A 57,671-nucleotide genomic window follows, 5' to 3' on the forward strand; every position below is an offset into this window, starting at 1 on the left:
GCTCCGTCTGGACATCCATTCGGGCTATCGAGGGTCAATTTGTCAGAGACTTGATGTAGCGTTTGATTGCTCGGTTGCCTTAAGCTTGCTGCTGCGCTCGACGGGTCGGGTGGGTTGGGAGGTTATTATGCTCCGCTTCGCCGCAATCGCGTTTCTGACGTTCGGCCTCGCCTTGCCGGGGTGTACGTCGCAGCGGAGCCGGGATCTCGAAGTGGGCTGGGAGCTGATGCAGGCCCAGAACTACCTGGCAGCGCGCGACAAGTACATCGAGATCCTTGCGGAGTATCCCAACGAGCCTTTCGCTCTTCTGAACCTGGGTGTCGCCTATCATAACCTCGGCGAGTATGACCTCGCGCGGCAGAACTACGAGGCGGCGATCGTGCATGGCAAGAATGCCGAGGTCACACGTGTCGTCGAGCAAGGCAGTGTGACGACGACGGTTACCACCGTCGCTGACAAGAGCCGGGAGAACCTGGCACTCCTCCCCAAGCCTTGATCAGCGCATTGTTCCGCGTCAGCGCCCGAGCGAACGGGTATGGCCGTCATCACAGGGATGGCGCCGTGGTCGGATATCCATTGCCCAAGGGCCGGGAGGGGCGCTCCACGGTGGCGTTCCGCAATATCGACCGCGCTTCGGCAACCGTTGCGACACATGGAGGGACGCAAGAAGCGCGGGCTTTTTCGCGTCGCTGAGGCCAAATCGCCGCAGATTGTCCCGCAATGACACAAAAAGTGTTGGGATTTTGCATTTCGGGGATGCTCGCACGCCTCTCGATGTGTCAAAAAATGTTCTGGGTGAGATGTAGGGGTGTGAAGGGAGACCATGCGGCGCAAGTTTGTATTGGTCGTGGCGTTCTGTTCCGGTTTCCTCGGAACTGCCGAGGATGCTGCGAGCCTGAGCTTTGAGGAGTTCGACGGCCTTCCGAATTGGCAGCGGGAGAACTTCATCTCGACTGTCTTGCATTATTATTACTACAACTACCTGGAAGATCCGGCCATGGCGCCGACGGCGGACTGCATGACCGATCTTGATCGGGAAACCGCGGCAGACGGCGACCCATATCTGCTTTCCGTCATCCTGCGGGATCTCGGCAGTTCCGCGTTCGATGGCTCCGCGGACAATTCGGTCGAAGGCGTCATCAAGGACATCATCGATCGTGAGTGCGAGTCGCGCTAGGCGCGCCTCCCGAAACCACGCCCGGGCACTGACGGTCGGCGATGCGCTCGCGCCCGCCTGTGCCGAGGGGTGCGCCCTGCGGGCGCTACGAACTGGAATAGGGTCGAATGATCTCGATCGTGAGATGGCCGAGCTTCGGGCCGGCCCACTGTCGTGACTTCCAGATGAAGCCCGTTCCCGCGACCATCCAGTAGGTGTTCGTGACCTCGCGGCGCACGTTCCTGCACGTTTCCACCACACGAACGAGTTGGTAGGTGACCTCGACGATCTCGATCGTCTCGAATCCCTGGGGCTGCATCACGCATTTGAGCACGATCGAGTAGGGCCCCAGGTCGCGCTGCGAGAACTGATACTCCCGCCAGACCTCCGTGGGCCACAAAGCGAGAGGGGTCGCGTGAGCGATCGGGTCGCGCTCGTCGTGGCGAACTCCCTCGAGGTCAAAACCGACCGCCTGGAAGCCGGCGAGCGCACCACCGAACATCCTCACCGAGTTGCCCGCCTGGTCTCGATAGTCGAGATATCCGCCGTTGTCGGCGAGCGGAACGAGATAGGCGGGCGCGGTAGCGTCGGTCGCCACGGAAATCGTCGCGTACGGAATCTCGTTGAGCCGGGCCCGAGTGACCGTTGGCGCCGGGGCATCGGGGTCGGCGGTGGCCAATGTCGCCACGAGCGACTCCCCGATGCGTGTGAATGTCCCTGCGCCGCCGTTTGAACAGCCCGCCAGCGCGGCCAGAACCAGTGCCATCGGTGCCTGGCGAAGGGAGCGTCGAAGAGCGTGGAGCCACCCATTCATTTCCAGAACCCTTGCCAGCCGTCGCGCAGCTCCGCGCGCCCCATATCCTGCACGATCGGGTAGAGGCGGTTCGAGACGATCAGGCGCTGTCCGCCATCGCGGGTCACCGGGCGCACGATCGTTGAGATGGTCGACCGCGTCTCGAAGGGCAGCGTCCAGTTGAGCGGGATGGTGAGAATGAGCCCCTTGTCGAAGCTGCCTTCGCCGAACTCGGAGAAGGGGACATCGGTGAACGTCGCGAAGGCGCCAAGTTCCCATCCGTTGGGGAAGCGCCTCTTCACCGTCAGTGTGCCGCCCCAGTCCCCGGCCAGGTACCGTCCGACGTCGACTTGCGTGCTCACCCCGTACCATCCGGTGTCCCAGTAAAGGCTGGCGTGACCGGTGAACACGTCGTAATCGCGAAAGCCGAAGAGCTGGTTGAAATCCCGCTGCTTGACCCAGTTCATTTCGAGGCCGAGCCCCCAGCTCTGCTCGACCGGCTGCCAAAGCACTTCGCCGCTCACCCCGCCGAACATGCCCTCGAGCAGGCCGACGGACAGGCGCCCGTAAATGTCGTCGTCGAGCTTTCTCAGGTAGTCGCCGGTGAATCTCTGGATCCCCGGATCTCCTTCGCGCAGGTAAAGAGCATTGTCCGAGCGGACGCGGGGCAGGACCGAGTCGCTCACGAGTTCGATCTGGTCGAGGTTCCCGACGATCCGTTTGGCCACACTCCCATTGACGCTGAGCCCGGGGAGGAACTCGATACCGCCGCTCACGACACCGTCGAGGTCCGCACGCACCGGCGAGTCCGGATCGAAGTAGTTGACCCGCACGGCGGGCTCGAGTGACCAGTAGGGGCGCGGGAACAGGTCCATGGTTCGCCCAACATCGCGCCAGTGCCTCGGCTCGGCGTCCTGGACGCTGGCCGACAGCCAGACGGAGCGCGCCGCATCGGGGCGTCCGACATAGTCCTCCAGCGACGAGCGTTTGATCATCACGCTGACGACGGGCAGGCTGTTCTCGACCGGGATGATTTCGAACAACTCGACCGACGGTGGCATGACGGCTGCAAGTGCGCGAGCGGTGCGACCGACGGCGCGTGGCGTGGCGCGGAACTTCTGGTTCTCGATGTAGACCGAGACCTCGCGCGCCTTGAGATCGATGCCGAAGAGGCCGATCTGGTCGGCGTCCAGCGCGACCACAAGCTGCTCGACAATCTCTTGCCGGCCAGCCTCGTCGTCGTACCAGTCGGTCGGGTAATCCGCCCCTTTCCGTACCTCAGCACGCACCGCTTCCTGCCCCGCCTGGCGCAGCGCGACGGTGCAGATCGGTGTGCCGTCGGCGTGGCGAAACGTGACGGCATCGATGAGGCCATATTCGGCGTCTATCGCCTTCGCGGCCTGGTCCGGACAAACGTAATCCGCAGCACTGGGAAGTGTCGCTGTCGCCCAGCGCAGCCCGTTGGGCCCGGTATCGACTTCGACGCTCTCGATCCCGCTGTCCTCGTAGCGCACCATTGCCGGGGAGCCCGTCATGACATTGCGCAGGTCGCCAAGCTGAGGTGCCGCCACGGCCGGGTCCGGGGCTGGGCGCGGCTGGATCGGTCTTCCCGCCGGCTCGTCGTCGAAGTCCAGAAGCGGCTCGAACGGGTTCACGCTGATGGTTACGCGCACGCCGAACTCCGAGCCGTACATGTAGTATGCGCCGACGCCGATGTTTTCCAGAGGTCGGTATTCGGCCCCGAAGTTCAGAGGAATGTTGGGCTCGAACCCCGCCGGGCCGCCTTCGCGGGTGTACTCATCGTCGCTGTACTCGGCCTTGAGCACCAGCCCATCGATCGGCGTTCGCCAGGAGAGGCCGCCGAAGAACCCCATGTCTTTGCCCGAGAAGAAATCGCCGAAGTTGACGGTGCCACCAGTGTCGGCCGGCCCGGCGCGGGTGCAGAACGTGTTGTCGTTGAAGCAGAGCGGGTTTCCGACGGAATTGGTGCCCGCGAAGCGTCCCCAGCCGATGCCACCGGTGATCGCCAGGTCGCCATCAAAAAAGTGTTTCGTTCCCGCGAAGTATTCGCCCGAGTAGATGCCTGTGCCGAGGAAGTCCTGGAACCCGAGGACCACCGAGGGCCATTCCGGGCCCTCTCTGATGAACCGGAACTTCACGTCGAAGCTGCGATCGTAGAGCGTTTCGCCCGGTCCAAAGAAATCGTTGAGGATCGAGTAGCGAAAGGCGGCCTCCACGCCGGGGAAGATCTGCGCAGAGAGCGTGTTGCGCAGAAAGCCTCCGAAATATCCCGATGTGAACGACAGTTGGGCATCGGGCTGCATGTCGGCACTCGGCAGGTCGATGAGGCCTGTCATGCCGTTGATGTTGTGCGTCGGGCGCGGTGGCGGCTCGGGTTCCTCGCCGCGTGCCTCTCGGTCAGCAAACATCACGAGAGCGAGAACCGTGGCGAGGCACGTCACCGACGCGCTATGGAACGCTCCGAGCGGATGCAGACGACCCCTGCCCAAGGGCTCCCTCCCCAACACGTGGCAACACTACATTTTGTGATGTGGGCCAGCAAGCGCCTGAGCCATAGTCGAGCGGACGGCGGATCGGCGTTGTGCCAGAATGGCACAGGGCGAGCCTTGGTGCCCTGGCGGTTCCGCCGCTCCGCCGAAGGAGCACCGCGCTCAAGGAGCCCCATGCCTTGCGTGGCCACCCCATGGACCCGGCGCGGATGTGACAGAATGACGGCAGGGCCCCGTCGAGTCTGGTGGCCGAGGAAGTCTCGCTTAACCGCAACCCCATGGGATGGTATGAAAACCCTTGGTGACCAAGGTCGGTTGATGGGGGGCTTCTCATGCCGCTGCGGGCGGGACTTCTCTGCGCACTGGTATTTGGCCTGACGGGCTGTGGCGTGATCTACACGGTTCCGGCGGTCAGCGAGGGGAAGAACGCTCCATTCTACAAGACTGACCTCGATGTGCAGGTCGTGCCGCTCAACTACGAAACGGCGGCTGCCGCAAACCTCGAGCCGTATATCCCGCCGCGCCTGCCGGTAGCCTTCCAGCCGAATGCCGCGGAGACGGTCCGTCTGGCGTCCTACGGAACTGCCCGCCCGTTGCCGGCGCCGACCGCGCGCAGGGCGACCCGTCCCGCTCCCGTCGTTGACCGGATCCCGCCGGCGGTCGACCCGGGCCCCTACCGGATTGGCTTGGGGGACGTGCTCTTGCTGAGCGTGAGTTCGGAGGGCACGACCATTGCCGGCCTGCCGGCGCTGATCGCCTCGCAATCCAAGCGTGAAGGCTACACGGTCCAGGACGACGGCGCGATCGCCGTGCCCGATGTCGGGCGCATTCGCGTCGACGGCATGACGCTGAAAGATGCCGAAGAGGCGATCTTCAAGGCGCTCGTCGCAGCCGGTGTTCGGCCCGCCTTCACTCTCGAGGTCGCCGAGTTCAACTCGCGCCGCGTCTCGATCGGCGGCATGGTGGGCTCGCCGTCCCTCGTTCCGATCACCTTGCAGCCGCTCAGCCTCGAGGTGGCTTTGAACGTTGCTGGCGGTATCGCTGCGCAGGATCCCGAAATCACGAAGATCCAGATCTTCCGAGGCGGCGAGATCTACCAGATCGGTCTTCAGACCTATCTCAGCAACCCCGGCCTCGGTAAGTTGGTCCTGCTGGACGGCGACAGCATCTATGTCGGCTTCCCGCCTGATCTCGCGGGCGAGGCAGAGCGCTATTTTCAGGAGCAGCTGCTTCTGCGCGGTCAGGAACTGGCGGAGATCGACCGTCGTAAGGCGGTCGAGGACGAGATCGAGGCGAAGCTCGAGCGCGATCGTTCCCTCTTCAAGGAGCGCCTCGAGCTTGGGGCAGTGCAGCGCCCCTACGCCTTCATAGCTGGTGAGGTAGGTAACTCGCAGGTCGAGCTGCCCTTCGAGGGATACATGAGCCTATCCAACGTCCTTCTGGGCGAGGGAGGGCGTATGAACCTCGCGACGGCCGATTACGCCGAGATCTACGTGTTGCGCCGGTCCTCCGATCCCGAGCGTGTTGGCGGGGTGACGGCCTATCATCTCGATGCGGAGAACGCGGCCAACTTGACGGTCGCGGCCGATTTCCGAATGCGTCCGAACGATCTCGTCTTTGTTTCGTCCCAGCTTGTGACCGACTGGAACCGGGCCCTGAGCCAGCTCACCCCGTCGTTCTTCCTGCAGTTCCCGAGCCAGGTGGCGGCCTTCTAGCACCCGTCCGCGCCGCGTGAGCGCCGTTTTCTGGCATGGCTCTGCACAGTCCGAATTCGGCGCAATCGGAGATGCTGCTGGAAAACGATGCGCCGTGACGATACCTTAGGCTGCTGAAAGGCGCGTAGCCATAGGAGCCGGAATGCCTTCTGAGCGTCCGAGCTGTGTAAAACCAAATACCGCATGCGGCAGGTCTCCTGCTCGGCGCGCCTGCGTTTTCCCCACTTGCTCGCGACGCCGCTCTCGAGCCGCAGTCGGTGCCGTTACCGCGGTCTCGCTTGTCCTGTCGGCGCTGGCGCCGGCCACCGCATTGGCGCAAGAAACGCTTGCTGCCGTGACCCCGGGTGATCAGCTCACGCCGGGCCCTCAGGCCGGTGCAGGTGAAGCCGAGCGCTGCAAGTATGTCCGCGCCGTCAAGGGGGACACGCCTTTCCTCCTCGAGGAGGATGAGTACCAGTCCTCGGACGTCGACCCCTTTTATCTGACCCGCAACGACACGCACTTGCCCGCGGAGTTCCAGGCCCCGCCCAACAGGCGCGCGCGCTGCCTGTCCGGATTTGGCGTCTTGATCGATCCTGGCAGCGCCGCCTCTGCCGCGAGTGGCGCGGCGGGCGGGGCTGCGGCGGGTTCCGGTTTCGCGGCAGCCGGAGCGATCGGGGCGATTTCCCTGCCGGTCGTCGCGGCCGCGGTCATCATTCCGGCCGCCGTGGTCGGCGCTATCGTGGCGACATCCGGCAACGGCTCTTCCGCCACACAGACAACGGGTAATCCTCCCAACCAGTGACCGGGACGCTGGTGTGGTGTTCTCCACCTGGCGTGCCCATGATTTGCGAGCACATCTAACGCGAGAGCTCACCTGGAGGACGGCTTATTGGTGCTGCGGAGCAGGAAGATCAGGTCGACGCAGGACGCCGAGCAGAAACCGCGCGACGCCCGATGGCACAGATTCCTCAGCTATCACCTCGGCGTCATCCTCATAAGCCTTGTCGCCATCGCGTGCCTGATCACCCTTCGGGTGCTGGATCCCTTCGTTCTGCGAGAAGCCCGGCAGACGGCTTTCGATCTTCTGCAGCGGGCCGAACCGCGCACCTACATCGACGCACCGATCAAGATCGTCGATATCGACGAGCGATCGCTCGAAAAGCTCGGTCAGTGGCCCTGGCCGCGTGACCAGTTGGCGGAACTGGTCGACCGCCTGCACGCCGCGGGTGCGGCCGCTGTCGCTTTCGACTTCCTGTTCGTCGAGCAGGACCGCATGACGTCCAGCGACTTGCGTCCGGAGGTGCCGGCGCCGGTGCCCCGCGCAACCGAAGGTGGCCTTGTCACCATCAGCAAGATCAGCAACGACGAGATTTTCGCGGATGCCTTGCGGCGCGGGAATGTGGTCCTGGGGTTCGGCTCGTCCTCCCAGGTCTCCGAGTTGCCGCCAGTGAAGGCCGGCTTCGCATTCACGGGCGACGATCCCGCACCCTATATCACGAAACTGCCTGGCGGCGCGCGACTGTTGCCGGTTCTGGCGGACGCCGCGGCCGGGGTGGGGTCCGTCAATCTTAGGGCGGACAACTCCGCAAGAGCTGTCCGGGTCGTCCAGCTTCTCTGGTCCGACGGCGAAGATCTCTATCCCAGTCTGATCACTGAATCCCTGCGGATCGCGCAGGGCGCCCAGACCTATGTCGTCCACGCCGATGAAGGGGCCGGGCGGGTGCAGTCACTGAGGCTCGGCGGGTTTGATGTCCCGACCGGTCCGCGCGGAGAGTTGTTTCTTTACTACACCAAGTACCTGCCCGAGAGGTATGTGAGCGCCGCGGACATCTTCGACAACGAACGCCTGACCGCGCTGGTACCCGATCTGACGGGCAAGATCATCCTTATCGGCACCTCGGCGACAGGGCTGTTCGATCTTCACCGGACTGCCCTTGGACAAACCGTGCCCGGCGTAGAGATGCACGCCCAGGCGATGGAACAGATCATCCACCAGCAGTTCCTCGTCAGGAAGGACTGGACGCGCACCGCCGAGGTCCTCGCGATGATCATCGCCTGCCTTTCGGTGAGTCTTGTGACGATCTTCGGCACGGCGCAGACCGCACTTCTCGTCGGCGCGGCGATTTCGGCCGTCATCTCCTTGGGGGTGTGGTACAGCTTTCGCGATCTTGGCGTGCTGGTGGATTTCAGTTTCCCGCTCGGGAGCGGTCTCGCGGTCTGGTTCGTCGTGACGATCTTCCGCTATGTCGTGACCGATCGGGAGAAACGCGGAATTCGCACGGCGTTCAGCCGCTATGTTCATCCCGAGGTCCTCAAGGATATCGAACGAAATTACAGTCACGTGCAGCTCGGGGGTGAAAACTGCGATCTGACCGTGATGTTTACGGACGTGCGGAACTTCACGCCGTTGAGCGAGCGTCTTGCGCCTGAAGAGGTCGTGAGCTTTCTGAACCGCCTGCTTGGCAGGCTCGGAAGCGAGATCACTCAAGAGGCCGGCGTGATCGACAAGTTCATCGGCGACTCGGTCATGGCGTTCTGGAATGCGCCGCTGCGCCAGCCAGATCATTGCAGGCGCGCATGCGCCGCAGCGTTGAAGATGCGCGCGGCCGTTGAAGAGATGAATGCCGAACAGTCCTTCGGGTTGCCGGAGCACGTGGCCCGGGACGGGCCGATCGAAATCGGCGTCGGCATCAATACCGGCCCAGCTTGCGTCGGCAACGTCGGCTCGGCCGAGCGCTTCAACTATTCGGCCATCGGTGACGCCGTCAATGTCGCGGCGCGGGCCGAATCGGCATGCAAGGAGGTCGGATATGACCTCGTTGTCTGCCGCTCGACCGCCGAACAGGTGCCCGACTTCGCTTTCCTCGATGCCGGAGGCGTTGCGCTGAAGGGGAAGACCAGCCGCGTCAGCCTGATGGTGCTGGTCGGCGACGAGACGGTCAGCGGCTCGCCGGACTTCGCGGCGTTGCGGGAGAAGCATGCACGCCTGCTCGAGGCCCTCGGTCGAAGAGATCCGTCCTCGATCGAGGAGGCTCTCGAGGCCTGCCGGCCTCTCGCGCGACGTTTTGGCCCCAAGCTTGTCGAGTTCATCAACAAGATGCCGACGCGGCTGGAGGATTTTGCGGCACCCGAGACCGTCGAACTGGAACTCATACCAGCCAGTTGATCCACGGCAGATATCGCTGAGGGAGATGGCAGGTCGGGCGGGCTCCGGCGCTTCCAGCGCGCGGATGCGGCAAAGCAACCCTCACGTGCATCGGGGTGTCATCGTTCTAGAATGGCGCGACGGCTGGTGGTATAAGGGCATTAATGAGTTTGACAGAAATGAGGCGCCCCGGCGCGCATGGGCCTTGATATCCTCCACGCGCGAGAATTGCAGAAGGCCACGCCTCAAGTAGCAAATGAGTGAGAGTTTTTGAGTATGAAGCGCATCCTCACAATCTTCCTCGCTGCCTTGGTCACCGTGACCGGGGTCGAGGTTGCTGACGCCGAGCGCATCGGCGAGGCGGTGGCTGTCGTGGATAACGCCACCACCGAGGGCACTGTGGGCCAGCAGCCGCTCAAGACGGGCATGCAAGTCTCTCTTGGCGACCGCGTGACGACCGACGGGAACGGCGAGGTCGCGTTCCGGTTTAACGACGGAACGAGGATGGTGGTGGGACCCAATTCCAGCCTGGTACTGGACTCGTTCGTCTTCCGGGGCAGGGCTGCCGACAACCAGTTCGTCGTTCGGGCTTTCAGTGGCGCCTTCCGCTTCATCACCGGCGGCGGCCAGAAGGACGCCTACCTGATCCAGACGCCCGCCGCGACGATCGGCGTCCGCGGCACCATCTTTGATTTCTCCGTGACGCCGGGCGAGACCAACCTGCTCTTGCTCGAGGGCGGTGCGAGCGTGTGTGGCGTCAACGGGCGCTGCACACTGGCTGACGCTCAATAGACATATCCGAAGCTTGGCCCATGGCTGCAAGAACCTGCATGAGCGCGGTCGGGCGTAGCTGGGCGCACCGCGGAACTTGGCGACATCGAGGGCGGAACGCTGTTTCGGACGTCTGGCGACGTGGTCGCGATCGCCGCAATGGTTGCGGCTTGATCAGGCGCATACTGCATCGCGCCCTGGACGAAACGGCTGGCCGAAGACACACCGGAGATTTCCGGGGTCTGAATTGACGGGGAGTATCCGGGAGATCAGCCTTTGGTCGAGGCGTCTAGGCCGAGAACGCATCTACCATATCGAAGCGGAGCCGCCTGGGCGAAGGTCGACCTCTCGAAAATTTCTGCCGCGGCCCGAGCGGGCATGTCATGGTGGGCCAGAAGGAAGGTGGCATGACAGCTGACGCGGGCCGGGAGAAAGCGCTTGCGAGGACGCCGGACCTGCGGGTTCGTCTGCTTAATTCGCGGTGTCAGCGCCCTGCTTGCGGCGCCGCGCAAGGAGCCGGGGGCGGAGGGGGATGACGCGCGGCAGTGTCGAGGAACCGGACGAGTTGGACCCGCGCTGGTACGTGGTCCGCAGCAAGCCGCATAAGGAGAGCTTTGCTGGGGCGAACCTCGAGAACCAGGGATTCCAGGTCTTTCTGCCGAAGCTACTCAAGACCGTGCGTCACGCGCGCCGAACACGCGAGGTCCGTGCCGCTCTCTTCCCCCGCTACCTGTTCGTGAGGCTGGATCTCGCCAGCGGCCCCTGGCGCGCGGTGATGGGGACCTATGGCGTGTCCCAGCTGGTGACCGATGGCTCGCTCCCGATTGCCGCTCCCCGCGGCCTTGTGGAGAGCCTGATTGCGGCCGCCGATCCGGCGGGCGTCGTTGACCTCACGCGAGAACTCCGACCGGGACAAGCGGTCGAACTCCTGAGTGGCCCTCTGGCGGGACAGGTCGGACGCCTCGTGGCCCTCGACGGCGCGGGTCGAGCACGGGTCCTCCTCGAACTTCTCGGCGCCGAGCGGGAGATTTCTCTGCCGTCCTCCGAGTTGGCGCCAACTGGCGGCAGAGCGTGAGGGGCGCGACCACAGGAGTAGATACGCGGGCCTTGTGCGACAGCTGGTGTTATCGCGCAAGGGTGGTGCGGACAACTGGTAGTTGAGTCGGCAGTGCGAGAGCCGCTCCCATCGATGTCCGCGGAAGAGTTTAACTGGCTTTCCGGATAACGGCAGCGAACAAACCATTGTGCCAAGCGCTTTCCGAAGCCGAGCGATGCGCATGGGTGTTGTCATCCGTCGTCCGGAGCTCGATCGCAAACTCAACCTCAGCGCCAAGTGTGGAAAGAGCCCGCAGCGTGCCAAGCCTGACACTTGCCCAGTTCCAGTCATCCACCAACAGGATGTGGTCACGGCTCAAAGCCGGTTGCGGTAGCACGATCCCATCATAGTGATCAGATTCAGAGTGAGGGCCGTCGAAGAGAAACAGGTCGAACGTGCCGAGGTCCGCAAAGTTGACCTGCCTGAAGTCGCTCTCGATCAGTCGAACGCGACCCGTCAGTTTGAACGCACGCAAGTTCTCCCGAAACTCATTGGCTGAGCCGCCGAACTCGGACCAGTTGTCCACGCAGACAGCTTCGCATTCGTTGTTCGTGAGCGCAGAGATCACGGTACTGCCGTGCCAGGAGCCGATCTCTAGATACCGTGCAACATTTAGTCTGCCAACAAGCGAGTTGAGGAAACTTCGGTAGGCGAGCCCCGACATCCCCTTGATCTGCGCCACACCCTCGGTCAGCTGAGATGGTCGAGCCAGCGAGGCAACGAACGCGGCGTAGAGCCCTCGAGCGGCATCCGATCCTTCGCTATCTCCATGGAGACGAAGCGCAGAGAACGGGTAGCTGGGTTGTAAGATGCGGGAGAGAAGTGCCTTCCTGAGCTTTCGCTCTTTCATGCCAATGCGCGCTTGGGCGGCAGGAACAAGAATTCGCTCGCGACCCGAGCGGACAATCGGAACGAGAAACGGAAGACTGGTCTTTATTGCGTTCCTTAGGTTCTGGCTCAGCATCGCTACCTCTAAGGCAAACAATCAAAGCGGCCACCGCCGAAACAAGTAGAACAGCTTTGCATCTGATAGTTCAAGCATCATAAACCAAGAAAGTTCGATATTGTCGCCCGCTTGAACCGCGCGGCCAGTGTTGACGCCTAGAGCACCTTATTCGGTTGGGTATGGTTTCATTATCTCAATCAGCACATAATGAAGATATGTGCCTGCTTGGTCTTCGTGTGTTCGTATATTAAAGTAAATGGAACAGTAATAGAGTCGGCCCGCTAAGCCCTTAAGCCTGGGTCGGGGTCGCCGAGAGGAGAGCGCCAGCAATCTGTGTCCGCGCATGTGCAAGCCCATTAAATGATCGACTCGTGCTCACGGGCCATTAACGTCAGTACGTCGTAGAGGTGAGACCGTAGCCCGATCCTCAAGTTGTCGGCGCCGCAAGAAATTCAATCTGCTTCAGCCCTGTCTGGCGTCAGGATGTTTGCTACGACAACTCAAGATGCGCGGATGCATTTGCCGCGCGAAGTTGTTCATCGCCGCAACCGCCGTGATACATAATGTGCCGCACCGCGCAGAAAATGCGTCACCTGGATCGGGAAGCGCGGCGCATTGTCAAAGGCGCGATTTAGGTCGACGCTTGCCCTGATCGGGTTTGGCCAGCGCGCGGCGATTTCGTCGGGTAGGCGAAGCGGATTGGAGCGGAAGGTTTGCGACAGCCTAGGGCGTGGCATGCTCGCGGACCACGGCTTTCTGCACTCGGTTTCTGCGGTGTCGATAAACCAGTCTGGGATGACGATGTTACGCAGTGCGTTCGGGACAATATCCCGCAGTTCTGGTGCGACCATCCGTTCTGCCAGCCGCACCGTACAGAGAACCCAGCCGCGAACCAGCGGGTTCTCACCGAGCGCGAGCTCCCAGTCGAGGTCGCCTTCCTTCGCTTTCGCGATCGCGGCCACGTCCTCGAGAGACCGTCGGCGCGCCCCGCCGTCGCCCAGGAAATGCAATGCGCAGATCCGGAGGTGGTGTTCGGGGCACGGGACCAGAATTGCTCTCTTTCCGTCGATCAGAGCCGGTCTCGCTCGCGAGAAGGCCTCATCAATATCCAGTCGAAACTTTCCAAGATCCCTGTGCAGATCGATCACAACCTTGAGATGCCGAGCTCCCGCGGAAATCAACACGATGTTGGTTCGGTCTTCGATCTCCCATCGGGGTGGAGAGGGGCTCCCAGAGAGCTTTTCGAGGGTTGTCAGCGTCGCTTCAAAGAGCCCTGGCTCAGCACAAAGATCGATGTCTCCCATCCCGCGTGCCTCGGGAGAGGAATAGTACTGAGCGACGGCCCAACCTTTCAGTAAGAGCGGTCTTAGGCCCGTCGCCTCCAAATGCTCGCTGATGTAGGATAAGGCGGCCTCGCGCCTTGCGAGTGCGAAGAGATCGCCCTGCCTGTTTTCGGCCGGCTCGACCTGTGATTGTTCGCCGACCCATCGCAAACTAATGCCGGGTCCTAGAAGGGCCACACCGGGCAATCCCCAACCTCGCTCATTGGAAGGCACTGGTAATCCGACCCGCAGTTGCCGGGCTCGGGGCCGAGCCTCGGCTTGCCACATACTAAGCCGGTCGTTCCATTGGGATCGCAAAAGGTCTGAGACTTGCAAATTTGTCCCACTAGCGTCGCCGCCTGAGCCGGCGTTGGCGCGAGGATTGACGTCACGATCGGTATCGATGCCGCCGCGCCGAGGCCCGCGCCGCGCAGAATCTCACGGCGGGAGGGATGAGAACCGCGCGGAGAGCGGAAAGCCGATGCATTCTCTAGCAGGTTCGCACGCGCGAGCCGGTCGAGCGCGAGGCGTGTGACTGTCTCATCTTGCCCCAGCTCCGCTGCAATCGCCGATAAGCTATGAGTGCCGTCGCAGAGGTTGAAAACTGCCGACGCGGCGCCGTTCAAAGAATTTGCGCGATCTGTCGCGATCTCATAGACAACGGTATCGTCCCCTGCTGCGTGGACAATCACGCCTTCGCGCCGAGCTCGCGGGTAGTCAGACTGTGTCATCCAAGCCGCCTCCGAACATATGTCTACGCGACGCAGGCAAGTCGTTCAGTCATCTTGAGTATTCTCTCGGCCACCTCGGAAGCGTCTCCGCGCGCCGATCGTACGATCCGCGCATGCTCCGAGACGGTCGCCAGCGTTCGCAACGATCGGGCAGGTTCCAATCTTACCGCCACAGTGTTCGAAATCAACCCGAGCACGCCTTCGCCGGATGAGAGCGTCCGTGGCCGCCAGTATGCTCCTTGTTTGTAGTTTGCAAGAATTACAAGGCTAATTCGGGTAGCCGCTTCGGCCTGACGGCCGCCAATCTCAGTGACAGGTATATTCGCGATGTCCATCGAGCTCGCCGCCCTCACCGAGAGTGGCTTTGGATAGGGATGCACGCAGCCCTTGTCATCGATGACAGCGAACTCGTCCGAGTAGTATTCGGCGCCCGCCCGAACGAGCTCGCGGACCAGGGTCGTCTTGCCGCTGTGCGAACGTCCGGGAATGACGATTGCCTTGCCGTCCAGTGCAACGACACCGGCATGTACGAAGATCTTATCCGGCGAACATGCGGCCACGGCGATCGGAACCCACGTCTCGAACCCTGAGATCACGTCGGTCTGCTTGCGCGATCTCACGAGTCGCGTGTGGTTCTGGTAGAGCATGTGAAAGGTGCGGACACGAGAATGCTGAATCCGGCCACCCGGGACAGCAGAGAAGATCTGATCCGCAACCTCACCGTGATACGGCTTGGCGGCTTCCGGCACGCGATTGCGCAACTGCTCGAGGAGTTCAAAGTCTTTCGATCGGACAGAAATCCGCGAACCGTAACACTCAAAAGAGAAATGATGCTGCCATTCGAGCTTGTTCAGGTTGTCATAACATGGCGTATGCCATCGCTCTGAGAGCGCTGGCGCCGGCGTGTCGTGCTGAATGTGAATCTTGAGCTGACTAGGCATGTGGCATGTCATAGTCAATCGGCTCTTTCGGGGCGCCTTCCTCTCCCCCCGTTGGACAGAGCCAGTTCTCGTGGCCCGGTGATGCGCTGCCATTCGGCGCGTCATGCCGAATAATACTTCCCCAAGCCGTAACCACGCGTACCGTAACCGTAGTAGCCATAGATATCCATCCGCTTTGGATCGACGCGCGTCAGCGCGAGAACCGAGACATGCACGCTCGCCTGGCTAAGTGAACCAAGTCCAGTTTTCACCATGCGCTTGGACGTCCGGTTCCAGCGGACCGCGTAGACGGTAGCATCTGCATGCTGCGCGAGAACGCGCGCGTCGGGCACAGCGAGAACAGGTGGTGAATCTAACACGACTAGATCATATTGCTCGCGCGCTTCCGAAATCAATCGCTGGAACTGATCCGACTCGAAGAGGTCCACGGGCGTGACCTTACCCCCCTCGGCAAGCACAACGTGCAGACCTGTTCGCTCGTCGATGATGCGAGCGTCCTCGAAACTTGTGGCGCCGCTCAGGATGCTCACGAGCCCATCTTTGCCGGACGAGTCGAAGAATTTGCTCAGAACGCGCCGGCGCAGATCCGCGTCCACGAGCAGAACTCGCTTGCCTGCGAGTGCCGTCGTCTGGGCAAGGGCTGCGGCCAGAACGCTTTTGCCCTCTTCCGGAACTGACGAAGTCACGAGCACCACTTTCGGCGCGACATCGACATTCGAGAGCTGGATTGCCGTGCGTAAACTACGTACTGCTTCGGCAAGCCTCGAGCCTGGTTTCTCCACGACCTCCTCGAGCACTGCCTTCGCATGACGTGTTGGCCCGTTCGGAATGACGCTGATCACCGAATGCCCGCTCGCCGCCTCGAGTTCCTCAGGCGTGCGGATGCTCGTCCGCACGGCGTTGAAGGCGAGAACGACAATAATGGCGAGGCCTATTCCCTTCAGCCCCCCCTTGAGGGAGTCTCGCGTCTTGTTCGTGAAGATTGGCGTCCCCAGTCCGTGCGCCAGCGTTAAAACACTAACGTCCGATCGCTCTGTGCCCTGTCGAACAGACATCTCCTTCAGTCGACTGAGAAACGATTCATAGATCACTCGGGCCGCGTCCGCTTCGCGTTTCAACTGCTGCATGGTGATGAGATCGGAGGACTGCGCGCCGACCTGTGCATCGAGTTCGGAAACCGCGGCGGCGAGGTCGCGCGCACGGCCCTCAGTGCGTTCTGCCTGGGAGCCAAGCGAGACGATCAATTGAACGAAGAGTGCATCGAACTCGTTAAGTGTGCTCTCGTCCGGACCATCGCGGCTTAGGTCCTTTGCCAGACGCTGAAGCTGCGGGTCGGCTGCGATGCGTGCGATACCTTCGAAATCGTCATTTCTCCTGAATTCTTCCAAGCTGGAGATCTGCTGTCGCAAACGCTTGGAGCTCTCTTCGAGCTCCGCCTGCTGGTCGCGCATTGCCTTCAGTTGCAATCTCCCCGCAACGAGAGCTTCCTCCCCGAGGAGTGATGCATCCGCCGCAAAGTCGGCAACCTTCGCTTCCGCAGTTTCCAGTTCAGCTTTCAGTTCGGTGACACGTTCACCAAGCCAGACGATCGATTCTTCGATCTCGTTGAAACTTCTTTCGCGCTGGGAGGCCACATATTCCTGCGCCACGGCGTTAACAATCGCAGGCGCCAGCTCTGGTGAAAGTGTTTGGGCTGAGATGAGGAAGACGTACGAGCCTTCGACATGGCGCGTTGAGACCACATCGCGCAGCGCCCTCACGGCCGCAGACTCCTCTGCTTCTGGTGAGTTGGGAGCTAGGGTGAAGGAGCGGCGCGGAGTCGCATCGCGGAATGGTTCGGTCACCGCAGAAAATAGCTTATCCAGCAACGAGGCCGACGGTGCCTGCGGCGGAGGAGCGATCGAAGGATTGAATTCCCAGTGGTTCTGAAGTTCGAGGGCTCGGACCACGCGTCGCACTAGTTCTTCGGATTGCAGCCTGCGCAATTCGGTGTTGATGCTCGCGGCGCTGGAGATGTAATATCGAGCGCGGTTCGGCATCCCGAGAGGGTCCTGATCGTTACCTACGTTCAGGATGACTTGCGCCGAAGCAGTGTAACGGGGCACCTGCTTTGACGCCTCCCAAGCGGTGAGTGCCATCCAGATCAGCCCGCAAAGCAGGATAAACCACTTATTCATCCAAACGAGATGAAGGATCGCACGAATGTCGAGGCCGTCTGTTTCGCCCTCGAGCGGCGGCCCGGAAGATTGCACTCTGTCACCCGCGCTCCAAGCCGGTGGTGAGCGCTTCGGCTCTCGCCAAGGATCATTGGGCTTGAAGTTCAACGGTACACTGCCTTCTGGACCTTCGCGGCAACTTCCGCCGTTACGCTACGCATGCCAAGTTGTTCCGTCACTCAGATCAGAGACGTTGAACGATCCTTCGAAAACCGCCGAACGTCTTGCGTACACCGGCGTCGCGTCAACCCTAGCGAAGGTGTCACGCCATTTGGGCGCTAATCACGAAGAGTTATCATTCAGTTCTCATCATGCAGTAAATCGGTCGTTTCGACAACTCCCGTTGCCGCGCGAGAGCTGCAGGCGGACGCTCGGGGCATACTGTCAGAGATGCCTTTCGATCTGCCGTGCAGCAGTCCTAAACCCGTTGGGCGTAAACGTCCCGTTCCGTGAAATAGGCTTCCGTAGCGAGCCGCGCGACTTCCGGTCGGGGCAGCCCGTTTGCCTGCTAGCCCAAGCATCCTGGATGAATTCATCCGTGAATCTCTTGCGATCCAGGGCAGACAATCTCTTGCGATCCGGGGCAGACGCAAGCTGAACATCGACTGATGTGATCGATCTTCTGGCGGATCTGTTCATCCTGCGCGGCGTGCCCGGCCTCATTTGTTCAGATAGCGGCCTGAGTTCTTCGCTGAGAGGGGCAGGTCTGGATAACTGCCGTGTGCGCTAAGACCGCCTAAATCGACCCCAGATCACCCCGGGGGAACGAGTGCCGGGAGAGCTTCTATGGGAGGCTCCGCGACGAGTCCCTCAACGCCGAGGTCTTGTACTCGCTGCGAGAAGCACAGATCCTGATCGAGCAGCGGTGCCGCCGATACAACACCGTCCGGTCGCGCAGTGCTCTCGGATAGCGCCCGCCTGCGCCGGAGATGATCACCTCAATGGACCGCACGACCGCCATGCATTAGTAATTATACTCGACCGACTAATCTGGGCCGCTCGGAGATGGTGTAGGGAAGTATGTTTGGCGTGAAGCGGCAGTCACCTCCATCTGATCGCGAGGGCATGAAAATTCTGGACTCGACGGCACAATTGGTCCATGAGGGTTATAATTTATCCCGCGAATTCGGGGGTCAATATGTTAAATGAAATACACACAGCAATATATATAGATTAAATCAAAATGAAGGCCAGCATAATTATCCCAACTATCAATCGTTTTGAGCTTATTATTGAAACTGTTATGTATATATTGGATCAGGACTACGAAGATTTTGAGGTTATTGTCGCTGACCAAAACAAAAATTGGCCCAATGAGTTTGAGTATTTGAGAAAAAAAATCCTGGATGACTCTAGAGTTTTGTGGATTAATATACCCACATTGGGAGTCGTGGGCGCAAGACAGCAAGCCTCTGCCATTTCATCTGGAAAGGTATTAATTTTTATTGACGATGATGTTATAATTAAAGATGATGGGTTTGTTGCAAAACATATGCGCAACTATAAAGATGAAAACATAGCGGCAGTCTGTGGTCGTGAGGTGGTGTCCAGGAGCGCCGATATTCATGCGCTCGCTCAAGGGCCGGAGTATCCAATTGAAGTAGATGGAATACCACCGGCTGTACAGCCGCTTACTTTTCCCCGTAATTCTAAAGTTCGGCAAGAAGTTTGCACGTTTTGCACGTGCAACTCCTCAGTTCGGCGCGAAAACTTTATGGAAATTGGTGGATTTGATGAAAATTTTCAGGGCGCAAGTTACGGAGATGATTATGATTTTGTTATCCGATTGCACGATAGTGGAAAAAAAATTATCTTCGACCCATCACCTGAATTAATTCATCTGCAGGCCAAAGCGGGAGGGCTACGCCTTTCCGTACAAAGCTCAAGGTTTTCAGAGCATGATAAAGCGTTAAGCGGGTGGATCTTTCTTCTGCGGCACGGGCAGCGTGGGTGGCGGCTTTATCTACTCTGGAACTGGGTCTTGCGCCGCACCGTGTTTCTAAAATGGAATCTCGTGCATTTTTGGCGCATACCGATCGCCGTCTTCGGGCTTGGTAAAGCGTATTTCTCCGCGCGGAAAGCTGTGAGAGCCGGACCGCGTTCACGCTTCTCGGGTCGCCGGTAGGGTCTGCAGTTGCGGCGCCCTCCCGCTTCACTTGAGTTTAAGTGAACCACGGAGTTGAGACGCGGGCAGATCAGATTGATGGGAGCCGGGAAACCCTGACCACTCGAAATCTTTCCCTTTTTGTTACTTGTTCGCGGTCTCGCGCGCCGCTAGCGTTCAAATATGAACGCTCCTGCGAGCGTACTGTTGCGAAAACTGCCGAGGGGCGCCGAGTCACCCAGCGTGCGGTAGCTTTGTCTCCGCACTATGGCGTCGCTCGCTCACCCATTGCCCAACAATCACGACGACATCAGATTCCGGATCTTGCGCCTGATCGAGCAGAATCCGGAGATCTCGCAGCGACAGCTCTCAAGAGAAGTGGGGGTCAGTCTGGGCAAGCTCAACTATTGCATCCAGGCGCTCGTCGAGAAGGGCGAGGTCAAGATCAAGAACTTCAGGGTGTCGCCAAACAAGCTTCAGTATGCCTACCTCCTCACGCCCGCCGGATTAGCCGCAAAAGCCAGCCTCACGGCGGGGTTTCTGCGCCGAAAACAAGCCGAATATGATGAACTGAAAGCGGAGATCGAAGAGCTGTCGAAGGAACTCGATCCACACAAGCGCTCGAATGGCTGAAAAGCCATCTGTCTCGGTGCGGCTGGTGACGCAGCTCTCCGCGACCAGCATTGCGGGCTCTCACGAGGGCTCACAACCTGAGCCTTTGAATTCAGAGAGCTGCCCTAGGCCTTGAAGGAGAAGACCCTGATTCTCGAACCAGGCCGCGCCGACAAGGAGTACTGGCGTGACCTCTGGCGCTATCGAGAGCTGTTCTTCGTCCTCGCCTGGCGGGACATCTCGGCGCGTTACAAACAGACCGTGGTCGGCGTCCTCTGGGCGGTCCTGCAACCCGTCCTCACTATGATCGTTATGACGCTTGTGTTCAGCAAGCTGGCAGGGCTCCCGTCAGAGGGAGCCGCACCCTATGCGATAATGGTTTATGCGGCGATGTTGCCGTGGCAGTTCTTCGCCAATTCGCTCTCGGCGTCAGGGAACTCACTCGTCGGCAACGCACGTCTAATTTCAAAGATCTACTTCCCACGCCTCGTGATTCCGACGGCATCGGTAATCACGGCTTTCATCGACTTTTTGATCGCTTTCGTAATCCTTTTAGCACTTATGGGAATCTACAATTTCTGGCCGAGCTGGCGCCTGCTGACGCTGCCTGTATTTACGTGCATCGCCTTCCTCGCGGCGATAGGACCAGGTCTTCTGCTCGCATCCCTCAACGTCAAATATCGCGATTTCCGCTACGTAATCCCGTTCATCGTTCAGTTCGGGCTCTACATATCCCCTGTCGGATTCTCAACGTCGATCGTGCGCGAGAAGCTCGGCGAAGCGCTCTTTATGATCTACGCACTCAACCCCATGGTCGGCGTGATCGACGGCTTCCGCTGGGCAATCCTCGGAGCCGAAGCCACTGTCTACTGGCCTGGGCTGGCGATTTCGCTGGCCGCGATCAGTCTCTTCCTCTGGCTCGGCATCACCAGATTCCGACGCACAGAAAAGACGTTCGCGGACGTAATCTGATGAGCGACACAATCATTCGCGCCGAAGGGCTCGGCAAGGCCTATAGGATTAGCCACGAAGTCGCGCCAAGCCACGACAGATTCAGTGAGATGATCACGGACCGAGCCCGTCGTCTCTTCGGTGCAAGCAAGAACACCGATCCGACGGTCGAAAAATTTTGGGCACTTCGCGGTGTCTCCTTCGACATCCGCGAGGGAGAGGTCGTCGGCATCATCGGGCGCAACGGTGCGGGGAAGTCGACACTTTTAAAGATCCTCTCCCGCATAACCGAGCCCACGGAGGGGCGAGCCGAGATCCGCGGTCGCGTGGCCTCGCTTCTGGAGGTCGGCACCGGGTTTCATCCGGAACTCACCGGCCGCGAGAACATCTTCCTAAACGGAGCGATTCTCGGAATGTCGCGGACAGAAATTCGACGTAAGTTCGATGACATTGTTTCTTTTGCTGACGTAGAAAAATTCCTCGATACGCCAGTAAAGCGTTATTCGAGTGGCATGCACGCGAGGCTCGCTTTTGCAGTCGCTTCTTTTGTCGAGCCAGAAATACTAATTGTAGATGAAGTACTTGCAGTCGGCGATGCGGAATTTCAAAAGAGATGCCTTGGACGAATGAGCGATATCGCCGATTCTGGGCGCACAGTAATTTTCGTGAGTCACAACCTAAACACTGTGTCGCAGCTTTGTACAAACGGAATTTTAATTCAAAATGGACAGATCGTTGCGAAAGATAACATCAACAACTGCATAAAGGCTTATATTTCGAGTGGCGAGCGTCCAGGAGGCGGAGATGTGTATGAACCCCATGCCGTTCATCTCCAAACTAAATCCAGAATAGTATTCGCCGAGGTTTCGTCGAAAGAAGAGCTGAGCAGAAATCACTTTCCAATCGGCGCATCGATAACCTTCAAGATAAAGGTTCGCGTTGGTAGAGGTGAGGGAAGTTTGAGACTCGGAATTGCGATAACGAGCAGAGACGGACTCCGTATAACGACACTCTTCTCGAATAACGATGAAAATACGCTTGGCTATTTTGCTCAAGGAGATGAATTGGCATTTACATGTGGAATTGGAGGCGCCTCACTCGCTGCCGGACAATATTATATAAAACTGTCACTGGATGAAGTGACGCAAAAGATGCCGATCGATGTAATTGAAAATGCGCTAAGTTTTTCTGTATCAACGCCTTCAATAGAGCCGTTTCCAAAAATACAAGGAGCAGGACTATTGCATTTTCAGCAAAATTGGAGAGTGACCAAAATAAAATAATAAATCGCGTCATTATAAAAATACACCCTAACCGTAAACAAAAAATTACATCTGGCGCTCCAAAAGTACAACTTTAAGAAACTTCACAACTCGATCGATTAGCCGATTTAACCTATGGCGATCGACCGACTGTGGGTATCTTGGGCGAGATCAGGGACTGTCGAACTACTTAAAACTCGTGCGAAACGATCGCAGTGTTCCCGCCGCCGACGTTTGCAATCCCGGAGAGGCAGCAATTCTTTCGCAGTGGAGCTCCGATGAGCGCTTAAACGTCTCGCCTCGCGGAATTTATCTATTCGGCATCGGTCGCATTTTATTCTTGCCCCGTGCGGCAACGCGTCAAAAAATAAAAATTAAAAAACAGCAATGAAGATTTGTTTCATCACAATGGAATTCACAACAGAAGAGAACTTTCACGGTGGACTGGCAAATTATTTAGACAAAATAACTCAGTCTCTAACGAAGCGCGGCCATCAGGTCCACATCATTACAAGATCAAGCGCAGATGGCGTGATTGAGAAATCGGGTGTTCGAATTCACCGCGTGGTCCCGAGGTGGGACCAAAAAATGCGTCTAGATCACATCGATCCGATAATCCCGCGCATGTATTATATCCCATACCAAGATTTTAAAGCAGCTTGGTGTATCTGGCGCTACTGGTTACGTTTAAAGCGCCTGGAGAATTTTGATATCGTGCAGGTTACTAATGTCATGTCAGTAGGTTTGTTTTTCAGATATGAAAGAACGTTACCCGTTGTAACGCGCCTTTCTAGTTTTCGCCCTCTGTGGGATACTGCTTCGGGAATACCAATTACACCTGGAGTGCGTGTCCGCTGGTGGATGGAAAGAATTGCGATCAAGGGAACGTCTCATGTCTTTGCTCCATCAAATTATGTGGCCCACTTGGCCGAAAGAGAATACGGCTTGCAGAAAGTTAGTGTCATTGGCTCTCCTTTCTCAATCGATGGAGAAGTTTCGCCATGTGAGCGCGCGTTGGAACCATTCTTCTGCGAACCATTCGCGCTTTTCTTTGGCAGGCAAACTCAAATGAAGGGAGTTGATGTTCTAGGCCGCTCTGTGAAGAGAATTTTCGAAAACTACCCTGACTTCCGCATCGCATTTGTCGGAAATGATGGAATTTCGCCAAATGGCGGTAGTATGATGGAATACATAAAAGATTTGCTGTCTGAGTATAGTGATCGTCTTTACGTGTCTCCAGCAAAGAAACGTGATGAACTCTTTGAGATCGTTGCGAATGCGCGATTAGTGATTTTACCGTCGATCTGTGATAATTTGCCAAACACATGCTTAGAATCGATGGCGTTGGGACGCGTAGTGATTGCGACCCAAGGAACGTGTTTTGAAGAGTTAATTGAAGATACACAGTCTGGCTTCCTTGTGGAGGCAGGTAGTGAGAAGAAGTTGGAAGAAAAAATTCATTCTGTGTGGAGATTTTCGGACGACACATTGAAATTAATTGGTGGTCGTGCGAAGAGCGCGATGCGTCGTTTCGCGCCAGAATCAGCGGTTACCGGACATTTGGAATTTTACCAGCGCGCTGTGGCGGCGTCAAAAATGAGAAACAGAGCGAGATAAATGAAGAGATCGGAAGAACGTCTAAAAAATAGTCTTAATTTCAATTTCTCGCGTAATGTATATTCTAATTTTGTATACGTTTTCTGAGTGGCATTTTCGAAGCGGCGCAGGGTGGCACTGTTATTGAGATGAAGGAAGGGCCTGTCGTCAGCGTGCTTATACCAGCGAGAAATTCAGGTAATTTTCTCGGTGACGCGATTGATAGTGCGTTGGGTCAAACTTATCAAAATATCGAAGTTGTGGTTGTGAACGATGGTTCGTCCGATAATACGCAAGATGTTATTTCGAGTTATGGTAGCGCAATTAAGTCTTTCAGGATACCGGCATCTGGAGCAAATGTCGCGAGAAACGTCGCGTTGAAGCGCTGCAAGGGCGACATAATCCAATTTCTAGACGCTGATGACATATTAATTGCGAATAAATTTGAGCGTCAGATTCCAGCGCTTGCGAGCGGAAGGGCAGATTTAGTGTTTTGTAAGGGATACTTATTTGGGGATAAAGATGGAGTTCGTCCAAAGAAACGCGCGATTATGGAGCCGGGAAATTCAGACCCGTTTTATTATTGCTTACATCAAGGCCTTTCTACTGAAGGGCCGCTCATAAAACGTAGCTTCGTTGAGAGGGTCGGGGGGTTTACTCCGGGGCTCAATAGAGCGCAAGAGCGTGATTTCCACATTCGCTTAGGAGCGGCGGACGCTAGAATTTTACTCTTAGATGAGAGACTATATATGCACCGCAATCACGATGGAGATAGAATTTCGAATAAACCGGTAGATCCAAAGTTTATGGTGGATTTTTTTTTACAACTGGTTTCGACACTTTTTTCTTCGGATGTTTACAGGATTTGTAGGAAGCGTCGTCGATATTTAGCCGAACGCGTGAGGGCTGCGAGCGTTGGCGCGTTTAGATATGGTTTTATTGAAGAAGCCCGTCTCGGCTTCGCTTGTGCTGATCGCTTGTCCTTTTGGGGATCACCACACCCAAGGCACGAATTTGCTCTGTTTGCGCAAGCCGTTGGTCATTTACGTGCTGAGACGGCGAGAGCGAAACTGCTTAAGATTCTCATGAGAAATTATTAAGGGGTGCTTTGTTGACTTTTCGCGGGGCGGTGTTTGGGTGGTATCATCAGCACAATGCTGGTGATGATCGGCTGATGCAATGTATTGAGCGGTGGCTCTTCGATCACGAGTTAGTCTTCTTTCCACACCACTATGGCGCGCCTCCAAATGATCTTCTAGAATGGGCGGATTATGTAATTTTGGGCGGGGGGAGTATTGCGAATGAAGTCAACGGCGTGTTTAGCGATATGCGGAGGTGGATTAGACGTGCGGGCGTTCCAGTTTTTTGTTGCGGCATAAATGTCAGCTACCATCCGGAATTTCGGGAGGAGTTTAATGCGGTTATTGAGTCCGGGGGGCTGATCTGGGTTAGGGATAAGGAGAGTGAACTTTGGTTGGGAGAGCACGATGAAATAGTTGTTGGGCCGGATATTTCGTGGCTCTATCCGGCTGTGTTTGATTTGGAGAAGAAACCTGGCTCGGTTGCGGTTAACCTTAGACCTTGGGAGAAAACTGCATGGGATAAGCTGGAGTGGGTCAGGTTGACTGAGGGGGCTGGTTTAGCGCCCGTGGCTTGGCCACTATGCTTTAGGCGATCGTCAGATGTCCATGCCCTTGAGAGGGCGGGATTTCGCGACATTGGCGCTTCATTTGATCCAACGATTCCGAGTCGAGTTGAGCTTATTATTGCGATGCGGTTTCATGCTGTTGTTTTTGCGGTGCAAGCAGGGGTCCCTTTTCTAGCACTCGATAATACAAAGAAGTTACAGAATCTGCTTTCTCAAATTGATCTTCGGAGTGCGCTGGTCCCATCAGACTCGGTGAATAACTTGCTGGAGCGACTGCACACCGTCGATCAATGGCCCGCTCGTGAGCAATTGCTCGAGGTAAGGGAAGAGCAGAGACTCTCTGCGCTAAGGGTGGCGTCGTTCATGAAACATGAGATCGAGTCGAGAGCGGCTAAGCGTCTTCGTTCTCGGAGTTTCCGAAGTCTAAGGGGAATACCAGGGGTTTCCGGTCTTCTGAAAATTCGCAGGTGGATTAGGTAGAGGTGTTGAGGTATTTTGCGCGTCGAAGTGATTTTGAAAGAAAAGATCCGAATTAAGACCCAAAAATCGTTTATGAAAAGATCATGAATATGACACTCGGATCCTTAATTTTGAGAGGGCGTAGAAAGTTTGGAGATGGGCTAACGGTATTTTTTTATCGAGATATAGTGAGGCCAAAGATTTTAAATACGCCTCCTGTGATAGGCCTTCATGAGAGTGAAGCGGAGATCCATGTCCTCACCTCTGCGACGGACTGGATGAATCTTGTTTGGACGCTTAAGAGCTTTTATGCGGTGAGTCCGCGCCGCTTTTTGCTTTCAATCCACGGAGATTCGACACTTTCCTGCGATGCAGTTCAAGACCTTCAATATATCTTTCCAGACGCGCGAATCATCACGGCAGTAGAGGCGGATGATGCGGTGCTCCCAACCCTTCGAGAGCACCCGAAGTGCTACACGTTCCGGTCTCGCAATACGCTGGCGCGAAAGATCTTCGACTTCCGGCACTTTCTACGCGGGCAAAGGATTGCGCTCTTTGATAGTGACTTGTTGTTTTTCGATCCGCCGACGGCGTGGATTGCTCATATTGAGAGTGGAGATGACGAGAGAAATGTCTTCAATGAAGATGTGGGGACCGCCTATGCTGTACCTCTGCGTGAAATTCAAGAGCACTGTGGTGAGGTAATCACGAATTTGAACAGCGGCTTCGGCGTAGTTTACCCAGACAGCCTGCGCTTAGACTGGCTGGAGGAGTTCCTGTCCATCCCGGGGATGCTCGACGGGCATTTTTGGCGGATCGAGCAAACGCTCTTCGCGCTCTGTAGCACTCGGTTCGGTGTGGAACTCCTTCCGGATGACTATCGGGTCTATCTCGAACCGGGTTTGGCTGGCCGCCCTTTCCGACACTATGTGGGTGCCGTGCGCCATCTCATGTATTCTGAAGGTATGCGCGCTCTTGTACCAAGGCTCTTGAAGTGAGTTGTGAATTCGACGCGGACGACGCGCAACACGACACCTCATCGAACGGGCGGACGGGGCTCAGAGTTCTGATGACGCCGGATTACCGCGCCGACAACCCTTATCAGAATCTTCTGGTCGAGGCGCTCGTGAAACTCGGTGCCAGTGTCCAGTTCCCAAGTGGTTATCGCCGCGTGTTTCCGTTGCGCAGGATGCTTCCCCGGCTAGGCCCGCTACCTGATGTCCTCCACCTGCATTGGCTCGAGCCCTACCTCAAGGGCAAGTATGCGGCGACAAAAGCCATCTATGCGGCAAAGCTGCTTCTCGATCTGCTGCTCGTTCGGAGTGCTGGTGTCAAGGTCGTGTGGACGGTTCACAACCTTGTGGGCCATGAGCAGACGCATCCCAAGATCGAAATCTGGACCCGGAAGCGTCTCGCGCGGCTCGCAGATGTCATCATTGTTCACAGCGAGCGCGCGCGTCACTTGGTGGCCGACAAGTACCGCTTCTCCGAAGAGGGCATTCACGTTATCCCGCACGGGCATTATCGAGATGCCTACGGCCCCCGAATCCCGATGAAGGAAGCGCGCCAAGAACTTGGTCTTTTGGCAGAAGGCCATGTGTTTCTCTTCTTCGGGATGGTGCGTCCATACAAGGGTGTGATGGCTCTTCTGTCGGCCTGGGACGGTTCGCCCGAACTGCAGCGAAACACCCTCATGATCGCGGGCCGTCCGCTGGATGCTCTCCATGAGGAAGAAATCAGAAAAGCGGCAGAGGGGCTGCCTGGCGTACATCTTTGGCTTAAGCGGGTTCCTGATGACCAAGTGCCGACCTTCTTCTCTGCGGCCGATACGGTTGTGCTGCCTTTCGAGCGGTCACTTACGTCTGGGAGCTTGGTACTCGCACAGACTTATGGCTGTGCGGTGGTGACCACGCTATCCGAAGATGGGACACATGAGCCGGAGTGGGGGGCCACGGGGGGAGCGCAGACGTGCACTGTGGCACTCGCCAGCAGGCTTGTCGACGCGACCAAGGCGGACGCGTTGGAGAAAAATGTTGTTCTGTCGGACTGGGTGAGTAGCGGCCGCCGCCACTTAGTCGCAATGGTGGCTGCATGCAATCGCGCTACGAGTTCTTTTGATGGCTGAACAGAAGCGAAGAGTCCTTCACTCATGCCTCGATCCGGAGGTCCTTAGGCGCCTTGTGCTCGTCGGGTCATGCTCCTCTGGTACAGGACACCTGCCGCTTATCTGTGGTGCGGGCGTTCATGGGTATTTCATTGCTGCAATTGACGCTGGGAGTGGCTTAACTTGATCGCCGGTCATGGTATCGAAAAGTTGGCAAAAGCTAACATGAAACTTGGTTTCTGGACGCCTAGAATTACTGAATTTTGCTTTATTATAGGCGCAATGAAGAGTGGAACGACAACATTATATGAATATTTGTCACAGCATCCGGCAATCGCAAGGAATCATTTTGGCAAGGAGCCAGAGTTTTTTTCAAAAAGTAAGCCACCGTCCAGCCTGGATCCGTATTTTCGGCAATGGTTTCCTCGGCCATTTCGCCGGCAAATCGCGCTTGAAGCTTCAACTGGTTACAGTAAACAGCCAGCCTTTCCAGACGTTGCGCGCCGCTTGACTGAATTGCCGGGTCGCAAACATTTCGTATATATTTTGCGCCATCCTGTTGAGCGACTTGAAAGCCATATTTCTCATAACATTGCAGCCGGAGAGATAATGCCGTTGCCGGATGGCGCATTGCCAGAGCTCACCCATCAGCTTGCCGTTTCGCGTTATGCCGAACAGCTCGACGCTTACCGCTCGGCTTTTCCTGAGATACCAGTAATCACTGTTGCATTCGAGCGTCTAAAGTCTGACCCGACGACGATTATAAGAGAGATCTTCATGCGCCTTGAGATCGATCCTAATGTCAATTTAAGAGAATTGCCTCCTCTTAACGCCCGTCCAAAAGAGGATGCCGAAACGGCCTTTCGCCTCACAGAAGCACAGCGTTCCGATGTTGTAGAGGCTTTGCGTGCGGATGTGCGGCGGCTGCACGATGCTTATGGCTTTGATGTGAGCATTTGGGGGCTGATTTGAAGCCGGCGGTCTCCATTCTCATCCCATGTTTCAATGCTGAGCACTGCGTGGGAGATTCCATTGAGAGCGCGCTGGCGCAGACATGGTCTGATAGCGAGATCATCGTATTCGACGACGGCTCGGTTGACTCTAGCCCAGAGATCATTCGTAGCTTCGGCGATCGCATTCGCTTCGAGAGTAGCTTGAACCAAGGTGCGGCCATGGCTCGCAACCGGCTGCTCGAGCTAGCGCGAGGTGAGTGGCTTCAGTATCTTGATGCCGACGACAAACTGGCGCCTGATAAATTGCGGTCAAACCTCGAAGTGGTTCAGTCCGAGCCAAACGTTGATGTATTGGTTGGGCCTGTTGAGGTTGAACATTTGAGGCGCGGGGCGGTTCGCACGCGAGAAATCATGCCGGCTCATAGGTTTCAGGGCAGTGTGGACTCTTGGCGCATGTTGGCGCTTTGGGAGCTCCCTCAAACCGGAGGGCCACTCTGGCGGAGGAGCGCGCTGCTTGATGTTGGTGGCTGGCGGAAAGACCAGCCGTGCTGTCAGGAACACGAACTATATCTGCGACTCCTCATGGCCGGGAAGAAGTTCACCTTCACGAATTTCGTTGGAGCTGTGTACCGGCGGTTCGAGACGGGAACCCTCTCGACCCAGGATATGCCTCTTGTCCGCCGCGAGCGCCTCAAGATCGCGGCACGGCTCGAGGCCCATCTTGAGGCTACCGGTGGACTGACTCCGGAACGGCAATGGGCGATCAATCAGGCGCGCTTCGAATTGGCGCGTAGCGCATGGCCCGCAGACCGGGCGGAGGCGCGATCTATTGCGGCAACGATCAGAGGCGGCGGTAACGCTTTTCGACCAGATGGGCCGGCCGCACCGCCCACCTACCAGTTCTTCTACCGAACCTTCGGTTTCGAGGTGGCCGAGCGCGCTGCTTGGATGAAGAGAAGCTTTATGTCGATTGATCCAAGATGAGCGCGCCGTTCTTCTCAGTAATTATCCCCTCATTTAACAGGCTTTCTTTCCTACAGGAGTGTATTGCGTCAGTACGTGCGCAAACGTTTCAGGACTTTGAACTGATCGTTGTCGATGACGGCTCAACAGACGGCACATCGGATTACCTCGCGTCGGAGGTCCCGGGCGTACACCCGGTCCGGCAAGCCAATGCTGGTCCCGGTGCAGCGAGAAACAAAGGGGCGTCCGTCGCGTGCGGCCGCTACCTCGCCTTCCTCGATAGTGACGACCTATGGACGCCGTGGGCGCTCGAGACCTATGCACGGGCACTTGCCAGATGTGATGCCTGTTCCGTAATTTTCGGGAACTTTGCAGACTTTGAGAACGTCGAGCAGCTTGCGTGGGGCGAAAGGGCTGCATTCGCTATCGATCATCGTGCGTGCTTTCTCGACGCATGTCAGGAAGGTTATTTTGCGGGCGCCGGCATGATGGTCGTGGAACGCGCGGTTTTCGAAGATATCACGGGATTTCGCGAGAAACGTATGAACGCTGAGGATCACGACCTCGCCCTGCGGTTGGGAGACGCACGTGGTTTCGTCCAGGTGCTATCCCCGATCACGGTGTTCCATCGCATACACGGCTCGAACGAGACGGCCTCTCTAGCTCAGTCTTACGCCGGTATGCGCCACTTGGTGGGTACCGAACTCCAGGGAGGTTATCCGGGCGGCAGGGAACGTGCAGCTCAGCGGCGCTCGATCATCGGTCGGCACGTTCGCCCTGTCGTCCTCAGTGCGGCCCGGTCGGGGCAGTTTCTGGAGGCCTGGGCTCTCTACAAGGCTACGGCAGGCTGGCAGGCGCGTGAAATGAGGTTCAAGTTCTTGGCCGGTGCAGCATTGATCATCGGGGCTGCGGCCGTCCGAAGAATCGCGCACGGCTGAGCGTGCGCGGGGCAGCCGGAGCCAGGTGGCCGGCCGACGTACCACCCGCACAGGTGACGCCGACCCATGCCGAATGAAATCGCCAAACGCGTCCTGCGGTATCCCGCGTCTTTGGGGGGCGAGGAGTCGGATCGCATGGCTAAGTCTCCGTGGCGCGAGAATCGGAAAGGACACCCGTCTCTTTGCGATCCACATCCCGAGAAATTCTTTGGATGTCGAGATAGGGGAGGGCGTCGCGATGGAAGCCAGCGTCACACTCCTCTCAACCGGGCTCGAAAAAAAAGACCGCGAATCAGGATCGGACGGAGTTGTTACGTCAATCGCCGAGTTTTTATTGACGCCTCGGAGTTGATGGAGGGAGGCGCGAACTGCATGATCGGTCCAGCCAGCTCCATAGCTGATCACTACCACGGCATGAGTGCAGCGAAACTGATTGCCGACTAGGCACTGGTGTCGCAGCCAGTGCAAATTGGCTCGGATGTCTGGATTGGTGCGGGCGTAACCATCCTGAAGGGCGTTACGATTGGCGTCGGGGCGGTTATCGGTGCGAGAAGCGTCGTGACAAAAAAACGTGGAGCCTAAACAGAAAGTAATGGGCGTGCCTGCGAGCCAGACTGGGTCAAGGCGTTGATGTCTGTTCCCGTCACAGGCACGCACTGCGAGGAAGGTGCCAAGCATTCTCCGGCGTTTCTTAAACTCATCACGGGCTGATGACCGCAACTGTCGTAATCGTCTCGAAGAACAGGTGCAATGACCTTCGCAAGGCTATCGCATCATGTCTCAGTCAGACGGCAAAGCCTCAGATCATCGTCGTAGACGACGCATCGACAGATCAAACGGCATCGATGGTTCTCCGGGAGTTTCCTGAGGTTGGTTTCATCCGACACGAAGAATCGCGGGGTTGTGTGTTACGCAGGAACGAAGCGGCTGCGCTGGCGAGCTTCGATGTGATATTCTCAATTGATGATGATGCCGAGTTCTCGACCCCCCATGTTGTTGAACAGGCTCTAGCTGATTTCAGCGAAAGCCGCATTGGTGCGCTCTCCATTCCTCTTATCGAGCCGCGGAAAGGCGGGGAGGTACAGAATAGACCACCCGACGACAGAGACATCTGGGTTTCCGACACGTTCATTGGCACGGCATATGCCGTCAGGAGGCAGTGCTTCCTGAAGGTAGGCGGGTTCCGGGGCGATCTCATACATCAGGGTGAAGAAACGGACTTTTGCATTCGCCTGCTGGACTCGGGTTTTGTCGTCCGGTTGAGCAATGCCGATCCGATTATCCACCACGAGTCACCGTTCCGCGACCTCGACAGGATGCATTACTTTGGCCGTCGTAATGACCTTCTCTTCGCGGCCAACAATGTGCCGGCGGAGCTAGCCGTTCTCCACATGCTGGCCACTACCGTGAACGGGTTGCGGGCAGCCATGAGCGCAACCGAGCGGGGGGCAATGCTTCGCGGCATCGGGGATGGCTGGTGGCATGCTCTTCGCGCCCTCGGTGGCCGTTGCCCTGTGCGTCGGGAAACCTACCAGCTCTTTAGGCAGTTGCGTACGTCCGGCGCGCTCACGTTCTCTGAGGTGGCGCCCCGCCTTGCAGACTCGATGCCACGCGGACGAGCCCCGGATAGGCAGGATCGTTAGGAGCCGCGTCTATTGCGTCAAAGAGAAACAGGCGGCCCTTTGCGCAAGGGAGGCTTCATCGTCTGCCAAATCGGATCCCGAGAAGACTATTGTATCGCCCGGTCTCTGGAGCAGCGCGGTCTGCTTCGTGCGCTAGTGACAGATGTTTGGGCGCCCCATCTTGGACCTCTTAGTCTCCTGCGGGCGGGCCTAGCTGCGCGGTTCCATGGTGACCTCTCGGAGGCCGCTGTAATTTCACACGGCTTTCTTGCGACGCTCCGTGAGGCACGCTCACTTATAACCGGGCTCAGCGGCTGGAGGGAAATCATGGCGCGTAACGCGTGGTTTCAGGCGCGCGCGATCAGTTCTCTCGAGGGCCTCGATTTCCGCAGAGAACAAGTCGCGATCTTTGCCTACAGCTACGCTGCAGAACAGATCTTCGAATTCGCCCGGGCTCGCGGCTGGCGCACGATCCTTGGCCAGATCGATCCCGGCATCTTCGAGGAAGACCTCGTCGAAGAGGAAGCGCGGCGTTACCCGGAGCTTGCTGCCGATTGGAGACGGGCTCCGGAAGCCTATTGGGCGGGGTGGCGTAGGGAGCTCGAACTGGCCGACACCATCGTGGTGAACTCCCTCTGGTCGGCATCCGCGTTGCGAGCTACGGGCGTATCGGCGGACCGTCTCAAGGTTATTCCCCTCGCCTATGATCCACCGGCCAACTCCTCTGGCTTCCGACGATTCTATCCGGAACGCTTTGACAAGAACCGGCCGCTCCGTGTTCTGTTTCTAGGGCTGGTGAATCTCAGAAAGGGCCTTGGCCCGCTCCTTGACGCCGCGCGCGCCCTGTCGGAGGCCCCGGTCGAGTTCCATGTCGTCGGACCAAACCAGCTCTCTTGGTCGCCTGGCGCGACCAATTGTGGGAACATCGTCTGGCATGGCAGCGTTCCTCGGAAAGCGGTAGACTGCTTCTACCGTGACGCCGACGTGATGCTCTTCCCGACATTGTCCGATGGTTTCGGCATCACGCAACTTGAGGCGCGCGCATGGCGGCTGCCTCTCCTTGTTACACCGCGGTGCGGTGCTGTGATCGATGATGGTGTCTCCGGCATTGTGATGGAGCCGGGTAGTGCTCGCGCGATCGTGAGCGCTATCGAGTGGTGCATCGATAATCCCAGCTGGCTCCCGCACGCTTCAGCTGCCGTGGCGCCGGGTGAGCGCCAGTCGCTCGAAGACGTTGCTGTAGCGCTAAGCCTGATTGGATGAACGTGAACCGGTCGCAAGCCCGTCCGTGGCCAGAACGAAGTGCCCGTCAAGCCCGCCAGCTGATGGCGCTCTCAACCGGCATCATTTGCTCCACGGCGTCATTCCTAATCCTGTATGTCGGAGCCCAGTCGAGCGCTGACCTAATCTTTACCGAAACGGCACAGATCTTCGGGGGCGCTCTTGCACTTGCACTGTTGCAGGAGGGACGAGCCGGACTCAGACAAATGGTCCGCGCCGACAACCTGATGCTCGTTGCACTCTACGGGCTCATCTTTTTGGAGTTCCTCTTCCCGCAGCAGTCGTTCGCGCTTGGACTGTCAACGGAGGCCGCCCGAAACGGCACGATCGCAAGTCTCTGGGGTTTTTTCGCGCTGGCCTTGGGACGTCATATGCTTGTAAAAGTGGCGCCGAGCTCCGTCTTCGGGCCGCAGTATGATGTCTCCCCACGACTGTTCGCCCAGTTGTTTTTCGTGATCGCCTTATTCGGCTACCTGCACATACTGCTCGCCGTCAATTTCGACGTTCCGGAGGCTATTCGTCAGATGGCCTTACCGAGGTTCCGGCAAGCATGGTCCCGCAGTCGCTTGGGCGGGTGGAACACCCTTCTCACCGAGGTTGGCCTCCTCATCTTCCTCATCCCACCCCTCGCAGGCTTGATTTTCGCCCGATTTCGCTCATTCGGTACTTTTACGCATTTGTTCGTGATTTTGATCTTCGCCGTTACCTTGTTTAAGGGGTTTGCGAGCGGAACCAGAAGCGTGTTTCTGATCCATTTGCTCACATTTGCCGGCGCTTTCATCCTGGCCCGACCGGATCTCAAGACGCTGCATCTCCTATCGTTCGGCGCGGTCGTTGCAATGATCGGTGGGCTCGGGATGAATTACATGCTCGCCTTCCGGGGCATTGGTCTGTCCCGTTTCGATTTTGAGGAGTTCGAGAGCGAGACGCTTTTCGTCGATCTCAACCTGATCAATATCTGCAAGCTGACCGAAGTATTTCCCTCCCGCTTCGACTATCTCGGTCTCGAAATTCCGTACTGGATGATGATACTGCCGATCCCTCGCGCGTTATGGCCCGGCAAGCCTGAGGGATTGAGCATCGGTATCGAAGAGGCGCTTGGAGTTGACGGGCTCACACTGTCCGCGACATTCGTCGGTGAAGCCTACATGGCTGGCGGCCTCTTCGCGGTCATTGTGAGTGGGCTGCTCCTTGGCGCGACCGCGGGCAACTGGGACCGCCTCGGGAAACAAGTGAGCTCAAACTACGGGCTCATCCTATATTGTTCCGGCTTCTTCGCCGCCGCACTTTCCATGCGCAGTGTTCTTCAGGTGGCGCCCGCGCTGCTGCCGACGCTGGCGCTCTGGCTCGTCGGCCGGGTCTGGCTCAGAAGAGTAAAAAACAGCCGCGCTCTGCGGCCGCGAAGGGAGATCGTGCGTGGATCCGGATCCGGACGTGACCACCTTTGAAGTGCTCGATGCCAGCGCCAGACCGGGTTTCCAACAGGGCGCGCTTCCTAACGTAATGAAGCTCCACTTCCTCACCGTAATGCCGTCGCCCTATCAGCGAGAGACGTTCGAGGCGCTGGACGCATCGGGGTGCTGCGATATCATGGTCGACTACTTCGCTGGCTCGGCGACGGACCGCCAGTGGAGACCGGTGCGGCTGAAGCCTTACGAGACGATCCTCCCGGGAATTCAGCTCTCGAGACATGGGGCAGCCGGCAGGTTCAATCCTGCCATCTTCCGCCGCCTGCGAGATGTCTGCGCCGATCTCGTCGTCATCAGCGATTACTCATCTCCAACGGCGCAAATCGCCATGCGGCGACTGAGTGGAGAGGGCCGTCCCTGGGTCTACTGGGGTGAGAGACCGAATGCAGTCGAGCGTGGAACACTCGGGAGATGGCTTCGCTCACGACTTCAGGAACCGATCTTGCGAGCGAGCGCCATTCTTGCCATCGGCTCGCGCGCGGCGAGCGAATACGAGCGACTCTTCCCACGCGTACCCGTCTTTAACATGCCGTATTTCTGCGATCTCGAGAGATTTCGTATTGCATCCGACCGGGCGCCGCCGCGAGCGCGCGGACGTGTCCGATTTCTTTTCAGCGGCCAGTTGATCCCGAGAAAAGGTGTCGATGTCTTGATAGAGGCATTCATGGATGCGGCTAGCGATGAGAAAGACGTCGAGCTCAGGATCCTTGGCGATGGCCCGATGCGGACCGTCCTCGCGGAACGGACAGCTAATTTCGGCGATCGGATCGTCTTCGCCGGGCATGTCGAACCCGCAAAGCTACCCGAAGAGTTCGCTGCGGCCGATGTTTTTGTTCTGCCCAGCCGCTACGATGGGTGGGGCGTCGTCCTCAATGAGGCTCTTGGAGCTGGTTTGCCGATAATTGCCAGCGATGCGGTCGGCGCAGCGCATGATCTGGTCACGGATGGAGTGAATGGACTGATCGCACAGGCAGGCGATCGAACCTCCCTTTGCAAGGCGCTCCTCGTTATGGCCGAGGATGCTGATTTGCGCGAAGAGTTGGCGGCAGCATCACGTGGACGAAGAGCACAATGGAGTTTGGACAAGGCGGCAAGACGTTGGAAGATTCTGACTGACACGATTTGCGCCGGGTGCGACGAACATTAATCCGGCTAGTGGAGGTTTGCGCGCTGAAAGTTCTTCTTATTTCCTCCAGTTCCGGTTCGCAGGGCGGAGGCGAGATTTATCTGCGCTATCTGGCCGCGGGGCTCGGCCAAGCGGGATGCAACGTCAAACTCCTTCTCAGCGATGACCCCACCATGGATCAACTCGCCAGAGAGATCTCTTGTACGGCGTCGGTCCTGCGGCTTCCATTGACCAACACCTACCGACGGCTCTCTCGCCCGTTCGGCGCTGTGCTCGACGTTCGGCAACGACGCCGTGTCCGGAAGTTCATCGATCAATCGGATGCAGACCTCGTGCATGTAAACCAACAAGTCGCTGAAGATGGCCTCGACCTCTTGTTGGCCGCACATGATAGCGGGAAACCTATCGTTTCGACCATCCACATCACCCATTCTGCTGCGGGTTTGGGTGCTCGGCTGGGGTGGTTGCGAGACTCTCTTGCCGGATTTGTCCTTTCAGCGCTACAGCCGCGGATCATCTGTGTCTCTGACGCGGCGGCCTCGACCATGCGCGAGCGCTCGAAGTTGAGCACTCTCGACATCTCGGCCATTCATCCGGCAGTCCCCAGCGTTGACGCTCATGCCCTTCGCACCGCGCGAAAAAATGCCCGACAAGATTGGGGAGTGCTAGACGAGGACGTGGTCGTTGGAGCAGTCGGTCGAATAGAGCCTCAGAAAAACCCTACATTACTTTTCGATGCTTTCTCTGGCGCGGCGGAAGCGCTGCCAAACCTGAAATTTGTCTGGATCGGCGATGGATCTTTTCGGTCGACCATCGAGATGCGTGCGAGAAAGAAGGGGTTGGTTGACCGTGTCATTGTGGAAGGCTGGCGGGATGACGCGCGTTTTCGCATGGCCGGTCTTGACATCTTCGCCATGCCGTCCCGCTTTGAGGGATTGCCTCTCGCACTGCTCGAAGCAATGCATGCTGGACTCGCGATCTGTGCAAGCGATGCAGACGGCATCGTCGAGGCAATCGCACATGGACGCGATGGTCTGATTCTTTCCACTTCGGCGAAAAGTGTTTGGTCTAACGCCTTTTGCAGTCTGGCGCGTAATGAGGCATTGCGCCGCTCACTGGGAGAGGCCGCTCGCGAAAAAGCATCAGAAAGCTATAGTGTCAGCAGGATGGCTCGGGAGACCCTCAACCTTTACCAACGAAGTATCACTTGTTGAAAGGACTGCTAGAGTTTTGTGTATGCAGAGTCTCCAGCCCAACGACTCCCAGTTTTTAAAGGGATGAACGGAAACGAAAAGCCTTAGATCGTTTTATGAATGGATGCCTCGGTTGGCGGCTCAGTATGGTTGGTGACGCGGGCGTGAGGTCGTCGGTTTGTCATTCCTTTTTTGCAGCGATTTCCGTGTAAGAACTTCATAGGTAATGAGTCATGGACCCAGTCACCCACACGCCCAAATCTTCTAGGCGGCTAGCTTACTCGCGAACGTTCGTTGGCCAGATCAAGTTGTCGCCGGAATTTAATTTTTGCTTTTTCTAAATCGGGATAATTCTCGTGCACATCTGCGATCTGGGAATATATGCCACAACGTCGGCGCGCACGTCGTGCTCGAAAGCGCCGTACAATGCCGCTGATTCGCGGGCCCTGGTGGCACCACCTCCCGCCCTTTTGCGGCCATACCGCCAGAGTGCTCTGCGGCCAGATTTCGCGTGAGGTCTTGCCGGAAGGAGTGGCTGGATCAGAAGGCCGTGAAGCCGAGCAGCCTTGAGGATTTAGATTGTGGTCCTCGTCATCCTTGCTCTCCTTTCTAGGCCTGTGGCGGCCGCCGCTACTGCCGCGAGCCCGGAGCTTCCGGGCAGAGAGAGAACCGACGCCTCGCCTGCGGACACTCACGCTCCGTTCGGGCACAAATTCTAGTGGTTCATTTGCTGGTCGGTAGTCCATGGACGCGACACGCCCCGAAGTATGCAAGCGCGGCAAAATGTGAGCGGAGCCGGACGCAAACCTCACATCAAAGGGCGCAAACGACCGCAATGCGGGAAAAAGCAGTCATCTGAGTGCTCTTGTCAGATGACCGCGTTGAGCCCAAAGCGGCCGCGGAGAAATCGGTCGCGGTTCTCTAGGTCGAGGAGACCGGACTGGCACAAACGGCCAGCCCATAGGGCAAGCTGCAGAGCAATTCCTGCTCGCAGGCATGCGACGGATGGTCTTGATTGACGCAAAATGCCCGACTGTGCAGCCTGCGGGGCATGTATTCAGGCAAGATGATCAAGCCGCTGCACGGGATGCGGGGGGTTGCTGCGCTCACGGTGGTATTCGGCCATTTCGCGCCTGGAGGAGCGCCGGCCCTCGGCGTCGTGCTGTTCTTCGTGCTGAGCGGTTTCCTGATCGGCAAGCTTTATACTGAGCAGGCGTTCACCGGCGCGAATGTCTGGCGCTACGTAGTGGCCCGGTTCGCGCGGGTCTATCCGCTGTTCGCGGTCGTGATCATCTGCACCAGCGTGCTCAACGCCTTTACCTCGGCTCATGTCTTCGGTCTCGACCCCGACGAGGTACCGAAGCACCTAGCCCTCGTGGGCTCTGCCGCCACGGTCTGGACCATCTCGACAGAATTCCAGTTCTACATCCTGTTCATTCTCGTCTGGGCACTTCGGTCGCGCCTACCCTCCGCGCTAATCGCCGTTTTGCCGCTGCTCGTGCTGGCGACGGCGATCGCGCTTTGGATCGGCACCGACGCCACCCGGATCAGCATTTTCGGCTACCTTCACATCTTCCTGCTCGGGGTTCTGACCGCCAGCCTCACCGCGCGGTTGGATCACGCCTGGCAGCCGGTGGCGGCCCTCGCCGTCGCTGTGCGCCGCAGCCTACCTCGCGGCCTATGTGGTCATGCCTTTCCTCTACACCCCCCGTTGGGTCTATCTGGACCTCATTTCGATCGGGATCTGCACCGCGCTCTTGGCATCAACGATTTTGGGCCGGGACTGCTTTGGCAATCGCATCCTCAGCCGGCCGGTATTCGTTTGGCTCGGCGAAATTTCCTTCGGGGTCTATCTACTCCACCGGCATGCCCAGTGGATCGTGGACGAAATGCTGGGCGATGCGTCGAGATGGGCAACACTTGCCCCCAAGATTGCGGTGACCCTTGTCCTTGCCGAATTGGCCAACCGGTTGATCGAACGACCCTGCCACGCGTGGCTGCGAAAGCTTGGCGACCGGTTCCCGTCTCGACTACTGCGGTCCGCGAACCAATAGGAGTCGAGCGACCGCTTTGGACTGCGGCCTGAACTTGCTCCTGCGTCTTCGGGTCGGGAGGGTGGAGCCAGAGCGCCTCGCCGACTTGCTTGACTAGAATCTCGTTCCAATGATCGCAAACGGACCCGCCAAAACTCTTAAGGCGGCCGTGACCTAGCGCCAGATCACCCGGGTCGATGCGAATGGTCTCGGTCTCGGTCTTCTTTTTCTTCATGGTGTCAGCCTCACATTTCTCTGGGATCGCGCCCGCCCGCCCCGGAAACTGCCGTCGCAATGGACCAGAGATCGGCCATGCACTAACAATGAGACTGGACCACTTAGTGGGGTCTGCTCACTGACGTCTACTTGGGATCAGCGTTGGCGCATGCGGCGCCCTCGATCTCGACCGGAGCAACGTTCTTGCGCGCCATCATCGAACGGAGATTAGCCGTGCACCGCTTGCCACTCGTTATCGTCGCGATCCTATTGCCCGTGCCGGCGATGGCCTACATCGGCCCAGGCGCGGGCATCTCGGCGATTGGGTCGCTCCTCGCGCTTCTGGGGGCGATCGTGCTCGCCGTGTTTGGGCTGGTCTGGTATCCGGTGAAGCGCCTAATCCGTCGGCGCAAGGCAGCCCCGGCGGAGCTTTCCAAGGACTCTGGCTCCGGAGAATGACTGCAGGCCTAGCTCCCTATGCGGTCGCGATCGCCGCGATCTTCCTTTTAGCGGCAGCATTTTCGGTCTCTGGGCTAGTTCAGCGGTTCAGACTTTGTATTGCGCTCATGTCTAACGCGGCTAGGGTGCTTCGCGACCCCGCGCTCGATGACGACACGAAGGAGCGCACTGCACGGCGGAGCGCGCTGATCCTCTTAGCCCAATTTGGGATAATCACGGCGGTTTCGGTGGCGGTCTTCGCGATTCCGGCGGCGGCGGTGTGGCTGGCCGATCTTGTGGGTTTCGCGACAATGGGCGCCGTATGGAAAACGTTGTTCGAACCCCGTTTGATCACGGGCGCCGCGCTCTTCTTCTTCGTGCTCGTCTGGATCCAAAGGCGCTAGCGGCGGTCGGGCCGGGCGTAGTTAATCCCGTAAAGGCTAAACCGCGTCGCCTTGTCGGCGTCCGGATCTGGCCGCCCCCCGATGCCGGTCAGGTCGTGAAGGTGGTCGTAGACCGTAATAAGGCGACCGGTGGCGATGTCGACCTCGAAGGCGAGCCCTTCGTGGGTGAAGCTTGCGATCACCCGGCGTCGGTCGGGAGAGATGTCGATGTGGCCGGCCTTGTTTGTGAACACGAAACGCCAAGGCTCAGGCGTCGTGTCAATGGGAAAGACCCTGCGCTCCGTACCGGCGGCTATGTCGATCTCTAGGATGCGCGAGGGGGGGCCGAACTCATCGCCGCCGTGGTTGTCGAAGACGAGGAACCGCGTTCCTGCCAGATGGTGGACCGAGTGCTGCTGCACGAAGCCCCCCGCCACCACGCGCTTGATCGTCCTCGTGTCCCGGTCGAGCACCGCAAAACGCGAGATGTTGCGGAAAGAGACGATGAGATCGCCCGGCGCGATCCCGGGGCCGGCGTCCGGACCGATCTCGTCGATGAAGTTGAGATGCAGCGGATCGCATCCATTCGTGGTTTCGCGCAGAAGCATGGCCCAGTTCGAGGACCGGAAGAGTTCGAGAAGGTCGATTGACTCGACAATCTCGCCATTGGGGCCGAGCGTGTTGACGAGGTCGACGTGATGCTGTCCGTTGCCGCAGCGGATCGTCGTCCTGTGTTCGTCAGGCTCTTCGCCGATCGACAGTCGGATGTCACCCTCCCCGATCGCCATGCCAGCTACCATCGGCCGACCCTCGGAATCGAGGCGTGGCCAGTGGTGGGTGTAGTCGAACCGCGTCCAGACCGGCGCACCGTCTTCGCTGACGCGGCTCACGCCCATCCCGAAAGGAAAGATGCCTTCACCCTCGGACTGGAACGTCGTGATCAGGCTGCCGTCTCCAAGGGCTTCGATGCCCATCGGATGGACATTCCGGACGGGGTCGAACCCGATGTATTCCCTCGGAAACTCACCCGCAGTCATGTCCGCGGCAAAGATCTCGGCGGGGCGGTAGGGCCATGTGCGCGTCACGGCGCCGTCGGAACCGTATTCCACGGCGAGGCAGCCGAGGTCCGGGCAGAGGTCGCGGAAATGGTTCATTCCGCCGAATACGTAGACCGGCAGGCGGTCAAAGCTCGGATCGACAACTGTCCAGCGCCGGTCGGACGCCTGAGACGCTGGGATGTCCGCCGATCCAATCCATTTTCCGGCATAGGGTTTCGAGCGGGATGCGTAGTGGTCGACGATGGCTTCGAGCGTCTTGAGGGCATTTCTCACCTGGGGATAGGGAAAGACGCCGATGTGCACGACTATCATCCCGGCGATGAAGGACAAAAGGATGCCCGAAAGGGTTGGGATCGTGCGTGGGCCGATGATCTTCATGAAACCCGCCGTTCCTCTTTTGCGCTAGCTCGATTGGCGACGACAATTAACCCCGGGTCTAGATCGGTTCAACCGCCGCGGAGACTCGTGGCGGCCGAACGCCCGCCTTCCCGATTTCCATGCGGAGACCTTAGGTGCTAAGGCCCCCCGCATCGCACAGACAGGCACCCAAGGTCCATTGAACGATCTCGTCAGATACTCGTGGCTCGATAAGCTCGTACATCGGGTAGCCTTCGCGGCGCCAGTTCTTCAGATCGCGCTGTCGGACGTGGAAGACGGCCTGTTCCGTCAGAAGACGGGCGCCGTCCCCGACACGCCGCCCGTCTTCGTCACTTCGCTTCCGAGGGCCGGGACGACGGCACTTCTTAAGTTCCTGGCTCATCTGCCCGGGTTCGCCACGCACACCTATCGAGACATGCCTTTCGTCATGGCTCCTCTGCTGTGGGACCGTCTGTCGGGCGCGTTTCGAAAACGGTCCGAATTGGCTGAGCGCGCCCACGGCGACGGGATCCAGGTTGGCTTTGACAGCCCCGAGGGGTTCGAGGAGGTGATCTGGCACGCCTACTGGCCGGGACATTACGAACCGGCGGGCATCCAGCTTTGGACAGTCAATGATGCCGATCCGGATGCGGTGGGCTTCTTTTGGAGGCACTTTCGCAAGGTCGTGGCGCTTCGCGGGACGGCAGGGGGCGCTCCGGGTCGATATTTGTCGAAAAACAACGCGAACATGGGTCGGATCGACCTTCTACAGAAGATCTTCCCCGGCGCGACGGTGATCGTCCCCGTCCGGCACCCGCTGTCTCAGGCGGCGTCACTTCTCAGGCAGCACCGCAACTTCACCGAATTGCACCGGCACAATCCTTTCGTGCGATGCTATATGAGCGACATCGGGCATTTCGAATTCGGAGCGCTTCATCGTCCGCTTCTGTTCCCGGGGTTTCGGGACATGAGCTTTGGGCTTTCGCCCGATGCGCTTGACTACTGGCTCGCCTACTGGATCGCGGCGTTCGAGCATGTCCTGAAAAGACGCGACGCGGTGTCACTCGTGCGGTTCGAGTCTTTTGTCTCGGGCGATCCCGCCACAATCCTCTGCCTTTGCGAGTTGGTCGAGACGGACCCGTCCCACGCCGCCCGTCTGACGAAAGACCTCCGCCCGGCGCCCCCTGTCTCTCCGGAAGCGCTGGCGCACCGCGGACCCCTGCGCGACCGGGCTGAGGCACTCTACCGTGAGCTTTTCGAGGGAAGTACCTGAGGGCTTCGTGGTCCCCGCCGAAGGAACTCGCACTCCATCAGATCAACGAACGGGAGGGCGCTGTCAGACGGATTGGAATCAGTCTCAGTTTGTTTGGCGCAGTGGCATTTCTGGCCGTTCCGAGTTGACGCCATTCGGTAACAGCGGCGGTTCGATGGCGCCCGAAGATGTCCCTGCTGGAGAGGCTGCGTACCTGATCGAAGTGATTGTGGACGGAGGAATGAACGGCGGCGATGGTCTGCAAATTTCGCATTCGCCGGAACCGGAGCATCGCTCTTTTGCGTCGTCGTAAGGGTAGGTGTGCCTTCTCGACACGGTTGCGGCCCTACAGTGCCTTGAGGTGCTGGCAACCCGCTCCAGAAACCGTCGTCCAGATGGAAACTAGGCCGATCACGCACTAACAATCACACTGGACCAGTCAGATCAGGATTCCCAAGATCATCTACTCAATTTGATCTTTGTACGGTGTCATTGGTGTAGCTACGCACTCTGCTGTCGCATCTGTTAGTATTGTCGGATGCAATATGCGGAGTTTTTCTTACCCGGCCCGCACTCCGCTGCGCGATGGCGATGGCTCATTTGTTAGCATCGCCCAGCGCCGCTGATGGAGCTTCTTGGTCTCGGAGTTTTCGACGTAGCGCAAGACGACATCAGGTTTTTTCCAACCGCCAGCCTGCATGATCGCGAGAGTGTCAAAACCGCTCACCATCATATCTTGAGCGGCGCCGACGCGCATAGAATGCCCGGAGAGCCGCTCAGAAATTGCTTCTTGGATGCCAGCGCCCAGCGCCGCGCGCTTGACCAGACGTCGGATCGAGCAGGTTCGCAGCGGCAGCCCCGAGGGCCGGCCCAAATGCAATCCTTGAAACATTGGCCCATCTGCGATGCAGGCCGCGCTCAGCCATCTGGATACGCGGTCTGAACATGCCGGAGAGAGATGCGCGATGCGGCCGCGCCCAAACCCGTCTGATTTGGAATGCGGCACCAGAAGACGCCCCGTGCCGTCCCTGTTCCACGTGGCGTGACGGACTTCAATCCGCGCAATCTCCGAGCTTCGGCAAAGTGTATCGTAGCCAACGCTCAAAAGGGCAGCGTCGCGCAGCCCGGCAAGGGTTTCTGGCAACCTAGAGAGCATCTGTTCAAGAATTGCATAAGTGAGCCCTTGTGCCTGCTCGGGCCGCTCGCCCTTGAGGCGTGTCGCGCGCCGGACTGCGAGGCGCACCAGGCTGTTTGTCGTGGGGTCCGGAAGATCACAGATGCGGTGGGCAAAGACGATTGCAGCGATGCGGCGTTTGATCGTCGAGGCTCTGTGCTCTGCGGTTTGCTCGTCCACGAACATTGCGAGCGTCTCGGCAGAAGCTGGGAGCCAATGCTTACCCAGTTTGTCGCACCACCGCTTGAAGATGTTCATGTCTGCCCGATACGCTGAGAGCGTGTGAGGCGCATAAGCGCCCTCTGCAAGCGCAAGGATTCCCTCTATAGTCGATCGCCTCGATGGCATGGGGGTCCGTCTGGGGTGGTGCATGAAGGATATTAATAGAATATATTATTTTAATAGAGTTGGTCAATGATCTCTGGTGCGCAAATCAGGGCAGCTCGCGCATTGCTCGGAATCTCAGCCAAAGAACTCGCCTCGATTTCAGATGTAGCTTGGTCCACCGTCCAGCGATATGAGGCAGGCGGCGCAGCGCAGATCAGGTCACGCGACACCGCTGATCGCATCCAGGTGGCCCTCGAAGCCCAAGGCATCGAATTCCTCGGTGACCCAGTCGAATCGCCTGGGGTCCGGCTGAAGCCGGTTCGAAACGAATGAACGCGGGGCATCGCCCGCTGGCGTTGCCAGCAGATACCGCTGCCCTGCGCCCGATCTGCTGCTGGGCTGAAGGGGGCCAACCGCGCTGGGCTATCGTTGCCTTTTTAAGTCCTGCGCGGCCTGACATTGCGCCACCACGGTTGCGCCGCGTATGTGGCCAGAGCATCTCGGAGCATGACGGACAGGTCACAATCGAGACGTCCCGAGTGCTGCAGCGACCCATGAGCTATGAGCATGACAGGCGGCGACCGCTTGCTGATCTCGCGGGATGTCTCTGAACTCCCGGCGACAATCGGCGCGCCGAGCGCGAGCTTCCTTGCCCTGCGGGGGATAGACACCACCATCCCATATGGCATCCAATTATCTTAGGCGGATCGGCGACGCATAACAAAGCGTCGGGGATGACAATGAGGGCGTCGCAGCAGTGCGGCGCCCTTCTTGTGTCTGGATTGATTTCATGAAGGCAGGTCCTTTCAGGAGATGCCCCGAGCCTAAAAAATCTGGAGATCTGATCTGTTTGACTGAGCGGATGCGAGACCGCCACGCCCCACGGATCGTCGCGGAGCACAGCGCGGAACTCATTGCACGAGGAACTGTCCCGGGGAGAGCCCGGCCCGACAGAAGCCGCTCTCGCACGGACAGCGGCTTAGAACCAGCTCAGGAGCGTGTCCGGGTCGCTGGGAAGGGGCCGCGGATCTTCCAGCGGATTGGCTTTTCTTGCTGGCCCGGGGCGCGACGCGGGGTCTCGGAGCGCACGGCGGATCGCACGGTACAGATCAGCCGACGCCCATCCGTCATGGCCTCTCAGCACCTCGATCGCGGCCAGCACTGCTGGTGGTGGATCCTCTGGCATTTTCGGTTCGTCCGACATCACGCCAGCCTTCATGCTGATTATCGATCGTCCGATCCTAAGAGAGAGTCGTGGCGGGGTGATGACAGTTCCGTGACACGAGCCAAGAGAGAATCAGGCCCACGGCTGGGAACGTGGCAGAGAGGCAGGTGCGGGCCAGGATCTCGAGTTGCTAACGATCGATTTCTGCGACGATGCAAGGTGCCTGAGATCCCACCAGGGATTGGCTGGCTAGTCGGACAATTCCTTGAGCGTGTCCTCCACCTCTTTCATGAGGGCGCGCAACTTCTTCTGAGCCGCGATCGCCTCGGCGGTGTACATGCCATGCTTCAGCGCATTCTTGTTGCCCTTGGGCGCGCCGGAGCCCTTCGCGCCGCCATGCATGCGACAGCGGTTCCGTCCCGCGACCGCAGGCGCCTGGCAGGGCGTGCCCTTGCGCGTGCGCGCACCGCAGCGCGGGCTCTCGAGCATCGGGCCAGTGTTCCTGGGATGCGAATCACGCATGCGTCCTCCCCTCACTCCTCGCTTGGCTCGACGTCGACAGCCTCTCGCGGGATCGGCATCTCGATCGGGGCATCGTCCCTGTGACCGAGTCGCGGCTGCGATGGGGCAGGGGAGGGGGCTCCTTGCCGGCGCTTGCCCCCACCCGTCTCGATATTGCCGACCACGGCCTGGCCGCCCGGCGCGACATGCACGTATTCGACCGTGACTTTCTGCTGGCCCTTGCCGCGATGCTTGTCGAGCGCCTCGAGCTGCTTCGTGTAGATCGAGACCAGCTTCGCCGCGTGCTTGAGATTCTGATCGCGCCCCACGAAAGTCTGCTCTGGGTTCATTGCGCGCCGGAAGCACTCCATCGCCGCGGAATGGGTCGCGATCATTTGTCTCGCAAGCATGGCCTCGATCTCACCTTCGGGGGCTATATCACGCAGGATTTGGAGTGCCTCGTCGACCAGGCGATGCATCTCGTCCTTGGGGGGATCAGGCCCCAACCAGAGAATCTGTGCAAGCCGATTGGCCTCGCCGAGGTCGGCTTGCAGTCTCTTCAACCGAGCCGCTTTCTCCTGGGAGTCAGGAGACGCGTCATCGGGACGATGCGGGTCGTCGGATCCCGATCCTTTCTTCTTGCTCGCCATCAGCCCGCTCCGCCATGACACCTTCAGGGGGCCTCACCATACGCGAGAGCTCGCCCGCCATGAATGGCGGATTTCTACGTTGCATGGGGTTGTTTTAAGAGTTTTCGTGTCTACCCTCCCCCCAACAACCATGCGCGATAACGCCCCGCATATCACAAGCCACCATTGGATTTTTCCCGGCCTGCCGGTCTGCATAGATCGCAAGGGCACCAAGCCCGCATTTCATCCTACCCTGATCGGCGCCAGGTCAGACTCGAGAGAGAGCAGGTTCGAAGGATCGCTGCGTGAGCTGACGCGAACGGAATCTTCAAGACGCAGACCCTGGATTGGTGGAGGCATCGCGCCGCCATCGCGATCCGTGACCCAAACTTATTGAAAGAGTTGCTACGGACCGCGCGCCCGTAGGATCGAACGTTGTCCGATGTAACGCGCCGCCAGGTGCTCACCGGACCGGGGAACCGTGCCTGGCTGCGGGCTCGCTCAGCGCGCCCCTGCGCCCGTGAACAGCACCGACAGGGTACGCATGATGATATAGGCTTCCATGCGGAAGCCCGTGCGCTCGATGTAAAAGAGATCGTATCGCACTTTGCGGAACGTCGATTCGATCCCTTCCGCATATCCGTCATCGACCTGCGCCAGCCCGGTAATCCCCGGGCGCATGGCATGTCGCTCCCGATATCCCGGCACGGTCTGGAGGTAATGCACCGCGTGGTCCCAGTAGTCCGGGCGCGGGCCGATGAGGCTCATGTCGCCGGCAAGCACGTTGAGGAACTGCGGCCACTCGTCGATGCGCGACTTGCGAAGAAATGCCCCGAGACGAGTGATCCGGTCGTCCTCCACGGGATCGTTCGGGCCTCGCATGATGGCTGGCGTACACCGCATCGTCCGGAATTTGATCGCCGTGAATGGTTTGCAGTCGCGCCCCATTCGAACTTGGCGATAGAAAAGCGGTCCGGGGTTCCAGATGGGGTTCAGAGCCATAAGCGTGAGCCCTGCCAACGCAATCGCCGGCAGCGCGAGAAGCGAGGCTGCAAGATCTACCGCGCGTTTGCTGAAGACAATGGCGGGTACCGGGACCCGCACGCCATTGATTGGAAGCGGACCGATGCACTCGTTGATTTTTGTCCCGTCCAGCGGAACCACACCAACGTCACTGGGTCTGGTGCTCATTGTTTGCTTCCAAGAACTCACACACTCGGAAAACCCCATTCACACCCCCGCGTGTAGTTTGAGGCCCGCCGGCGCCAAGATCAAGCTCAGGTTTGTCAAACCCAAAGGGGCGCTTCCGTAAGGGCAAAAACCACTTAGACAGTGCTCCGCGCTGCATGACTGTCCGATACTGCTCGCGTCTGATCATTCATCCATACGCTCTCCAGGCGCCTCTCGGGAGCGTCGGCGATGCTCGGGACTCAGGTGCGGCAGTTGCCAGAGGGGGCGCCCACAAAAGTAATGGCTCGCGGTCTTGGCTGTACCGCTCAGCCCTGTTCGGTCGTTGCAGGCGTCGCCATTCGATTGGTTGAAATAATCCAGACGAATGGATTTCGAACTGCGCCTCGGTTGCGGGGCCTCTCGATCAACTTTCTGCCAGGAGTGCGCGCGTGCGTTTGCTCGCGCCGCGTTCTGACGGCTGATCCGTGGCATAGCCGGTCATCCGTGGTGACATCGACTTCCTTTGAACCGTCTTCGGCCTCGATCTGCAGCGCTGCGTGATTTTCTGATTTGAGTCGAGTCGGGCGCTCTCGCATAGGTTGATGGGAAAATTTCCAGAAAATGCTTTGTTCAACCATGCCGCGAGTGTCATGCTTCTTGTGGGGCAGGATCAGTACGGGCCAGTCATTAACAAGTTTGGGTTTCGGTGGATCGCTTGAATGTCGAATGACTTGGTGGCCAGTGTCTCCCATCTCCCGAAGGCCCGGGTGCGCCGGGTCCTTCAGGTCTGTCCCTATATGCACCCCTCTGCCGGTGGGCCGCCCGTTGTCGTCAAGCGTCTCGCGGAAAATGCCAGCAGGTTTGGCTGGGATGCCTCGATCCTCACGACCTCTCTGATGTGTCCCGACGACGGCACCGAGCTTTGCGCCGAGTTGAGTCGCCAGTTCGAAATCAAGGTCCTCCCGATCGACCGCCCACGCCTGTTTGGCCATGCCTCGAAAGCAAGGGAGGCGCTGGACGAAGCAATCCGTGCCGCGGATCTCGTCCACATTCATACCCTTTGGCATCCGCTCAACACGATGGCGCGCCGTGCGTGCCAGCGGCACAACGTGCCTTATGTCCTGTCGCCACACGGTATGCTCGATCCCTTCGCGATGAGCATCCACGCGCTCAAGAAATCCGTTTATCTGCGCTTGATCGAGCGTCGAAATCTCCTGGATGCCCAGTTGATCGTCTTCGCGACGAACGAGGAGCGCCAACTGGCGGGTCGGACGCTTGGGCGTTTCCTCAATTCCGCGGTCGTGTTGCTCGGCGCGGACAACCCAGCGGATGGGAGCGGCAGCGTGCCCGACGCCACCGTGCGCCGACGCTTCAGTGGTGGCGCCGATGGGAGGCGGGTCCTCTTCCTTTCCCGGCTCCATCCCAAGAAGAACCTCGAAACCCTGTTCAGGTCCATGAGGCTGGTCGTCGACAGTCACGCCGATGCGCATCTCTTCATCGTGGGGTCCGGAGAGCGCAGTTACGAGAAGTCCCTTGGCGACCTTGCTCGCCGGCTCGGCATCGCTTCGAACGTGACCTTCGCGGGCTTTCTGCGCGACGAGGAGAAATGGGCCGCGATGTCGGCCGCGGACGTTTTCGTTCTTCCGTCGCTGCAAGAGAATTTCGGCATCTCCATCGCCGAGGCTCTCCACGCGGGGTTGCCGGTGGTCGTCGGGCAGGGCGTGAACATTTCGACCGAGATTGCCAGCGCGAGGGCCGGAAGGGTCCTTTGCAATTGCCAGAGCGAGGTCGAACTGGCCGCGCAAATCGTCGAGATCTTCGAGGATCGTGATCTTCGCGAGAGAATGGGTCGCAACGCCACGCGCCTTGCGAACGAGCGCTTCAACTGGCGGGAAACCGCTCGGTGCCAGTATGAGCTTTACGAACGGACGCTGGCTCCGGGCCCTTACGAGCCGGCAACGATCTGATATCGGACGCTAACCATTCCGGACGATCGGATTCCGGCCCCGGGCCTCGCATCCGTGTCCACGGCGGCATCGTGCCCTGGAAATCGGCACTTTGCGGCTCGGTGAAGGGCGACGAGCTCACCGCCCGAGGTTGTCCGCCTATCGGCGATACTGTTCTTTTGCTTGGAGCGGGATGCTGGTCGCTTCGTCATAGCCGCATGACTTTGCCTTGCCATGGTCCGAGTGAGGCGGCAGTGGCGCTCATCGCCGAGCGAGGGGGCTGAGCGTCAGGGAATAGGTCGACCCAAACGGATGGGACGGCGCGGTGATCCGGGAGCCGGAGCCGCGCCGTTTTTCGTTTGGGGCAGATCCCTGATCATCGAGGGCTGCCGGGCGGACCCCGTCATGCCCGGTCCGGCCGACGACAAGATCCGACCAGGTTCACGCCCCTCGGCCGTTGTGCCGCGGGCGTTGCTGGCGAGTTGGATGGTGATCGGGGGAAGCGCGGCCGTTCGGGCGGATGCGTCCGGCGCGCGGTGAGGTGTTTCCCGGGGCCGCGCGGCGGCCCCGCGGATCGGCTCAGACCAGCGGAAGCATCCCGACGAAGGCGACGATGCCGATTGCGAATGGGTATGCGATGTAGGCCATCTTGGTCTCCAAAGTGACGTCTCCGGGGGCAGTGCCCGCCTTTTCACTGAAAATGCCGTCATTTGCGGTTACGCGATGTGACGTTGGTCACATGCGGTGCATTTATGTCGATTTCCCGCGAAGTCACGTGCTCCGGGCCGAAAACTTGAAAAAATCTTTCCATAACAGAAAGTTGATTGCTCCTCCGCTGCCGGTTTTCTGCGCGTTCCAGCCACACGACCGCGTTCTTCATCGGCCCGTGACCGGAGAATTTGGTGTGATTCGCGCCCTGTCCACCCATGGCGCGTCACGAACCATGCGTGGCGGGCAGGAGCCCAGCCGCGCCAATCTGGCGGGTTTGGTCGCGACCGGGGTTCGGTTAGGATCACATCGAGGGTGCGGACCGGTGCGAAACGTCGCGACCGTCCGAGGGGGATCGTGTCCGGCATCCGGGGGGATAATGGCTTACGAGGAATTCGGCGCACGCGAGGCGCAGGGCTGGGCCGCGACTGGCCTCGTCGAACAATATGTCTCGAAATTCGCGCGGGCGACCCGCATGGCCGTCGGGCCGATGGTCGAGGCGGTGGGCGCGGGGCGAGGGCGATCGGTCCTTGACCTGTGCTGCGGCCAGGGGACGGGCAGCGCGGCGCTCGCGGCCACGGGCGCCGACGTCACCGGGCTCGACTTCTCTTCGGTGATGATCGAGCGCGCCCGCGAGGCCGCGCCGGCGGCGCGCTTCGTCGAGGGGGATGCCCAGGACCTCCCCTTCGAGAGTTCGAGCTTCGACGGCGCAATCTGCGGCTTCGGTTTGATGCATGTCCCCGATCAGGATCGTGCGCTAGCCGAGGTGCGCCGTGTCCTCAGGCCCGGGGCCCGGTTCGCGATGGCGGCATGGCACGGGCCCGCTACGTCGCCGGCCTTCCGCATCGCCTTTGGCGCGATGAAGGCGCATGGCGACATGGACGCGGCGCCGCCCGCCCCCGATTTCTTTGCCTTCGCCGATCCGTCCTTTGCCGAGCAGCACATGCTGGCGGCCGGCTTCAGCGCGGTCCGATCGGAGCGGGTCGAGTGCTGCTTCGAGTTCGACGAGCCGGGCGGACTTTGGGAGATATTCTCGCGCGCGACCGTCCGGGCGGCAATGATCCTCGACGCGCAGACCCCCGGGAACCGCGCCGCGATCCGCGATGCCGTCACCCAGGCGGTGCGAGAGGGGTATGCCGATGGCGCGGGCTACAAGGTGCCCGCGCCGGCCGCGTTGGTGGTCGCGAACGTCTGAGGCGGGGCGCCCATTTGCGGGTCACGGGCGCCGCGGCGTTCCGACGCGAGCGTCAGGACGCCCTGACCGGGAAGCTTTCCTCGGCAATGAGCCCGTGCGGCCCGTAGCTCACGAAGCTGAGGGCTGCGAAGCGGCCGTCGTGCTGCTGGTCGAGGGCACCCTTGCTCCAGAAGGTTGCACTGGCCATCTCGGCCTCGCGGAACTCGAAGCCGCGATGCGGTCGGATCGAGATGTGGTGCTCCTCGCCCGTCACCGGGTTACGGATCGGCACGACATTCGCCTCGAGCACGTTCTCGACCCGGAACCGTCCCCGCCGGTTGTCGAGATCGAGCTCGAACTCGATGTCGGCGAAGACGGGATCGGGCTCGTTCGCGATCGTCGAGGCGTATATCGCAAAGCCCGTCGTCGGCTCCTGTTCCTGGCCGCCAAGGATGGTGAAGAGCGCCTGCACCTGCTCTTCGCTGGCGCGCCGGTCGACCACCGACCACCACGTGCCATTGCCCTCGTGAACCGGGCCCGGCCAGCGATAGGCGCCCGCGACGCGCAGGCCGTCGAGGCGGATATCCTCGAAATGGCCCTCGGTGATCTCCATCGCCATCACGCCCTCGCAGGGGAGGCGCGTCGGTGGTGCGTTGAACTCGCACGGGCACCCGTAGTCGCAACTGCAGGCCCCGATCTGCCTGGTGCGGATCATCCAGTCCTTGTAGGCCATGACACCTCCTTTTCCCCTGTCAGGCGGGTGCGATGATCAGCCAGCCCCCCCAGCCGATCAGTGCGACCCCCGCAATATTGCCGACCCGGTCACCCGCCGGGGCCAGCTTCTCGATCAGCACGTAAAGCGCGATCCCCCCGATCCAGACGAAGCTCATCACCCCTCCAAAGAAGAGCAGCGCCATCAGGAACCAGCAGCAGCCGAGGCAGAACAGGCCGTGCTCGGCCCCCATGCGCAGCGCGCCGCCCGTTCCGCGACGGAACCCTCCTGTGAAGAAATGCATCGGGCCCCGGCAGTGGCGCAGGCAGGCATGCTTGATCGGCGTGAGCTGCCAAAGCCCCGCGGCAATCAGCAGTGCGGCATTCAGCGCGGTGCTCGTGCTCGCCATCATGCCCGAGAGCAGCCCCGCGCGTTCGAGCCACCATTGTGCGAAAGTCGCGAGGGCACTGAAGACGCCCCAGACCGCAAGATAACCCAGCGCGAAATACGCCGCCGGCACGAAAGCCTTGCCCGCGTCGCGCATCTGGGCGTTGACCCTCGCGAAGAGCAGGATCGCCGGTGCCGCGCTTGGCAGCATCATGGCAATCATCATGATCCACCACATCAGGAAGACCAGCGCCGCGAAGCCCGGTGTCCAGGACTGCATCGGCATCATCATCATGCTGCCGCCCGACGGCATGCTCATGCCGGCACCAGCCAGAAGGTAGCCCCAGGACAGAAGCGTGACGCTTGCCAAGGCAACGACAATGATCTGACGGTCGCGGGCGAGCAGCGCCTCTAGCGGGGGCATGGCGGCATTCCCTGGTTTCGACCGAATATGGATGGAGGACGTTGCTGGATGCGTGCCCCGCCCCCCGTCTTCATCACGCGGCCCGGTAGCAGCGTCGCTGGTCGGGTAGCTCGCGCACGACCATAACGCGAAAAGCGTGATGTTTCCATCACGTGGCGCGTCATTGTTCTGATCTTCGCCCAGTCGGCCTCGCGCGACGGTGCATCGGCGCGGCCAGCAATCGTCAGGCACGGAAAGCCCGGCGGATGGCCCACGGTTGCCCAAGCGATCCCCCGGGGCGATTCCAGGCCCGCCGAGGGAAGCGGCGTGGCCTCAGAACGGGGCGAAGCTTTCGGCGCGGGATCGGTGCCAGCGGTCGAGGTAGCCGAACTGGTCGTCCTCCTCGCGCAGCAGGAAGCCCTCGGGCAGGTAGGGGTATACCTCCTGGCCCGTGACCATGTTGCGGTCCTGCTCGCGCATGATCAGGTGGTGGGGCATGAACTCGGACGGGTGGCTCAGGCCTGCGGCGCCGGTCATATCGCCCAGCGCCTTGAGGGTGTTGTGGTGGAAGCGCGTCACGCGCACGGACTTGCTTTCCACGTCGAGGGCGCGCTGGCGCAGCGGATCCTGGGTGGCGACGCCCACCGGACAGCAGTTGGTGTGGCAGGCCTGTCCCTGGATGCAGCCGATCGCGAACATGAAGCCGCGCGCCGAGTTCGCCCAGTCCGCCCCCAGCGCGAGCGCCTTGGCGATGTCGAACGACGTCACCAGCTTGCCCGACGCGCCCAGCTGCACCCGGTCGCGCAAGCCCGCGCCGCGCAGCGTGTTGTGCGCGAATGTCAGCCCCTCGATCAGCGGCATTCCCATGTGGTTTGCGAACTCCAGCGGCGCCGCGCCGGTCCCGCCTTCCTTTCCGTCCACCACGATGAAATCCGGTGCGATGCCGGTCTCGAGCATCGACTTGACGATGCACATGAACTCGCGCCGGTGTCCGATGCACAGCTTGAAGCCCACGGGCTTGCCAGACGACAGCTCGCGCAATCGCCCGACGAACGCCATCATCTCGACCGGGTTCGAGAAGGCGCTGTGGTTCGCGGGCGAGATGCAGTCGACGCCCATCGGCACGCCGCGCGCCTCGGCGATCTCGGGCGTGATCTTGGAGGCCGGAAGCATCCCGCCATGGCCCGGCTTGGCGCCCTGGCTCAGCTTGAGCTCGATCATCTTGACCTGCGGGTCCGCGGCCTGTTCGGCGAACCGGTCGGGGTCGAAGCGGCCCTGCGCGTCGCGGCAGCCGAAATAGCCCGAGCCGATCTCGTAGATCAGGTCCGCGCCGCCCAGGCGGTGATACCGGCTGATGCCGCCCTCGCCGGTGTCATGCGCGAAGCCGCCCGCCTTCGCGCCCTTGCTCAGCGCGAGGATCGCGTTCGCCGACAAGGCGCCGAAGCTCATCGCCGAGATGTTGTAGATCGAGGCGTCGTAAGGCTGCAGGCAGTCGGGCCCGCCGATGGTGACGCGAAAGTCGCAGTTCTCGATATGAACCGGAACGACCGAATGCGTGAGCCATTCATAGCCCGCGTCGTAGACACGGTGCCGTGTGCCGAAGGGTCGTTTGTCCTCGACGCCCTTGGCGCGTTGGTAGACGATCGAGCGCTCGTCGCGTGAGAAGGGCTCCTCGTCCTGGTCGCTTTCGATCAGGTACTGCCGAATCTCGGGGCGGATCCCCTCGAACAGGAAGCGCATGTGACCGACGATCGGGTAGTTTCGCAGGATCGAGTGCGACGTCTGCAGAAGGTCGGCCACGCCCAGCGCTGCAAGTGCTGCGAATGCCACCGCGGGAAGAAGGAGCCAGCCGTTCCATGCCGCGCCGACGAGGCACACGAGCGCCAGGACGATGACCGCCGCGAAGACGAAGTACCTTCCCAAGGATTGAAGCTGGTTCATCATTTTCCCCCGGGGGCGGCCTCATGCTTTGGCCCCAAGGGTTGCATGATCACGACGAGAATCGAAGGAATTCCGGGGGAAGCGGCTGAAGCGGCGGCTTAGGGGGGGCGACGTTCAGCAATGCCGCGATGCCCGATCTTGCGCACGATTTGGCGCATGGGCGGCAGCGGGCGAGTCACGCGGCGGCGATGCCGGGTCTCCCGGCCGCGGCCGCGGGCGCGGGCCATCAGACCATGGGCAGCAGACCCATCATCGCGACAAAGCCGACGACGAACGGATAAAAGATGTAGGCCATTTCCGTGTTCCTTCCCGACCGCGGCCCCTGCCGCCTTGCGTCGATTCGCACCACCATCCTGCAGTCAACGCCGCGCGGCGACTGTGACGGATTTTACAGTGCTTTCAGGCGCCGCTGCGGGGCCGTGCAGGCCCCTCGGCTCGGTAAGCGGTCGATTGAACGGCGCGGCGCTATTCGCCTCGCCGCCTGCGCTCGGCATCGTCCCAGGCGGTCAGGGGCTGGTAGTCCGGCACGAAGCCGAGGCCCTTCTTCGCGTCCGAGGACACCACGCTTTGCGACGTCACCACGTCGATCAGCGCGGGTGCGTTGGCGATCGCGCGCTCGAGGGCGCCGGCAAGGTCCTCGGCCCGCTCGACCCGCTCGCCATGGGCGCCCAGCGCGCGGGCCATGCCGGCATAATCGGAGTGCCGCAGCGTGGTGCCGACGACGCGGCCGCCGTAATTCGCCTCCTGGTCATAGCGCTCGATGTTCCAGGCGGCATTGTTCGAGACGATGAAGACCGCCTTCGCGCCATGGCGGACCGCGGTGTCGATTTCCATCGCGTTGATGCCAAAGGCGCCGTCGCCATTGATCGAGATCACCTGCCGCCCCGGAAGGGCAAGCGCCGCCGCGACCGCGTAGGGTACGCCCACGCCCAGGCATCCGAAGGCGCCGGCATCCATGTAGGTGCGCGACTCCAGACCGACGCGCGCGAAGCTCAGCAGGTCGCCGCCATCCGCGATCCCGATGTGGTCGGGGTCGGCCGCCTCGCGGATTGCCTCGAAGATCGCGAGCGGATGGATCTTGCCGTCGTCGCCTGTCCGGGGCGTGGCGGCCCGGCTGCCCGCCGAGGTGCGCTCGAGGTGCCGTTGCCGCAGCCCCCCGGTCCAGTCCGTGTCGGCCGCGGGCTTGCGGTTGCCGCTCGCCTCGACCATCGCGGCAAGCGCGAGGGCCGGATCGGCCAGCAGTTCAGGCGCGCCGCGCCGGTTGTCGACCAGCTCGCCCGCCGTGTCGGCGATCCGCACGAAACGCGCGTCGGGGAACACCGCCGGCGAGCCGTAGCCAAGCTGGTAGTCGAGCTTGCGACCGATCACCAGCACCGCGTCCGCCTCGGTCATCGCCGCCGCGCGCATCGCGCCCACCACGGAGGGATGCTCGGCGGGGACGAGGCCCCGGCTTTCCTGCGTGTCGAGATAGACGGCGCCGCTCGCGTCGAGGAAGCGGACCAGTTCCGCGCTGGCGTTGCGCGCGCCCCGTCCGGTGATCACCAGCGGGCGCTTCGCGTTCCACATCACGTCGACCGCTTCGGCCATCGCCTCGGGGTCGGGCGTGATCCGACGTGCCGGCTTGGGGCGCATCCAGTCATCGAGCACCAGTTGTGGGGGTACATGGCTGCGCAGCACGTCGGTCGGGATCTCGATGTAGGCGGGTCCCGGCTCGCCCAGGTCGCCCATGGCGCGCGCAACCGCCTCGTCCATCTCGCGGATCACCTGCTCGGGCACCCGGGCCGTGCGGGAATAGCGGCAGACGGGGCGCAGGATGTCGACATGGGGGATGTCCTGCAGCGGTCCCATGTTCGCCTGCGGCCGCGAGGTGCAGCCGCCGATCAGCAGCACCGGCATGCGCGCAAGCGACGCGTTCGCCATCCCGGTCACGGTATTGGTCACGCCGGGTCCCGCGGTCACCATGCACACGCCCAGGGCGCCCGTCAGCTCGGCGTGGGCGTGCGCCATGTGCACCGCCGCGCCCTCGTCGCGCACGTCGATGATGCGGATGCCCAGGCGCGCGACGTGATCCCAGATCGGCTGGATATGCCCG

At 59.8% G+C, this 57,671-nt stretch carries 46 protein-coding genes and 4 pseudogenes (1 of these 50 only partly in view); 34 read left to right on the top strand and 16 right to left on the bottom strand.

What is annotated here, in order from left to right; all coding sequences use genetic code 11:
- Nucleotides 1-127: 127 nt before the first annotated feature.
- The gene (locus H0I76_RS11100; protein ID WP_200609929.1) at nt 128-496 is read left to right on the top strand and encodes a tetratricopeptide repeat protein; all 369 of its coding nucleotides are present in this window, start codon (nt 128-130) and stop codon (nt 494-496) included.
- A 327-nt stretch (nt 497-823) separates the two neighbouring features.
- Entirely contained in the window at nt 824-1,177 is a 354-nt protein-coding gene (locus H0I76_RS11105; RefSeq protein ID WP_200609930.1) for a hypothetical protein, read from the top strand.
- Nucleotides 1,178-1,262: 85 nt separating this feature from the next.
- On the opposite strand, the gene H0I76_RS11110 is transcribed toward H0I76_RS11105, so the two are convergent.
- Both H0I76_RS11110 and H0I76_RS11115 read right to left on the bottom strand, forming a co-directional pair.
- Nucleotides 1,263-1,922 carry a YjbF family lipoprotein gene (locus tag H0I76_RS11110; protein WP_200609931.1) on the bottom strand — a complete coding sequence of 220 codons (660 nt, stop codon included), beginning with the start codon at nt 1,920-1,922 and terminating at the stop codon, nt 1,263-1,265.
- A gap of 44 nt (nt 1,923-1,966) precedes the next feature.
- Entirely contained in the window at nt 1,967-4,378 is a 2,412-nt protein-coding gene (locus H0I76_RS11115) for a YjbH domain-containing protein (RefSeq protein WP_200609932.1), read from the bottom strand.
- Nucleotides 4,379-4,791: 413 nt separating this feature from the next.
- Here H0I76_RS11115 and H0I76_RS11120 point away from each other — a divergent pair, with 413 nt between their 5' ends.
- The 5 genes from H0I76_RS11120 to H0I76_RS11140 all read left to right on the top strand — a co-directional run bounded on the left by H0I76_RS11120 (nt 4,792) and on the right by H0I76_RS11140 (nt 11,147).
- The gene (locus H0I76_RS11120; protein ID WP_200609933.1) at nt 4,792-6,174 is read left to right on the top strand and encodes a polysaccharide biosynthesis/export family protein; all 1,383 of its coding nucleotides are present in this window, start codon (nt 4,792-4,794) and stop codon (nt 6,172-6,174) included.
- A 334-nt stretch (nt 6,175-6,508) separates the two neighbouring features.
- Complete coding sequence (locus H0I76_RS11125; protein WP_200609934.1) at nt 6,509-6,958, top strand: hypothetical protein; 450 nt, start codon at nt 6,509-6,511, stop codon at nt 6,956-6,958.
- 90 nt (nt 6,959-7,048) lie between these two features.
- Nucleotides 7,049-9,322: a CHASE2 domain-containing protein gene (locus tag H0I76_RS11130; RefSeq protein WP_325166442.1), complete on the top strand. Its 2,274-nt coding sequence runs from the start codon at nt 7,049-7,051 to the stop codon at nt 9,320-9,322.
- Between the two features lie 255 nt (nt 9,323-9,577).
- A complete protein-coding gene (locus tag H0I76_RS11135; RefSeq protein WP_200609936.1) occupies nt 9,578-10,093 on the top strand; it encodes a FecR family protein in 516 nt (171 codons plus the stop codon).
- 511 nt (nt 10,094-10,604) lie between these two features.
- Nucleotides 10,605-11,147, top strand: coding sequence for a transcriptional activator RfaH (locus H0I76_RS11140; RefSeq protein ID WP_200609937.1), 543 nt, complete (start codon nt 10,605-10,607; stop codon nt 11,145-11,147).
- 130 nt (nt 11,148-11,277) lie between these two features.
- Here the strand turns inward: H0I76_RS11140 and H0I76_RS11145 are convergent, their stop codons facing one another.
- The 4 genes from H0I76_RS11145 to H0I76_RS11160 all read right to left on the bottom strand — a co-directional run bounded on the left by H0I76_RS11145 (nt 11,278) and on the right by H0I76_RS11160 (nt 17,432).
- Nucleotides 11,278-12,132, bottom strand: coding sequence for a class I SAM-dependent methyltransferase (locus tag H0I76_RS11145; RefSeq protein WP_200609938.1), 855 nt, complete (start codon nt 12,130-12,132; stop codon nt 11,278-11,280).
- Between the two features lie 518 nt (nt 12,133-12,650).
- Nucleotides 12,651-13,724 carry a nucleotidyltransferase family protein gene (locus tag H0I76_RS11150; RefSeq protein WP_234455256.1) on the bottom strand — a complete coding sequence of 358 codons (1,074 nt, stop codon included), beginning with the start codon at nt 13,722-13,724 and terminating at the stop codon, nt 12,651-12,653.
- A 466-nt stretch (nt 13,725-14,190) separates the two neighbouring features.
- Nucleotides 14,191-15,108 carry a phosphoenolpyruvate carboxykinase (ATP) gene (locus H0I76_RS11155; protein WP_200609940.1) on the bottom strand — a complete coding sequence of 306 codons (918 nt, stop codon included), beginning with the start codon at nt 15,106-15,108 and terminating at the stop codon, nt 14,191-14,193.
- Nucleotides 15,109-15,209: 101 nt separating this feature from the next.
- Complete coding sequence (locus tag H0I76_RS11160) at nt 15,210-17,432, bottom strand: GumC family protein (RefSeq protein WP_200609941.1); 2,223 nt, start codon at nt 17,430-17,432, stop codon at nt 15,210-15,212.
- A 408-nt stretch (nt 17,433-17,840) separates the two neighbouring features.
- On the opposite strand from H0I76_RS11160, the pseudogene H0I76_RS19430 reads away from it, so the two are divergent.
- From H0I76_RS19430 to H0I76_RS11270, 23 genes and pseudogenes are all read left to right on the top strand, one after another.
- A pseudogene (locus H0I76_RS19430) lies at nt 17,841-18,235 on the top strand (integrase core domain-containing protein); the annotation flags it as partial.
- A gap of 272 nt (nt 18,236-18,507) precedes the next feature.
- Complete coding sequence (locus H0I76_RS11170; protein ID WP_200609942.1) at nt 18,508-19,449, top strand: glycosyltransferase family 2 protein; 942 nt, start codon at nt 18,508-18,510, stop codon at nt 19,447-19,449.
- Nucleotides 19,450-19,695: 246 nt separating this feature from the next.
- Complete coding sequence (locus H0I76_RS11175; protein WP_200609943.1) at nt 19,696-20,061, top strand: MarR family EPS-associated transcriptional regulator; 366 nt, start codon at nt 19,696-19,698, stop codon at nt 20,059-20,061.
- A 111-nt stretch (nt 20,062-20,172) separates the two neighbouring features.
- A complete protein-coding gene (locus H0I76_RS11180) occupies nt 20,173-21,012 on the top strand; it encodes an ABC transporter permease (protein ID WP_200609944.1) in 840 nt (279 codons plus the stop codon).
- Complete coding sequence (locus H0I76_RS11185; RefSeq protein ID WP_200609945.1) at nt 21,012-22,274, top strand: ABC transporter ATP-binding protein; 1,263 nt, start codon at nt 21,012-21,014, stop codon at nt 22,272-22,274. Before H0I76_RS11180 ends, H0I76_RS11185 begins: the two co-directional genes overlap by 1 nt.
- A gap of 366 nt (nt 22,275-22,640) precedes the next feature.
- The gene (locus H0I76_RS11190) at nt 22,641-23,870 is read left to right on the top strand and encodes a glycosyltransferase family 4 protein (RefSeq protein WP_200609946.1); all 1,230 of its coding nucleotides are present in this window, start codon (nt 22,641-22,643) and stop codon (nt 23,868-23,870) included.
- A gap of 128 nt (nt 23,871-23,998) precedes the next feature.
- Nucleotides 23,999-24,949: a glycosyltransferase family 2 protein gene (locus H0I76_RS11195; RefSeq protein WP_200609947.1), complete on the top strand. Its 951-nt coding sequence runs from the start codon at nt 23,999-24,001 to the stop codon at nt 24,947-24,949.
- Nucleotides 24,950-24,978: 29 nt separating this feature from the next.
- Complete coding sequence (locus H0I76_RS11200; protein WP_325166443.1) at nt 24,979-25,977, top strand: polysaccharide pyruvyl transferase family protein; 999 nt, start codon at nt 24,979-24,981, stop codon at nt 25,975-25,977.
- 83 nt (nt 25,978-26,060) lie between these two features.
- Complete coding sequence (locus tag H0I76_RS11205; protein ID WP_200609949.1) at nt 26,061-26,954, top strand: hypothetical protein; 894 nt, start codon at nt 26,061-26,063, stop codon at nt 26,952-26,954.
- 71 nt (nt 26,955-27,025) lie between these two features.
- Nucleotides 27,026-28,081 (top strand): glycosyltransferase, encoded by a 1,056-nt coding sequence (locus H0I76_RS11210; RefSeq protein WP_200609950.1) that lies wholly within the window; start codon nt 27,026-27,028, stop codon nt 28,079-28,081.
- A gap of 162 nt (nt 28,082-28,243) precedes the next feature.
- Nucleotides 28,244-29,032 (top strand): sulfotransferase family protein, encoded by a 789-nt coding sequence (locus H0I76_RS11215; RefSeq protein ID WP_200609951.1) that lies wholly within the window; start codon nt 28,244-28,246, stop codon nt 29,030-29,032.
- Entirely contained in the window at nt 29,029-29,997 is a 969-nt protein-coding gene (locus tag H0I76_RS11220) for a glycosyltransferase family 2 protein (protein ID WP_200609952.1), read from the top strand. Before H0I76_RS11215 ends, H0I76_RS11220 begins: the two co-directional genes overlap by 4 nt.
- Nucleotides 29,994-30,914, top strand: coding sequence for a glycosyltransferase family 2 protein (locus H0I76_RS11225; protein ID WP_200609953.1), 921 nt, complete (start codon nt 29,994-29,996; stop codon nt 30,912-30,914). The genes H0I76_RS11220 and H0I76_RS11225 overlap by 4 nt, the downstream gene beginning before the upstream one ends.
- 468 nt (nt 30,915-31,382) lie before the next feature.
- Nucleotides 31,383-31,496 (top strand): annotated as a pseudogene (locus tag H0I76_RS19435) (sugar O-acetyltransferase); the annotation flags it as partial.
- A 128-nt stretch (nt 31,497-31,624) separates the two neighbouring features.
- Complete coding sequence (locus tag H0I76_RS11235; protein ID WP_200609954.1) at nt 31,625-32,557, top strand: glycosyltransferase family 2 protein; 933 nt, start codon at nt 31,625-31,627, stop codon at nt 32,555-32,557.
- Nucleotides 32,558-32,863: 306 nt separating this feature from the next.
- Nucleotides 32,864-33,799, top strand: a complete 936-nt coding sequence (locus H0I76_RS11240) for a glycosyltransferase family 4 protein (protein WP_200609955.1) — start codon at nt 32,864-32,866, stop codon at nt 33,797-33,799.
- A 224-nt stretch (nt 33,800-34,023) separates the two neighbouring features.
- Entirely contained in the window at nt 34,024-35,265 is a 1,242-nt protein-coding gene (locus H0I76_RS11245) for an O-antigen polymerase (protein ID WP_200609956.1), read from the top strand.
- Entirely contained in the window at nt 35,252-36,433 is a 1,182-nt protein-coding gene (locus tag H0I76_RS19700) for a glycosyltransferase family 4 protein (RefSeq protein ID WP_200609957.1), read from the top strand. Before H0I76_RS11245 ends, H0I76_RS19700 begins: the two co-directional genes overlap by 14 nt.
- Entirely contained in the window at nt 36,418-37,626 is a 1,209-nt protein-coding gene (locus H0I76_RS11255) for a glycosyltransferase family 4 protein (RefSeq protein ID WP_200609958.1), read from the top strand. The genes H0I76_RS19700 and H0I76_RS11255 overlap by 16 nt, the downstream gene beginning before the upstream one ends.
- A gap of 1,066 nt (nt 37,627-38,692) precedes the next feature.
- Nucleotides 38,693-39,199: pseudogene (locus tag H0I76_RS19780) on the top strand (acyltransferase family protein); the annotation flags it as partial.
- 58 nt (nt 39,200-39,257) lie between these two features.
- Nucleotides 39,258-39,659 (top strand): acyltransferase family protein, encoded by a 402-nt coding sequence (locus tag H0I76_RS19785; protein WP_407704270.1) that lies wholly within the window; start codon nt 39,258-39,260, stop codon nt 39,657-39,659.
- 399 nt (nt 39,660-40,058) lie between these two features.
- Nucleotides 40,059-40,313 carry a hypothetical protein gene (locus tag H0I76_RS11265; protein WP_200609960.1) on the top strand — a complete coding sequence of 85 codons (255 nt, stop codon included), beginning with the start codon at nt 40,059-40,061 and terminating at the stop codon, nt 40,311-40,313.
- A gap of 125 nt (nt 40,314-40,438) precedes the next feature.
- Complete coding sequence (locus H0I76_RS11270) at nt 40,439-40,696, top strand: hypothetical protein (protein ID WP_200609961.1); 258 nt, start codon at nt 40,439-40,441, stop codon at nt 40,694-40,696.
- Here H0I76_RS11270 and H0I76_RS11275 read toward each other — a convergent pair.
- Nucleotides 40,693-42,111, bottom strand: coding sequence for an aryl-sulfate sulfotransferase (locus tag H0I76_RS11275; protein WP_200609962.1), 1,419 nt, complete (start codon nt 42,109-42,111; stop codon nt 40,693-40,695). The two genes, H0I76_RS11270 and H0I76_RS11275, sit on opposite strands and share 4 nt — an antisense overlap.
- Nucleotides 42,112-42,289: 178 nt before the next feature.
- Here H0I76_RS11275 and H0I76_RS11280 point away from each other — a divergent pair, with 178 nt between their 5' ends.
- Nucleotides 42,290-43,363, top strand: a complete 1,074-nt coding sequence (locus H0I76_RS11280) for a sulfotransferase (protein WP_200609963.1) — start codon at nt 42,290-42,292, stop codon at nt 43,361-43,363.
- 121 nt (nt 43,364-43,484) lie between these two features.
- Here the strand turns inward: H0I76_RS11280 and H0I76_RS19835 are convergent.
- Together H0I76_RS19835 and H0I76_RS11285 are read right to left on the bottom strand one after the other, a co-directional pair.
- Nucleotides 43,485-43,682, bottom strand: a pseudogene (locus H0I76_RS19835) (IS6 family transposase); the annotation flags it as partial.
- A 219-nt stretch (nt 43,683-43,901) separates the two neighbouring features.
- Nucleotides 43,902-44,888, bottom strand: coding sequence for a tyrosine-type recombinase/integrase (locus tag H0I76_RS11285; protein ID WP_325166435.1), 987 nt, complete (start codon nt 44,886-44,888; stop codon nt 43,902-43,904).
- A 42-nt stretch (nt 44,889-44,930) separates the two neighbouring features.
- Here H0I76_RS11285 and H0I76_RS19790 point away from each other — a divergent pair, with 42 nt between their 5' ends.
- Nucleotides 44,931-45,176 (top strand): helix-turn-helix domain-containing protein, encoded by a 246-nt coding sequence (locus H0I76_RS19790; protein WP_407704267.1) that lies wholly within the window; start codon nt 44,931-44,933, stop codon nt 45,174-45,176.
- Nucleotides 45,177-46,257: 1,081 nt separating this feature from the next.
- Here the strand turns inward: H0I76_RS19790 and H0I76_RS11290 are convergent.
- The 3 genes from H0I76_RS11290 to H0I76_RS11300 all read right to left on the bottom strand — a co-directional run bounded on the left by H0I76_RS11290 (nt 46,258) and on the right by H0I76_RS11300 (nt 48,329).
- A complete protein-coding gene (locus H0I76_RS11290) occupies nt 46,258-46,530 on the bottom strand; it encodes an HGGxSTG domain-containing protein (protein ID WP_200609965.1) in 273 nt (90 codons plus the stop codon).
- 11 nt (nt 46,531-46,541) lie between these two features.
- A complete protein-coding gene (locus H0I76_RS11295) occupies nt 46,542-47,159 on the bottom strand; it encodes a hypothetical protein (protein WP_200609966.1) in 618 nt (205 codons plus the stop codon).
- A gap of 480 nt (nt 47,160-47,639) precedes the next feature.
- Entirely contained in the window at nt 47,640-48,329 is a 690-nt protein-coding gene (locus tag H0I76_RS11300) for a sugar transferase (RefSeq protein ID WP_200609967.1), read from the bottom strand.
- A gap of 698 nt (nt 48,330-49,027) precedes the next feature.
- On the opposite strand from H0I76_RS11300, the gene H0I76_RS11305 reads away from it, so the two are divergent.
- Both H0I76_RS11305 and H0I76_RS11310 read left to right on the top strand, forming a co-directional pair.
- Nucleotides 49,028-50,275 (top strand): glycosyltransferase, encoded by a 1,248-nt coding sequence (locus H0I76_RS11305; RefSeq protein ID WP_200609968.1) that lies wholly within the window; start codon nt 49,028-49,030, stop codon nt 50,273-50,275.
- A gap of 1,066 nt (nt 50,276-51,341) precedes the next feature.
- Nucleotides 51,342-52,157 (top strand): class I SAM-dependent methyltransferase, encoded by an 816-nt coding sequence (locus tag H0I76_RS11310; protein ID WP_200609969.1) that lies wholly within the window; start codon nt 51,342-51,344, stop codon nt 52,155-52,157.
- Between the two features lie 52 nt (nt 52,158-52,209).
- Here the strand turns inward: H0I76_RS11310 and H0I76_RS11315 are convergent, their stop codons facing one another.
- From H0I76_RS11315 to H0I76_RS11330, 4 genes are all read right to left on the bottom strand, one after another.
- On the bottom strand, nt 52,210-52,869 hold the full coding sequence (locus tag H0I76_RS11315) for a DUF1326 domain-containing protein (RefSeq protein ID WP_200609970.1): 660 nt from the start codon (nt 52,867-52,869) through the stop codon (nt 52,210-52,212).
- Between the two features lie 19 nt (nt 52,870-52,888).
- A complete protein-coding gene (locus tag H0I76_RS11320; RefSeq protein WP_200609971.1) occupies nt 52,889-53,659 on the bottom strand; it encodes a DUF2182 domain-containing protein in 771 nt (256 codons plus the stop codon).
- A gap of 312 nt (nt 53,660-53,971) precedes the next feature.
- Complete coding sequence (locus tag H0I76_RS11325; RefSeq protein WP_200609972.1) at nt 53,972-55,579, bottom strand: FMN-binding glutamate synthase family protein; 1,608 nt, start codon at nt 55,577-55,579, stop codon at nt 53,972-53,974.
- A gap of 465 nt (nt 55,580-56,044) precedes the next feature.
- Nucleotides 56,045-57,671: the 3' portion of a thiamine pyrophosphate-binding protein gene (locus H0I76_RS11330; protein ID WP_200609973.1), read on the bottom strand. It continues 107 nt past the right edge of the window; only the last 1,627 of its 1,734 coding nucleotides appear in the window; its start codon lies off the right edge, out of view; the stop codon is at nt 56,045-56,047.

The organism is Thermohalobaculum xanthum (genome assembly GCF_016623495.1).
GTDB classification, from domain to species: domain Bacteria; phylum Pseudomonadota; class Alphaproteobacteria; order Rhodobacterales; family Rhodobacteraceae; genus Thermohalobaculum; species Thermohalobaculum xanthum.

Bases quoted from the DNA above. Each gene is read 5' to 3' on its own strand.
- H0I76_RS19790 (WP_407704267.1), top strand. From the start codon at position 44,931: ATGATCTCTGGTGCGCAAATCAGGGCAGCTCGCGCATTGCTCGGAATC.
- H0I76_RS11240 (WP_200609955.1), top strand. From the start codon at position 32,864: ATGGCGCGTAACGCGTGGTTTCAGGCGCGCGCGATCAGTTCTCTCGAG.
- H0I76_RS11305 (WP_200609968.1), top strand. From the start codon at position 49,028: ATGTCGAATGACTTGGTGGCCAGTGTCTCCCATCTCCCGAAGGCCCGG.
- H0I76_RS11290 (WP_200609965.1), bottom strand. From the start codon at position 46,530: ATGCGTGATTCGCATCCCAGGAACACTGGCCCGATGCTCGAGAGCCCG.
- H0I76_RS11195 (WP_200609947.1), top strand. From the start codon at position 23,999: ATGAAGGAAGGGCCTGTCGTCAGCGTGCTTATACCAGCGAGAAATTCA.
- H0I76_RS11245 (WP_200609956.1), top strand. From the start codon at position 34,024: ATGGTCCGCGCCGACAACCTGATGCTCGTTGCACTCTACGGGCTCATC.
- H0I76_RS11110 (WP_200609931.1), bottom strand. From the start codon at position 1,922: ATGGCACTGGTTCTGGCCGCGCTGGCGGGCTGTTCAAACGGCGGCGCA.
- H0I76_RS11315 (WP_200609970.1), bottom strand. From the start codon at position 52,869: ATGGCCTACAAGGACTGGATGATCCGCACCAGGCAGATCGGGGCCTGC.
- H0I76_RS11170 (WP_200609942.1), top strand. From the start codon at position 18,508: ATGAAGGCCAGCATAATTATCCCAACTATCAATCGTTTTGAGCTTATT.
- H0I76_RS11190 (WP_200609946.1), top strand. From the start codon at position 22,641: ATGAAGATTTGTTTCATCACAATGGAATTCACAACAGAAGAGAACTTT.
- H0I76_RS11105 (WP_200609930.1), top strand. From the start codon at position 824: ATGCGGCGCAAGTTTGTATTGGTCGTGGCGTTCTGTTCCGGTTTCCTC.
- H0I76_RS11150 (WP_234455256.1), bottom strand. From the start codon at position 13,724: ATGTGGCAAGCCGAGGCTCGGCCCCGAGCCCGGCAACTGCGGGTCGGA.
- H0I76_RS11295 (WP_200609966.1), bottom strand. From the start codon at position 47,159: ATGGCGAGCAAGAAGAAAGGATCGGGATCCGACGACCCGCATCGTCCC.
- H0I76_RS11310 (WP_200609969.1), top strand. From the start codon at position 51,342: ATGGCTTACGAGGAATTCGGCGCACGCGAGGCGCAGGGCTGGGCCGCG.
- H0I76_RS11175 (WP_200609943.1), top strand. From the start codon at position 19,696: ATGGCGTCGCTCGCTCACCCATTGCCCAACAATCACGACGACATCAGA.
- H0I76_RS11115 (WP_200609932.1), bottom strand. From the start codon at position 4,378: ATGTTTGCTGACCGAGAGGCACGCGGCGAGGAACCCGAGCCGCCACCG.
- H0I76_RS11225 (WP_200609953.1), top strand. From the start codon at position 29,994: ATGAGCGCGCCGTTCTTCTCAGTAATTATCCCCTCATTTAACAGGCTT.
- H0I76_RS11145 (WP_200609938.1), bottom strand. From the start codon at position 12,132: ATGCTGAGCCAGAACCTAAGGAACGCAATAAAGACCAGTCTTCCGTTT.
- H0I76_RS11285 (WP_325166435.1), bottom strand. From the start codon at position 44,888: ATGCACCACCCCAGACGGACCCCCATGCCATCGAGGCGATCGACTATA.
- H0I76_RS11185 (WP_200609945.1), top strand. From the start codon at position 21,012: ATGAGCGACACAATCATTCGCGCCGAAGGGCTCGGCAAGGCCTATAGG.
- H0I76_RS11210 (WP_200609950.1), top strand. From the start codon at position 27,026: ATGACGCCGGATTACCGCGCCGACAACCCTTATCAGAATCTTCTGGTC.
- H0I76_RS11140 (WP_200609937.1), top strand. From the start codon at position 10,605: ATGACGCGCGGCAGTGTCGAGGAACCGGACGAGTTGGACCCGCGCTGG.
- H0I76_RS11320 (WP_200609971.1), bottom strand. From the start codon at position 53,659: ATGCCCCCGCTAGAGGCGCTGCTCGCCCGCGACCGTCAGATCATTGTC.
- H0I76_RS11155 (WP_200609940.1), bottom strand. From the start codon at position 15,108: ATGCCTAGTCAGCTCAAGATTCACATTCAGCACGACACGCCGGCGCCA.
- H0I76_RS11205 (WP_200609949.1), top strand. From the start codon at position 26,061: ATGAATATGACACTCGGATCCTTAATTTTGAGAGGGCGTAGAAAGTTT.
- H0I76_RS11100 (WP_200609929.1), top strand. From the start codon at position 128: ATGCTCCGCTTCGCCGCAATCGCGTTTCTGACGTTCGGCCTCGCCTTG.
- H0I76_RS11325 (WP_200609972.1), bottom strand. From the start codon at position 55,579: ATGAACCAGCTTCAATCCTTGGGAAGGTACTTCGTCTTCGCGGCGGTC.
- H0I76_RS11120 (WP_200609933.1), top strand. From the start codon at position 4,792: ATGCCGCTGCGGGCGGGACTTCTCTGCGCACTGGTATTTGGCCTGACG.
- H0I76_RS11275 (WP_200609962.1), bottom strand. From the start codon at position 42,111: ATGAAGATCATCGGCCCACGCACGATCCCAACCCTTTCGGGCATCCTT.
- H0I76_RS11300 (WP_200609967.1), bottom strand. From the start codon at position 48,329: ATGAGCACCAGACCCAGTGACGTTGGTGTGGTTCCGCTGGACGGGACA.
- H0I76_RS11135 (WP_200609936.1), top strand. From the start codon at position 9,578: ATGAAGCGCATCCTCACAATCTTCCTCGCTGCCTTGGTCACCGTGACC.
- H0I76_RS11235 (WP_200609954.1), top strand. From the start codon at position 31,625: ATGACCGCAACTGTCGTAATCGTCTCGAAGAACAGGTGCAATGACCTT.